We start from the raw sequence: 55,229 nt of genomic DNA, 5'->3' as shown, positions 1-55,229 counted from the left end.
ATGGCCAGATCGGCGCGGCTGACCGCCAGGCCGGTGATCGATTCGAGAATGGAATAGATCGGCTGATGTTCGACCTCAGCCCAGGCCACGCTGGCCAACTCCGCCGGCAAGTGGCTGCGTCCCAATGCGATGGGTTCGTCATCGACGAAGTGCAGCCGCTCCAGAAGCAGGCAGTCGTGCGCTTGCTCAAACAGATCCCGCAGGGGTTCCGGAACAGGCTGCAGGGTATGGCTGAGCACCTGCATGCTCGGTTTCAGCCCTTGTAGCAACAACGCCTCATGAAAGCTGCGCAGTGCATCCAGGCCGTGGCGTACCTGTTTGGCCGCCACGAAGGTGCCTTTGCCTTGCTTGCGTTCCACCACGCCGTCGTCGCTGAGCTTGCCCACGGCCAGGCGAACCGTGACGCGGCTCACCCCGAACCGCTCGCCCAACTGCGCCTCGGACGGGAGCTTGCCGCTGGGTTCGTAATCGCCGCGCTGGATTTCTTCCAGCAGTTGATGGGCGATCTGCTCGTAAAGCGAGGTGGTGCTGTCGCGAAGAATGGAGGTGGACACTGTCAGCTTCCATGGCCTTGAGTGGGGCAGGGTGCCTTCACTTCTAAGGTTATAAAAATAGGTTATTGGGACAACTTGTATTAATACGTATTATGTCAGGTATTCCCATTGTAAACGACCTGACGACACTTGCCATGCCCGACACCTCCCCATACCCACTGCCACAAGCCGATGCCCTGGCGGTCGATGACATCAACTTCAGCTACCCCAATGGGCACCGCGTGTTTTCTTCTTTCAGCCTGAATGCCAGGCCCGGCGAGTTCGTCGCGATCCTGGGGCCCTCCGGCTGCGGGAAAACCACCTTGCTGAACCTGTTGTCGGGGTTCGTGCAACCGCAAAGTGGCCGCATCACCATCAACCAGACAGCAGTACGCCCGGAGCGTTCTGAGTTGGGGTATGTGTTCCAGGCGCCACAATTGTTTCCCTGGTTGAGCGCCTTGGAAAACGTCCGTTTCGGTCTGCGGATGAGCGCCCGCACCGACGAATCGCAGCAGCGTGCACAGGCGTTGCAGTACCTGCGTCTGGTCGGTCTGGAGAGTGCGGCGCAGCGGTTGCCGCACCAGCTTTCCGGTGGCATGCAACAGCGCGTCTCCCTGGCCCGGACCCTGGCACTGGAACCCAGCGTATTGCTAATGGATGAGCCGTTCGCCGCGCTCGATGCCATCAGTCGCAACAGCATGAACGAAGAGACGTTGCGCATCTGGGCCGAACTGGGCCAGACGGTGTTGTTCATTACCCACGACATCGACGAAGCGGTGTTCCTGGCCGATCGGGTCATCGTGCTCAACATCGCGCCGGGCGGTATTCACAGCGAGCTGGAGATCCACCTGCCGCGTCCCCGCAGTAACCTGAAAACCCGTCGCCTACCGGCGTTCCTCGATTACCGCAATGAGCTGATGACGCGCATTGCCCAGGTGATGGACGCCTGCGACGCCACGATTCACCCCACCCCTCGACTTGAGCTGACAGCATGATCAAACGTTCGCTGCTTGCCCTCACATTGTCTGCCGCCACGTTGGCAGGTAGCGCATTCGCCGTGGCGGGCGAGGCGAAACCCTTGCGCGTGGGTTATGTCTTCGCCATGGCCAACGCTCCGGCGCTGATCGCCGACAAACAAGGTTACTACCGCGAAGAAGGCTTGAACGTCGACCTCAAGGCCTTGGGCGATGGCCCTGTGATCCAGCAGGCACTGGCCGCCGGTGAACTGGACGTGGCCTATGTCGGCACCCCGCCGGTGTACCAGTGGTTTTCCCGCGGGCTGCAAAGCCGGATCCTGGCGAAGGTCAATTACGGCCAGGCCGCGGTGATTGTCGACGCCAAGAGTCCGATCACCCAGCTGGAAGCGCTCAAGGGGAAAAAACTCGCCGGGGTCAAGAAGGGCAGTGGCATGGATGTGCTGCTGCGCGGTTATGTCCTGAAGGAAAAGGCCGGGCTCGATCCCGACAAGGACCTGGACATCATCGACATGCCGCCGGGCAACATGAACGCTGCCCTTGAACGTGGCATCGTCGACGCGGCATTTTCCTGGGAGCCCTTCGTCAGCCAGTCAGTGTTGCGCGGTTCGAGCCGGATCCTGCTGGACGTCAACCAGGCGCTGCCCCAGTACCCGTGGTACGTGGTGATCGCCTTGCCGAAAACCTTGCAGGAGCGCCCGGATGACGTGGTGAAGCTGTTACGCGCCCATCGCAAGGCCATCGCCTTCCTCAACGACCATCCTGACGAATCGAACCGGCTCATCGCCGAGGCGTTCAAGCTCGAATCGGTGCAAGGCATTGACGGCAAGACCATCGCGCCGGAAACCATCGTTGCCCAGGCCCGAACACGCCTGGGCTGGTCGGCGGACTTGCAGGCGGCGGACATCCAGTTCATCCAGCGCCTGATGGATTACTCCCACGACCTGGGTTTTATCGACACCACGCTCAAGACCGAACAGATCGTGGATACCTCCTACCTGGAAAAAGCCGCGCACTGAGTCCGTCATGTCCTTGCCAAAACCGAATTGGGGATGGGCGTCGCTGCCATTCCTGTTGTTGATCTGGATTGCCCTGGCGAGCCGCTTTCCCACCTACATCCTGCCGCAGCCTTGGGACGTTGCCCGCGAGGCGCTGCGCTGGCTGGGGGACCGTTCGTTGTGGCAGCACCTGCAGGCCAGCGTGCTGGAAGAACTGGGTGGTTTTTGCGCCGCGGTGATCGTTGCGCTCCTGCTGGGCACGGCCGCTGGCCTGTCCTCGCGCTTTCGCGATTTCATCTCGCCGCTCAACAGCCTGTTCATGGCCATCCCGCCGATTGCCTGGGCGCCGCTGATCATGATCATTTTCGGCCTGGGTTATGTCTCCATCGTGCTGGTGATTTTCATTGCCGCGATGTTCCCCATGGCGGTGACCATCCAGGAGGGTGTGCAAAGCATCCGCGGCGGTGAAGTTCGCGCGGCACGGACCTTGGGTGCCAACGCCTGGCAACTGTTGGCCCACGTCTATTTGCCGGCCTCGCTGCCGTTCGTGACCGCCGCCTTGCGCATCGGCTTCAGCCAGGGCTGGCGGGCACTGGTCGCGGCGGAAATGATCGGCGCTTCCCGCGGCATCGGCTGGATGGTCGCCACGGGCGGGCAGATCGGCAACAGCAGCCAGGTGCTGCTGGGCATTGTCGTGATCGGCTTGATTGCCTGGCTCATGGAAAGCTTTGTGTTCCGACGCATCGAGCGTCACTACCAGCAATGGCGCGTGCAATAAGCATCGCCCCACGTATTCGAACCCTTCAGTGGACCACTGCACGAGGTGTCATGTGAGTAACGTTTTCGATCCCCGCGAAGCCGGGCATTACATCGCCCCACAAGGCCTGTACGAGCGCAACAAGAAACGTCCGTTCCTGGGCAGCGTCCACTGCGACCGTGACACGCTGGTCGCCGGGCAGTGGGATGAAATCACCCTGGTCTACGAGGTCGGTGGCAGCGGCCTGGCCGACGGCGCGTGGCTCAAGCTGGCCTTCAAGTTCTATTCCGACTGGGCCTTGTTCCAGACTTCGAACCCGGCCGGCCCCAACTATGTCAGCGCCGAATACCAGGCCGGGGAGTTGGTCCCCGGCCAGAGCCAGGCCACGGTGCAGCACTTGAAAGTGCGCTTCGACCAGAAGGGCCATGAACGGCCATTCCAGAAAGCGATCATCATCGACATCATCGACGGGTACCTGAACCCGGGCGATAAAGTCATCATTCGCCTGGGGGACCGACGCCAGGGCGGGGCGGGGACGCGGGTGCAGAGTTTCGTCGAGAAGGACTTCCGTTTCCGCCTGTTCATCGACCCGTTGGGCAGTTCGAAATTTGCCGAAGTGCCGGGCGATCCCTTGTTGGACATCGTGCCGGGACCGGCGCAGCGCGTGCAACTGATCGTGCCTCGACTGGTCAGCGCCGGGGAAGCCTTCGATGTCCTCTTGCGGGTGGACGATGCCTGGGGCAACACCTGTCGAAACTTGCCGCTCGAGGGTGTCCTGACCCTGGTTGATCCGGAGGGCGACGAACGTCGACAGCCGTTCACGCTGGCGTCCGAAGGTTGGGCGACGGCCCGGCTCGAGGCGCTTGACCTCGGCGCCGTGGGCGAGTGGCGTTTGTCCGCCAACGTGGTGGCGCCTTTTGTCGACGGGGCCCAGGCCTTTGTCACTGTCGACCCGGCCGGTACGGCGTTGCGCCCGCTCTACGCCGACCTGCATGTGCACTCCGATGACACGGTGGGCACCAACGACACGCTGTACAACCTCAGCTACGGTCGCGATGTCGCCGGGCTCGACGTCCTCGGCTACACCGCCAATGACTTCAATATCACCGAGCAACGCTGGGACCAGGCGGTCAAGCTGATCCACGAGCTCAATGAGCCGGGCCGATTCGTGTGTTATCCCGGAACCGAATGGTGCGGTAACTCTTGTGCGGGCGGCGATCGCAACGTCGTATTCCTGCATGACCGCAAACCCGAGTTCCCCTTCGACAATCAAGGGCGACTGGTGCGTTCCTTCGAATGGAACGAGTTCACCGCCGGCACCATCAAGCCAGGCGCCTGGCCGGTGGACGAGTTGTACGCCGCCTATGCCAAGGACCCCGAAGGCCATCTGATGATGCCCCATGTCGGCGGACGCCGTTGCAACCTCGACTGGCATCACCCGGAACTCGAGCGGCTGATCGAGGTGGGTTCGGCCTGGGGCCAGTTCCATTGGGTCTACGCCGAAGCGCTGCAGCGTGGCTATCGGGTTGGCGCCGCGGCGAACAGCGATGAGCACCAGGGCCGCTGCGGTGGCGGCGTTCCGGCCACGGCGGTGTTCGGCTCCCGTGGCGGGTTGACGGGGGTGGTCGCCGAGGCTTTCGACCGCGCCAGCGTCGGCAAGGCCCTACGCGCCCGCCGTACCTTCGCCACGACCGGGGAGCGTTCGTTCGCCAGCCTGCGCCAGGGCAAGCACTTCATGGGTGAAGTCTTCACTGCCGATTCGAATGCCTCCCTGGACTATCGACTGCTGGGAGAGGCCGGGTGGGAGCAGGTCGATCTGTTCGATGGCGACCAGTTGATCTGGTCGCGCAACCTGCACCAGGAACTGGGTTTCTGCGCGCAACGCATTCGCCTGCGCCTGGGTGGCGCGCGGATCAAGGACCGCTATCGCGGCGCGTACTGGACTGGCGAAATCCGTATCACCGGCGCGGTCATCAATGGTTTCCGTGCCTTGGGCCTCGACCATCCCGAGCAGACCGTATGGCGCAAGGACGCCACGGTCCTGGCGTTTCGCACCGACACCAATGGCGATACCGACAGCATCGAAATCGACCTGTCGCAACTGGCCGGCACCACGCTGCAGATCCACAGCCGTATCGACAATTACATCAAGGTCGGCGACCCGTCCGAACCGCAACCTTACGTGCACGCACCGACCGTGGTGATGGAGCTGTCCGGCGATGAGTTGTTGGCGCAATCGCAAGTGGTCGAAGAGTTGCCGGGCGCGGAGTTGAAGCTGTCCCTGGAACGGATGACCGCTGCACCGTTGCCCCGTGAGTTGCAGGGGCGCATCGAGCTGGCCCGCCTGGGGCTTGATCCAGGGCGTGAACACCCCTTGTTCATCTGCGCCCGCCAGCGGGATCAGTCACGGGTCTGGACCTCCGCGCTGTTCCTGACCTTGTAGGCGCTGTCGAGTGCAACGAGGCTGCGATCTTTCCCCAGACACTTGAATCTCAAGTGAAAGATCAAAAGATCGCAGGCTTCGCCAGCGCCTACAGAGCCCGGCGGTGGCCATCTCTGGCCACATTTGCGCAAAACCCCGACAGTCCCAGCAAGCCTGCGAAAGCCTGGCAGTCGCCATTGCGAGAAAGTGAAGTCGTCGATAACGACAGCGCCCACGGGCGCCGGGCGGGCGAATGTCTCGTCTGCCCGCTCACGCAGGAGAGCGATCATGACCGATTTTCAACACAACATTCCCCACGAAGTCCAAGGCAAGGTTGCATCGGTCACTGGCGCCGCCAGTGGCATCGGCAAGGCCATCGCATTGCTGTTGCATGCCCGCGGCGCCAAGGTAATCGCTGAAGACATCAACCCCGCCGTCCATGAGCTGGCCCGCCCCGGGCTGGTGCCGCTGGAGGCCGACATCACCGCGGATGGCGCTGCCGAGCGCGCTGTCGGCCTGGCCGTCGAGCAGTTCGGCCGGCTGGACATCCTGGTCAACAATGCCGGGATCATCATCAATAAACTCGTCATCGACATGACGCGCCAGGACTGGGAGCGCATCCAGGCGGTCAACGCGACGGCCGCTTTCCTGCATTCACGCGAAGCGGTCAAGGCGATGATGCCGAACAAGGCGGGGGCCATCGTCAACATTGCGTCCTACGCGTCCTACTTTGCCTTCCCGACCATTGCCGCCTACACCGCGTCCAAAGGTGCCCTGGCGCAACTGACGCGCACCCTGGCACTGGAAGTCATCGAGCATGGCATTCGCGTCAATGCCATCGGTGTTGGCGATGTGGTGACCAACATCCTCAATGACGTGGTCGAGGACGGTCCGGCGTTCCTCGCCCAACACGGTGAAGCCGCGCCCATCGGCCGGGCCGCGCAGCCGGAAGAAATTGCCGAGGTGGTTGCGTTCCTGGCCTCGGATCGCGCGAGCTTTGTGGTCGGCGCGGTGGTCATGGCCGACGGCGGAATGACCGTTACCGCAGGCTGAATCGAGTGGTAGATGACACCTGGGTAACCGGCCGGGTTTTGCACCCCGGCCGGTGTTTTTGTCAGCGCTGCGCCCGACGAAGCCTGCCGTGTAACGACAGCCCGTTTTCATCTGGCGTAGGCAGTGGTCGCCCGACCAGGCCCATGCCTTCGCTGACCAGTACCGTGCCCAGAGGGTTCAGGGCCTCGAATACTCGCGCAACTGCGCTGGGCTGACGCCAAGGCGTTGCTTGAACAGCGTGGTCATGTGCGCCTGGGAATTGAAGCCGCAGATGTGGGCGATATCGGTCAGTCGGGCGGTTGAATCGCGCATCAGCGCCCGCGCCTTGGCTAGGCGTCGATCGATCAGGTAGCTGTGTGGGCTTTTGCCGGTCGCCTGCTTGAACGCCCGCATGAAATAACCCTCGGACAAGCCCAGCAGCCCGGCCATTTCCTTGACCCCCAGCGGACCGTCGAGACCGGCGTCGATGAACTCATCGAGCAGGCGCATCCGGCCGGCCGTGATCGAGCCTTGGGAATGTGCCGAAAACCTCTTGTGGTCCTTCACTCGCTCAGCCAGTCCGAGCGCCCAGGCTTCCCAATCGTCCTCTGCCGTGGCACGCAGCAGTGCGCTGCGCATTCTCAAGGCGAGGGTGATGGCCTGCGGGTCAATACGGTTGTTGAACGCATGTTTCGCCGGCAACGCCATGCCGTCGGTGCGCACCATCCGCAGGTATTCACCGCCCCGGGGAGATTCGGAGAACACGTCGCACCCGGCGGGAACGAATGCCAGGCCGTTGGGCAGCGCCTCGAAGGGCAGCACGCGGTCGCTGCCGATGGCGTGCAGGCCGCGCTGACTGTCGAAGGCAAAGCCGATCGCCGACTGGGTCGCGACGTAGCGGGTCGCGTAGGCACAGCCGGGGAGCAATTCGATCGCCCAGGGCCCTGCCTCGATACGACGGACCGGTTCAGACAGGGGCGGCGGTGGATGGTTTCGCGGGCTCATGAACAGCATAGTAATGAAGAGTGGGCCTGAAAGTCAGGTCAGTTTTCTGAAAGCCCCGTCGCCGTCGCGCTGATTAGACTGGGCAAAACCAGGAGGCCCATCATGCATACACTGACCCGCGACGACATCGAACACGCTGCTCGCCATCTCTATCAATTCATGCCCGCCACGGCCCAATACGCCTGGCCGTTGCTGGCTGAGCGGTTGGGGTGCACGGTGTGGGTCAAGCACGAGAATCACACTCCGACCGGGGCCTTCAAGGTGCGCGGTGGCCTGACCTTCGCGCACTGGCTCAAGCGCGAGCATCCCGAGGCGAAAGGCATTGTCACGGCGACGCGCGGCAACCATGGCCAGAGCCTGGCGCTGGCGGCCACCGCCTTGGGTTTGAAAGCGTTGATCGTCGTGCCGCAAGGCAACTCGGTGGAGAAAAACAACGCCATGCGTGGCTTTGGCGGCGAGGTGGTCGAACATGGCCGCGATTTCGATGAGGCCCGGGAAGAAGCTGCACGCCTGGCCCACGCACAAGGCCTTTACCTGGTGCCGCCGTTCCATCCTGAGTTGGTCAGGGGCGTGGCGACTTATGGGCTTGAGCTGTTCAAGGCGGTGCCGGACCTCGACACGGTCTACGTGCCGATAGGCTGTGGGTCGGGGATTTGCGCAGTCATCGCCGCCCGCGATGCCTTGGGTCTGAAAACCCAAGTGGTGGGTGTTGTGTCCACCGAGGCCGTCGCGGCGAAGTTGTCATTTGAAATGGGAAGACTGTGTGAGACCGCTTCGGCGAATACCTTCGCGGACGGTTTGGCCGTGCGCAGACCCATTCCCGAGGCCTTTGCTATCTATGGGGCCGCTGCGGCGCGGATCGTCGCGGTCAGCGACGGGGAAATTGCCGAGGCCATGCGGGTGTATTACACCGACACTCATAACCTCGCCGAGGGCGCAGGTGCCGCGGCCTTGGCGGCACTCATGCAGGAACGTGAAGCAATGCAGGGAAAAAAGGTCGGGGTGATTCTGTCCGGTGGGAATATTGACCGGCCGGTGTATGCCCGGTTGATTGGCTGAGCCACCGTGGCTGGAAACGCTGGGGGATACTTAGATCGATTATTTCTTACGGTTATTAATATAGGTTTGGATGACATATCCATGACCGGAGAATCGAAGCTGTCGCCTGGAGAGTGTCTGCAATGAAAGCGCAGCGCATGCAGCAGCAGACAACTTGGCGTGTGTCGCTCCGGTAAGCCTGTTTTAACGTTCGTTCCTGCTGTTCGATCGCCATCTTGTCGGGCCCGGGTCAATGCTTAGAATCCGCCCCATCAGCTTGTCCGACTCTCGAACCTTAAAGGAACAACACCATGATGAACGCCATGCAGATGCCAATGCCGATGAACGCCAACATGCCGATGATGCCCATGATGGGCATGCCGATGATGATGGCGACCATGACCTGCGAAATGATGGACGACGGCATGATGTGCAAGATGATGCCCGCCGCCGGCATGGACATGGCCATGTTCAAGAACAGCGCCGACATGATGCAGATGATGATGAACTGCGGCATGCCGATGATGATGCACTGCGGCAACATGAGCATGATGTGCATGTCCCAGGCGAGCATGGCCATGCCGATGGCGAGCATGATGATGCCAATGCCGATGATGGGCATGCCGATGCCGATGATGAAGTGCGTGATGGAATGCACGGTGATGGCGGACTGCATGATGTGCAAAGTCATGCCGATGGCGGGCATGAACATGGACATGATGAAGAACTGCTGCGCCTTGATGATGAAGATGATGGACGACTGCAGCATGCCGATGATGATGAGCTGCAACGGCATGCCGATGATGTGCTGCACCTGCTGAGCGTAGCGCCAATGCAGGTATCTGTGGGGAGGGGATGAATCCCCTCCCCACAGGGGTTCAGTCCAGGCGTTCGGGGTAGGTCACCACCAGATATGCCACCGCTTCGCTGTCGGCCGGGTTGCGATAGCGGTGTGGTTGGTCGGCATAAAACAGAATCGAATCGCCGGTGGAGAGCAGGTAGCGCTCGTCGTTGACACTGATCTCCAGCACGCCCTGGGACACCACCAGGTTCTCCTGAACACCAGGCCCGTGCCCTTCGGACTGGTCCTCACCCAAGGGGCCCAGGCGCAGCTCGTAGAATTCCGACTGGCGTGCCACATCGAACGGGAACAGGGCACGGCTGACGAAGGCGCCACTGGCGCTGACCAGGCGTTTGCTCTGGCTGACCGACAGCACCGCCACCCCTTCGAAAGCCCGATGTTCCAGGAACGCGGCAACCGACACCTTCAGGCCCTTGGCGATTTTGCACAGCACCTTGATCGAGGGCACGCTGCGTCCGGACTCGATCTGCGCCAGCATGGCCCGGCTTACCCCGCACTGGCGAGCGAGGGCGTCCAGGGACAAGTGTCGCTTGCCACGAAGGCGTTGCAGGTTCTGCGCGACCCGTTCGCAAATCGGATCTTCATCCAAGGCTTCCAGGTTGTTCAGATCCACTTCGGGTTCGTCGGCACTCGCCAAAAAGCGCGAGGGTTCCTGGACGCTCACGCCTGGTACGTCTTGGTCGGCTGGAATGCCTGGACCCACTGGAACGCCTGGTAACCGGCATTACGCGCGTACATTTCCCACATGGCCCGGGCCAGTTGCTGAGCCTGCTTGCGTTTGCGGAATTGGACGAAGTCGATAACGTTGTCAGTCGGTTTCATAAGGCACTTCACTGTCGTGACCAATGGGACGGGATGAACTGAGAGTACGTGGTTAGATTTATAACCATAAATACTGATTGTTTATTTGTTAATGCTTTTAAGTGCTTAGCAAAATGTCTTGATCAAATCACATGAGCGCGCTGCAGTTCGGTCAGGGCCAGTGCCTTGAGTTGGGCCAGCAATGGGTCGCGTCGGTCTCGCGGATGGTCCAGTTGCACCGTCAACGCTTGGCGAATGCGGCTGGGGCGGTTGTCCATCACCAGCACCCGGTTGCTCAGGTACAGCGCCTCGTCGACATCGTGAGTCACCAGCAACAAGGCGATCGCGTGCCGCTCGGCCAGTTGCAGCAACAGGTCCTGCAGTTTCATTCGGGTGAAGGCATCCACGGCGCTGAATGGCTCGTCCAGCAACAGCACCTGTGGTCGCGCGTACAGGCCGCGGGCAATCGCCACCCGCTGCGCCATACCGCCGGACAACGCCTTGGGCAATGCATCGGCAAACCCCGTGAGGCCGACTTCCTCGATCAACTGTGCGACCCAGGCCTTGTCGTAATCGTCGTCATCACTGAACCCGATGTTCTGTTGCACCGTCAGCCAGGGCATCAAGCGCGGTTCCTGGAACACAAAGGCCAGGTGTTCGGTGTGGCTGAGCAGTTGCCCTTCGAAGTCTTTCTCCAGACCGGCGACGATGCGCAGCAAGGTGCTCTTGCCACAGCCGCTGGGGCCCAGCAGACACACGGTTTCCCGGGGTTGCAGTTGCAGGTGGATATGATTGAGCACGGTGGTGTCGGCGAACGTCTTGCGCTCGACGTGGATGTCCAGCAGGGCTTGGGTCATGGCTCACTCCTCGGTGCCGTTAAAGGTGTCGCGCCAGGCCAGGAAATGTTTTTCCAGGGCGGCGAGGATGCCGTCGCTGAGCTTGCCCAGCAGGGCGAGCACGATGATCGCCGCCAGCACGATGTCCGGACGCGAGGTTTCGCGGCCATCGCTGAGCAGATAGCCCAGGCCCTTGGTCGCGGCGATCAGCTCGGCGGCCACCAAGAACATCCAGGCCAGGCTCATGCCGCCGCGCAACCCGGTGAACAGGCCGGGGAGGGCGGCGGGCAGGAGAATTCGCCGCACCAGACGGCGGCGGCTGAAGCCGTACATTTGGCCGACCTCCACCAGCTTGCGGTCGATGTTGCGAATCGCTGCCACGCCATTGAGGTACACGGGAAAGAACGCGCCGATGGCGATCAGCACCACCTTCGAGGTTTCGTCGATGCCCAGCCACAGCAGGAGCAATGGCACCCAGGCCAGGCTGGGAATCGAGCGCAGGCCGGCGAAGGTCGGTTCCAGATAGGCTTCGGCCTCCCGACTCAAGCCAACCCAGGCGGCGAAGACCAACGCCAGGCTGGCGCCGATGGCAAAGCCCAGTAGCACTCGCAACAGGCTGGCGCTGATATGTTTCCATAGCGCCCCCTCGGCCAGGTCGCCGAGGGTCAGGGCGATCTCGCTGGGGGCCGGCATCTGGTAGGCGGGCAGCCAACCGATGCGCACGATGATCTCCAGGAACACGATGATCAGCACCGGCAGGGCCAGCCCCTTGAGGCGCAGCTGCCAGCGGTCGGGATTGAACAGGGGCGCTTTGCCCGATGCGGGCAGGGCCAAATGGGGGCTGGAGAGGTCTTCGCTGTTACTGCTCATGGCGTTCCTCCGGCAACGCCGAATCCGCGCCAGGCGCGGATCGGTTGTCGCCTGGGCAAGGGTTATTGACGGGCCACGGCCTGCTGGCGGCCGGTGTCGAGCAATTGATCGATCACCTGGTCCACATTCACCCCGCGACGAACCAATTCTTCCGAGACCAGGATCGGCGCGGCAGCCTTGGAAGCCAGCACATCCTTGGCACTCAACTGCGGGCTGCCCAGGTCGGTGCGGGACAGTTGCAGCCGGGCAACTTCCAGCGGCAGTCCGGATTCGTCGGCCAGCAATTTGGCCAGCTCTTGCGGATGCTCCACGGACCAGACCCGAGCCTGTTCGTAGGCCGCAAGCACGGTGTCGATGGTCTGCGGATGCTCCTGGGCATATTTCTCCGTGACGCTGACCACGCCGTAGCTGTTGAAGGCGGGGTTGCGATACAGCAGGCGCGACCCGGCTTGTACTTCGCTGGCGGCCATGTGTGGGTCGAGACCGGCCCAGGCATCGACATCACCTTTTTCCAAGGCGGTGCGACCGTCCGGGTGCTGCAAGTGCACCAGCTCCACATCGTCTTTCTTCAGCCCGGCCTGTTGCAGGCTGCGCAGGGTGAACAGGTAGGGATCGGTGCCTTTGGTGGCGGCGATTTTCTTGCCCTTGAGGTCGGCGACCGTCTGGTACGGCGAATCCTTGCGCACCACCAGGGCGGTCCATTCCGCGCGACTGTAGACATACACCGACTTGATCGGGCTGCCATTGGCCCGGCTCAGCACCGCGGCGAGGCTGGCGGACGAAGCGAAGTCGACGCCGCCGCTGTTGAGGTATTCCAGGGAGCGGTTACTGCCTTGGCTCAGGACCCAGCTGACCTTGGCCTGGGGCAGGGCCTTTTCCAGGTAACCGAGGTGCTTGAGCACCAGGCTGACCGGCGAGTAATAGGCGTAATCCAGGTGCACTTCGGCCGGAGGGCTTTCTGCGGCCTGGGCCAGGGACGGCAGGCTCAACGCCAGGGCACAGGCACCAATCAGGGACTTGGCGAGGGCCAGTGAAAAACGGAAGTCGGGTTTCATGGAGCAGCTCCAGCAAGGCGGCGAGAAGGCAATGTTCTTATTTCCGAAAGATCGGAGCGCGGAAGAAAATCGCGCTTGAAAGGAAATTGCAGGCTCTGTGCCATGGCCGGCGAAAGGGCGGTTTTCGGGGGCCGCCAGGGGGTGAAGGTTTCAAGGAAATGTTGCCCAGCCAACAGTCTGTTGCGGCACTGTTGAGTCATGAACAGTGGCTGCTTGTGACTATGAGCTTATGCGTTAAAAGAATTTCGAATGTGAATTACAGGAGCGTTATGTTCTATAAAAATCATTCAGGAATGCTTTCATGAAGTTCGCTCGATCCCTGCGTTGTCTGCTCCTCTGCACATTGTTCGTCGCCCCTTTGCTCCAGGCCAGTGAGCCGTTGGTCCTGCATGTCGGCGACCAGAACTATTACAACGTGCGGGCTTCGGTGGAGGCCTCGGGAGTGCTTGAGGGCGCCCCCTACCGCGTCGACTGGAAACACTTCCAAGCCGCCGCGCCCCTGGCCGAGGCGCTGAATACCGGCGACCTGGACCTGGGCTTTCTCGGCGATTCGGGTTTTCTGTTCCTGGCTGCCAAACAGGCTCCGGTGAAACTGATCGGTGTTTCGCGGCAGAATCCGGACACCATTGCGCTGTTGGTGCCCAAGGATTCACCGGTCAAGACCATCGCCGACCTCAAGGGCAAGAAGGTCGCCTATTGGCCGGGCGCGTGGAGCCAGCAGCTGACCCTGCGGGCCCTGGAGCAGGCCGGCTTGCCGGAGAACCATGTGGAATTCATCAAGCTGATGCCGATCGACGCGGCGGCGGCCTTGCCCCAGGGCAGCATCGACGCCTTTCCGGTGTGGGAACCCTACATCTCGCAACAGATCCTGTTCTCCGGCGCCCGGCCGATCCTGACGGCGAAAAACCTCATGCCCGGTCTCAGCGCCATTGCCGCTTCGACGCCGGCCATCGACAGCAAGCGCGAAGCCATCGCCGACTTCCTCGGCCGCGTGAAACACGCCCGCGCCTGGGTCGATAACCACACCGACTCATACGCGGACTTGTGGGCGAAAAAGGCCAACCTCGACCAGAACGTCTCACGCCATTGGTTGCGCCAGGCCCACATGAGCGTCGGCCCGGTGGATCGACAGGCCGCCGCCGACCTGCAAAGCACCGCAGACTTCCTGTTCAAGGTCAAGGCGCTGCCAGCCCCGCTGGCCACTGCTGGGATTATCGATACATCCTTCAGCCAAGCCTTGAGTGAATAAGTCCCACCGTTTTTTGAGTCGCTCGCCAACATCCCATGCAGCTTCAATCCCCTGTGGGAGCGAGCTTGCTCGCGATAGCGGCAGGTCAGCTTGCGGGGATGTTGACTGTGCTGCCGTCATCGCGAGCCAGCTCGCTCCCACCGTTTTCAAAGGCGGATGTCTTCAGGCCCACGGATTGGCGCTTCAATCCTCGTACCTGTCAGTCGTTCTTCATTGGAAAAGCCGTCGTAGTCAGCCAAGTCGCCAAAGCGGATACCGCTCAGCGCTTCAATTTGATCGACGCTGCGTCGGTAAGTCTTGAGCGCTCCGAACACAAGTTCCAACTTTTCCAGTTCCTGACGCTGGTCAATCATGTAGGCACTGGCCGAAGGTTTGCCGTCGTCACCGAGAAAGGCCACGACTTTCCAGAACGCGGTGGGGATCTGTACGCCTCTGTACGTTTGATCATCGCCGCGGAACAAGGGCCCGGTAAATATCGTCGCCCTGGCTTTCCACCGGCGCGTGTTATCGAGGATGTAATCCTCAAGCTCAAGCCAGGTTTTTTGATTGAAGGCCGCCATCTGCGGCGAGCAATTGGTGAAGTGGAAGGTGTCGTTGTTGGCGGTCTGTGCATCGGGGCCCCAATTGGGGTCCTGTCGTCTGACCAGATGACCGCGATCCAGCAAATTGCCGGCGTACAGCGCTTCTCCAATCTGGGCATCGCTGGGGATTCGACCGTCGTATGCCCAGGCGTCACGCCCTCGGTCGATCTCGACACTGCTGGCGCCGTCGATGTTGACGCCCGCCACCAGGGCCAGACGTCGCCGTCGCGAAAGAACGATGGAGAAGTGCTGATAATCCAGGCGATTGTCGACGGTGCCGGTCGGGTAGACGTCATCGACCAATGCGGCGTCTACGCTGGGCCAAGGCACTAGGAAGTCACCAAGAAAGCCGCTGTCGTATCCCTGCCGGTCTCGCAACTGCACCGCCGGTGTGACGGCGGGCTTTGCCTGTTTGCCCAGGGTGCCGGACACGCGCCTGGCGGATTCCTGCAGGGGTTGCAGATCGGCAAGCCGTGGTCGATGGGCGAAGTCCACTTGGAGTCCTTGTGGTGGCATGGTCCTACCTCGCTGAATGGGAACGAAAGTAATCAGCAAACGTAGTGATCATGCTCCGGCACCATGAATTTTTTATGATGCTGCCTTGCGGACAAAACCGTGAAGGTGATCCCTGGCCTGTGGTTAGGCCGCTTCCGCCGCCATGGCCGCCCGAACGCTGGGGCGTGCGGCGACTCGGACCATGAACGACGCCAGCACCGGCCAGTCCCCAATCTCGATATTGAACAACGGCAACCAGTTCAAAACGGTAAACAGATAAGCGTCGGCCAGGCCGAAACTGCCCATCAGGTAATCCTGTCGTGCAAGGGCCTGGCTGAGGTAATCCAAGCGCTTGAACAGTCTTGCCTTGAAGATCGCCTTGGTCGGCTCTGCGATGTCGGCGTTGAACAGTGGACTACAGCCGCTGTGGATTTCGGCGCTGATGAAGTTCAACCACTCCTGCAGGCGAACCCGCTCCCAGGAGCCATTGGCCGGGGCGAGCGTGTTGCCGGGGGCCAGGTCGGCCAGGTACTGGACAATGGCGGGGCCCTCGGTCAGCACACTGCCGTTTTCCAACACCAAGGCGGCCACGTAGCCCTTGGGGTTGATGCTCAGGAAGTCGAGCCCGTCGGCGGTTCGCTTGGTCTTGTTGTCGACGCGGATCAATTCAAAGGGCAGGCCCAATTCCCGCAGCACAATGTGCGGGGACAATGAGCAGGTCATGGGGGCAAAGTACAGTTTCACGGTTTACCTCACGGGTGGGGGGGCGGGCCGCCAGAATCGGTGAGGAGCGGAACATTTTCAAAGGACATCTTCAGTGCTAGCGTATGACAAAATCTCATGAGCGCAGCAAATCACCATGGCCAGCCGAATACCTTCTCTCAACGGTCTTAAGGCATTCGAATCAGCCGCCAGGCACATGAGCTTTACCAACGCCGCAGCAGAGTTGAACGTCACTCAAACAGCCATAAGCCATCAGATCCGCCGGCTCGAAGAGGAGCTGGGCGTGCGTTTGTTCCTGCGGCTCAAAGACGGCCTGGCCCTGACTCCTGAAGGCCAGGCCTATTTCCCAGGCGTTCGGGCCGCCTTCCATGAACTGCGCTATTGCACGGAGACGTTGCTGGAAAGCCGCAACAACAGTGTCTTGACGATCAGCACCCTGGTTTCGTTTGCCTCCAAATGGTTGCTGCCGCGCCTGGCATCCTTTCAGCAGGCGTTTCCCAATATCGATGTGCGCGTCACTGCATCCACCGAGCGGGTGGATTTTCGTAAGGGCGGCGTCGATGCGGCCATCCGTTACGGTGTCGGCGAGTGGAAGGGCGTGCGGGCCGACTGGCTGATGGCCGACGAAATCTTCCCGGTATGCAGTCCCAGGCTGTTGCAAGGTCCAACCCCTTTGCAGGATCCCGGCGATCTGGCCCGACACACCTTGTTGCAGGTCAGCGGGGTGACTCGTGACGACTGGCGTTCGTGGTTGAGTGCCGCTGGCCAACCGAAAAGACTGGCCGAAGGCAGCCGGCTGACCTTCGACCTGGCCATGATGGCTGTACAGGCGGCGGTCGACGGCCTGGGGGTGTGCATCGGCCGTTCAACGTATGTCGAAGATGACCTGAAGGCGGGCCGCTTGGTTGCGCCCTTTGATCTGCGGCTGAAGTCTGACCTGGGTTTCTACTTCGTCACCCCACATGAACTGGCCGATGCCCCAAAGGTACAGGCCTTTAGAACCTGGTTGATGGATTCGATGGGTTTTGGCGTCGAAACATAATTACGCTACACCGTTCAGCCCCAAGCTAACCAGTCGATATGTATATAAAGGTCCGGTTACTTCGAGGGTACGTCATGTTTAATAAAAAACTAAAAGATGAACTGACGGCTAGGACGGCCGAATTGGCAACTTACAAAGGACTGGTCGGCGCCCTGGAGCGGTCGATGGCTGTTATCGAGTTCAGCCCTGATGGCAAGGTCCTTCGGGCGAACGAGAATTTCCTGAGCACGATGGGGTACCGTGCGGATCAATTGGCCAGCCTGTCCCATCGGGATTTCTGCCCCCCTGCGTTGGCGGGCAGCGCCGAGTACCGTGAATTCTGGAACAAATTGCGCACCGGTCAATTCGTTTCCGGCACGTTTCAGCGCCGCAGCGCGTCAGGCCAGAACGTGTGGCTGGAAGCCAGCTATAACCCGGTGGTGGACGAACAAGGCCGTGTCGTGAAGGTGGTCAAGTACGCACTCGATGTCACCGCCAAGGTGACCGCCGAGGCCGAAACCCGTGCACGGCTGGCGGCCCTCGACCGGGCCATGGCGGTCATCGAGTTCGACCTGGGCGGCAACATCCTGACCGCCAACGACAACTTCATGAATGTGATGCATTACTCGCTGACTGAACTCAAGGGCAAGCACCACCGGATGTTTTGCGAACCGAGCCTGGTGAGTAGCTCGGAGTACAGTGATTTCTGGCGTCGTCTGAATGCCGGTGAGTTTTTCAGCGGACAATTCAAGCGTCTCGGCAAAAACGGCAAAGTTGTCTGGCTGGAAGCCAGCTACAACCCGGTCTACGACGCCGAAGGCAAGTTGTGCAAGATTGTGAAGTTCGCCAGTGACATAACCGAACGGGTAGAGAAGTTCGAAGAGGACTCGCGCGGCGCCTCCCGTGCGTACCACATCTCCGCCGAGACCGAGCGCGTGGCCGAGCAGGGCGCCCAAGTGATCCACCAGACCGCCAAGGAGATGCGCGAGATCGCCGAGAATATCGGCGCCTCCGCGCGCCTCGTTGGGCAACTGGGCGCACGTTCGGAAGAGATCACGGCCATCGTCAACACCATTCGCGGCATCGCCGACCAGACCAACCTGCTGGCCCTCAACGCGGCCATCGAGGCTGCGCGGGCCGGCGATCAGGGGCGGGGGTTCGCGGTGGTGGCCGACGAGGTCCGGCAACTGGCCGGCCGCACCAGTCGTTCCACCTCGGAGATTGCCGAAATGATCGGCATGATCCTCTCCGAAACCCGCGATGCCGTCGCGAGCATGAACGTGACCCACGAGGGCGCCTTGCGTGGTGTCACCCTGGCAGACCAGGCCGGATCGGTCATCGTGCAGATCCGGAACGGGACCACCGATGCCCTCGATGCGGTGAGCATGTTTGCCTCCAAGCTCGACGAGTCCGAGGTGATTCCCAAGACGGCTATCGGCTGGGTGGGTTGAGGTGAGCTGAGTCTTCGCCCTGGCGATCCATGGACTTGAGCAGTTCAAGCAATACTGTTCGCAGCTCCGGCGGTCGCACGGGCTTGGCCAGAACCGAGATGTTCAGGCTTTGCAATGACTGGCGTATGCGCTCGATCTCGTGTCCGGTGATGACCAGTGCCGGGACTTGCCAGCCGCGCTGTTCGCGTATCGCGGCAATGTATTCGGCACCCGAGACTTTCGTGCCCAGGTCGAAGTCGGCGATGACGATATCGCAATCGCTGCTCAGCCCTTCGCCGTCGCTATGGGCCTCAACCTCGCAACCCCATTTTTCCAGGAGCGCCGACGTCGCCATCAGGACGTTGGCGTCGTCTTCCACCAGGCACACCCGTAATCCGTCCAAGCGATTCTGGACGGGCGACACCTTGGGCTCCATGGCCCTTGGCGCCGCCGGTTCCAGGCCGCTGATCGCCACCTTGGTGCCTTGTCCGACCGTGGAGCGGATGTGTATATCGACACCGAGTATCTGGCTGATGCGCTTGACGATGGACAGGCCCAGGCCAAGGCCCTCGACATCTTTGTCGCGCACATGGCGCACGCGGTAGAACTCCTTGAAGACTTCGGGCAAATGTTCGGCGGCAATGCCGCGTCCCTTATCGTAGATCACCACGGCCAGGCGCTTGCCCTGGCGTCGCACGCCGATCAGTACCGGTTGGCCGGGCGCGTATTTGAGGGCATTGGACAGCAGGTTCTGGATCATCGTGGTCAGCATGCCTGGATTGACGCTGACCCAGTAAGGGCTGGCGCGCAGGCGCAGTTCGACCCCGGCCCAGCGAGCCGCCTCGGTGTTCTGCTTGACCACGTCCTGTAGTAGCGCGCCCAAGTGGACGGTCTCGGTTTTCGGCATCAGTTGGCCGTGGTCCAGGGTGTAGATATCGAGAATCGAACGGAACAGCTGCGAGACGGTGTGCAGCGAACGGTCGATGTTGTCCACCAGCCGCAACTCTTCCAGGCCCAGCCTGGCGTCACGCAGGCAGGCGGTGAACAGTCCGATGGAGTGGATCGGCTGGCGCAGGTCATGGCTGGCCTGGGCCAGGAAGCGGGATTTTTCCTGGTTGGCGGCAATCGCCTCCTCGGAGGCGATGCGGGTGCGCTTGAGCAGGATGTGCGCATAGGCCGGCACCACGATGGTGGTGACGATCAACATCAGGAACATGTAGGGCTGGCCATGCCAGAACGGATTGAGCCAGAAAATCAGCACCAGGGTCGACAGCGCGATAACGGTTGCCAGCGCTAGGTAGCCCGAGCCGAAGCGCATGCCGTTGCCCAGGGTGACCCAGAGCAGTGCGGCGTAGATCGGCAGTGCGCTTTCACCGCCCAGCACCATGGCGAAAGCGATGCCCGTATAGTCATGCAGCATCGAGAAAAGGCGTCGCCAGAAGAAGTGGCCTGGCCAACGCTTGATGATCATGCGCAGGAATACCGAGGCGACGATAAACGTGGTGATGTAAATGATGATGGGCACGTAGCTTGTGGCATCACCGGGATGGATGGTCGCCAATACGACGATGTACAACAGCGCACAGGCGCTGACGGTCAGGCGCAACGTGGCCTGGTCCAGTTCACTGTTCTTTTCCACTGGCGTTCGAACCTCATGTGCCTCTGGTGCCTTGAGCAAGCGTAGCGGCTAGCCCATCTGTGCTATTCAGAATTGTTGCCCGAATCAGGATACTTCAGGAGGTATGACCACTCAGGACGTCGGGAGAGTACATGGACGGAGTCGTTCGTTTTTTCAGTGTGATCAGCGCCACGATGCTGTGCGCTTCAGTGGCCCATGCAGGTAGCCAGGCGTGCACGATGGAAGGTGAGATGACCGTCACGGGGCAGCACATCGAGGCCAAGGATTGTGTGCAAGCGAGCGATAAGCAACCGGTGGCCAAGTTCCGCGCCAGCTGTGAATCCTTCGCCAACATGCCGGTCGCGCTTGGTGGCGAAGCGGGCAGGATCACCTACTCGCAAACCTGCCCGGAGAATCCCCAGGGCACCTGTGTGAATGTGAACGGGCAGGGCGTGGATTTTTATTACTACAAGCGTACCGCTAAGCTGTTGGACAGCACCCGCAAAAGTTGCGCCTTGAGCGGAGGTACGTGGAAGGAGTGATTGGTAAAGGTCGGGGACAGGCTTGATGCTGCCCCCAACGGACGAGTCATTGCTTCAGTAGACCCTGTAGTACTTCACGACGTCATCGACGAAATAAATGGTCAACACCGAACCTTGGGCCTGGCTTTGGCCCGTTTTCCCGCCGGTCACGCTGCTGACGTCGTTGGCCACGGTTTGTGCCTTGTACAGTTGTGCCGAGGTGTCGGCCATCTTCAGGCGCGTCTCGGGCGATACGTATTTATGGGCCAGCTTCATGTATTTATCCAGGCCCTCATCACTCTTTTCATAGGTCCAGTTCGACTCGTTGCTGGTGCTGGTCGAATTGAGTTCTTCATTCGTCGGCGCGCCGAACATTTGAGTGATCTGGCCTTTTGTCGTCTTGCCCGGAATGATCGTTTGCTTGAGGTAAGAGACGTCGTATTTTTGGGCGCCCTGATTCAAGGTGCCCATCAAGTTGCCCAAGTTGCCCAAGTCACCGGTGTTTGCACAACCGTTGAGTACGCCCGCCAGCACGCACAGCGCCAATCCATTTCTAAGTGTTTTTCCATATTCGAAGGACATGATGACTTACCTTGAGTTAATGTCAGGACCATTCCATTTCAACCGCGCAGACGGTGAAGTTGACCCAGCAGCGCGTCGCCTATGGATGTATTTAATCCATAGGCTTCGCACGCCATAACGTTTCGATAGGTACAGTGATACTGCACGGCGAATGGCGCGTTGGCTTTCTTTATGTTTGGCTGTTTGAACAGCCTTTTTATGGAGCGTCCACAGCTTAGGGGGAGAGTACTGGACGAAGCTATAGTACAAGTGTGCTATGGCTTGGGAGGTGAGCAGGGAGGATAACGCTCAATGAGTATTCGCGACCGTTATACATTTAACTGTCTTGTGTTTCCGACCATCCTCCGTTGCTTGGGAAGTTGGAAAGTTGCGCCGCCGCCGCCGCGCGCGTGGGGACACCGAGGGATTTGAGCAGGCTCGAGACATGGATGCGCACCGTGAAGGGGGAAATACCCAGGGCCCGGGCTATTTCCTTGTTGGTCTTGCCGGCCGCGATCAACCCAAGCACTTGCCGTTGGCGTACGGTCAGTTGGGAAAGCGCATCGTCCAGTACCGAGTTTTCGGTTTGATACTTCACCACCACTTCGCCTTCGCGTATTGCCATGATGGCCTCGGCAATATCAGAAGGGTCGATATTCTTGCCGATGAAACCGTCGGCACCCAGCGCCATCACCTGGGAAATAACCTCGATGTCATCCATCATGGAAACCACAATAATGGAGGTCCGTTTGAATTCACTGCGCAACTGGCCTATGACTTGCAACGATTTGATTCCGGGAAAGCGCAAGTCGAGTATCAGGGAATCCACTTCCACCCCGGAACGCGCCAACGCCAATACTTCATCCAGATTGCCAGCTTGTTCTATGGTGGCTGTCGGCAGAAGCCGTTCGATGGTTCTCAACATCCCTTCACGAAACAAGGGGTGGTCATCGGCCACAATGACTCTGCACATCATGCTTCAGATCCTTCTGACTTCAAGTTCGCACATCGTAACCTAAACGACTCCCTTGGTTTTCAAGTTGATACAAACTTTCATGTTGGAATACGCCTGTGACTATGACGGAAAAGAATAGCGAGCTTGATCAGTCCACATTGAGATTGACGGTCGGAGCGTGTACTGCGCTCTACATCATTGTGGTGGCCTTTCTGGCCAGCGACTTCGAAACCTATGTACCAATCCTGTGGTACATGGTTTTTTTCTTCGGCGCCGCGGTCCCGCTGCGCATGGCGGTCAAGCGCTGGCCTGGGCACTTCTTCCTGCGTCGTCTTTTTGCCATGACCTTGGATTATGCAAGCCTCGCTTTCGCCTTGATCGTCGGTGGAGAGGGCACGCTGCCCGTATACGCGGCATTGCTCTGGGTCACGCTGGGCAATGGCATGCGCTTCGGCTCGCGCTACCTGGCGTTGGCAACCGCTCTCGCGCTATTGACCCTGGGAGTGATTTTCCTGCTCACGCCGTTCTGGCGTGGTCAGCCCTATCTGTTCCTGACCTTGATCGTCACCACCATCGTGGTGCCGGCCTATGCGCATATCCTGCTGACCCGTACCCGCATCGCTTCGGAAGAGGCGATTGCCGCGAACCAGGAAAAATCCCGCTTCCTGGCCCAGGCCAGCCATGACTTGCGCCAGCCGATCCACTCCATCGGCCTGTTCACCGCCTGCCTGCGCGATGCCCGGCTGGGCCAGGAAGAGCTGCGACTGGTGGACAACATCGACCGTTCGCTGCACATCGTGTCGCAGCTGTTTCGTTCGATCCTGGACATCTACACCCTCGACAACGGGCAGCTTGAACCCCAGGCCGACCCCGTGCACCTGGGCGCGTTGCTCCAGGACGTGGTCAAGCAGAACACCGAAGCCGCCCGCTGGGCCGGTGTCGAGTTGCGCCTGCGGCCTTGCCGGCACTGGGTCAGTGTCAATGCCGGTTTGTTGGCGACCATGGTGCAGAACCTGGTCTCCAATACGCTCAAATATGCCCCCGGCCAACCGGTATTGATCGGTGTACGTCCGAAAGGCAGTGGCCTGGCCATCGTCATCTACGACAAGGGCCGCGGCATTGCCGCCGAACATCTGCCTGAGGTGTTCAAGGAGTTTTATCGGGTACGCCACGTCCGTGACAAGGATGTGGAGGGGCTGGGCCTGGGGTTGTCCATCGTCAAGCGGATCAGCCACCTGATCAATCTGGACATCCGGCTGGACTCCCGGCTCGGCCAGGGCACGCGCGCCACGATCCAAGGTCTGGAAAAGGTCGCGCCAAGGGCTGTGGTGGACAGACCGGTGCCCACGCAAAGCCGTTTGCAGGGCTTGCGGGTGTGCCTGGTGGAGGATGACGCCAACGTGCTGATGGCGACGTCTGCGCTGCTGGAGAAGTGGGGATGCGAAGTGGAAACCCACAGCGACGGGGTGGGTGTGACCAGTGACTGCGACATCATCATTGCCGACTTCGACCTGGGTACGAAAGTCTCGGGCGCCGAATGCATCGCCGCGATTCGCGAACAGCGGGGCAGGGAAGTGCCCGCCATGATCATGACCGGCCATGAAATCGAAAGAATCCGCCACGCGCTGCACCACATGAACATTTCGATCCTGGCCAAGCCCGTGCGGCCCCCGGAGTTGCGGGCGACCTTGCTCGAATTGACCAAACATTTCGCCAGTGTCAGGCCATGAGCCCACCATTCCATTTTATGAAACGGTGGATTGCAGTTCGTGCGTATTCCTGCGCAACCGCTTTGGGCAGAAGATGACGTCAGCCACTTGCACATCCGTGCAAGCGATGGCGGAGAATCCCTAACCGTAGCGCACTGGCGCAGGCGTTCATGCTGCGAGCGCGAGGAGTAGCCGATGGACGAAGCCTTGCAAGCGAAAACCTCGCCCTGGCACGAAGGAGAGCTGACCTTGCAGCGCTCCGTCGGGGCAGTCGACATGATGGCCAGTGTCGGCCAACGGCAACTGGCGCGCACGTGGATGCCGGACCAGCACCGGGAGTTTTACGCCCAGTTGCCTTTCGTGGTGCTGGGGGCGGTGGATCGGCAGGGCGACGTGTGGGCGACCCTGCGCACGGGGCAGCCGGGTTTCATGAGTTCGCCCGATCCGCAGACCCTGCACATCGACCTCGAGCCCGAACCGAACGATCCGGCCCAGGAGGGCATGGGCGAGGGGGATGCCATCGGCATGCTGGGGATCGAATTGCACACCCGTCGGCGTAATCGCATGAATGGCGTCGTGCGCCGTCAGCTTGCCCCAGGGCTGGAGATTGCAGTGAGCCAGGCCTATGGCAACTGCCCTCGCTACATCAACCTGCGCCAGTATCAATTTGTCGACGCACAGGCGGTCGCGCCGCGTCAGTTGACCGTGTCGGACCCGCTGGTCCGGCGCCTGGTGACGGCGGCCGATTCGTTTTATATCGCCACCTACGTGGTGCGCGATGGTGAGCGGCAGGTCGATGCGTCTCACCGTGGCGGCAAGCCGGGGTTCGTGCGCATGGATGAAGACGGGTCGCTGACCATTCCAGATTTTTCCGGCAACCTGTTCTTCAACACCCTGGGCAACATTCTGCTCAACCCACGGGCCGGGTTGGTGTTCGTCGATTTCCAGACCGGCGATCTGCTGCAAATGAGTGGCTCGGCACAAGTCCTGCTGGACGATCCCCAGATCACTGCCTTCCAAGGCGCCGAGCGGCTGCTGCGCTTCACACCGCAACGCATCGTCTATCGTCCGGCCGCCATCGCGCTGCGCTGGAAGGATCAGGATGAAGGCGATTCGCCCAATTCATTGATGACCGGCAGTTGGGAGCAAGCCGCCGAGCGTTTGCAGGCTGAGGCGCTGCGTAGCCACTGGCGTTCGTTGCGGGTTTCGCGAGTCGTGGATGAGAGCCACAACATTCGTTCGTTCTACCTGCAGGCGAGCGATGGCTTGGGTTTGCCCCGGTTTGAAGCCGGGCAACATTTGCCGGTGCGGATCCAGCTGGAGGGGCAGAAAGCTCCTTCGATCCGGACCTATAGCGTTTCCAGTGCGCCGTCGGATGATTTCCTGCGCATCAGCGTCAAGCGCGATGGATCGGTGTCGTCCCACCTGCATGAGCAGGTGCGGGCGCTGCACGAGATCCAAGCGCGGGCGCCCCAGGGCCATTTCACCGTCCAGGCCACCGAGCGGCGTCCGTTGGTATTGCTGGCCGCGGGGGTGGGCATCACGCCGTTGTTATCGATGTTGCGCGAGGTGGTTTACCAGGGGCAACGCATCAGCCGCATGCGCCCGGTCTGGCTGGTGCAAAGCGCCCGCTCGGTGGCCGACCTGGCGTTCCGTGAAGAGATCGACGAACTGGCCGCCCGTGCCGGCGACAAGCTCCAGGTTGTGCGCATGGTCAGCCAACCACCCACCGAAGCAAAGGTTGGCGAAGGCTATGACTTGGCGGGCCGGATCGATGTGGAGCTGCTGAAGAAACTGCTGCCGCTCAACGACTACGACTTCTATCTGTGCGGGCCGGGCAGCTTTACTCAGGCGCTGTACGACGGGTTGCGCAAATTGCGCATCCCTGACGATCGCATCCATGCGGAAACCTTCGGTCCTTCCACCCTTGTGCGGGATATCGAAGTCAGCATGCCGGCGCCCCAGCAAGTGCCGGCCGCGACTGAAGCGGTGAAGGTCTTGTTCGCCAGCTCCGGCAAGGAGGCCCGTTGGGAACCTGGCGGCGGAACGCTGCTGGAACTGGCCGAAGCGCGCGGCCTGAACCCGGAGTTCAGCTGCCGCGGCGGTTCCTGCGGCACCTGCAAAACCCGCTTGAGCCGCGGCCAAGTGCATTACCTGAGCCAGCCGGCGGAACCGGTCGGCGACGGTGAAGTACTGATCTGTTGCGCGGTGCCGGCCCAAGGCAGCGAGCCGTTGGTGCTTGAGGTCTAGGGCCTCCGATCGTTTCACTGGGTGAAATGCTGGATTGTAAAAGCTGGTTATTCCGCTGTCCGGAGCAGAAGCAGAGGATAGCGCCATCGACGCGATCACCGCTTCGAGCCCAAACAACATGGAGTACGTCATGTCTGAGAAAGCGATCAAACTTTATCGCCATCCGTTGTCGGGCCACGCCCATCGTGTCGAGCTGATGCTCTCGCTGCTGGGCCTGCCGACCGAACTGGTATTCGTGGACTTGATGAAAGGCGAGCACAAGACCCCGGAGTTCCTCGCCATCAACAGTTTCGGCCAGGTGCCGGTGATCGATGACAACGGTGTTGTGCTGGCCGACTCGAACGCGATCCTGGTCTACCTCGCAGCCAAATACGGCAAGAGCCAGTGGCTGCCCAGCGATCCACTTGCCCAGGCCCGGGTGCAGCGCTGGCTTTCGGTGGCCGCGGGCCAGATCAACCAGGGGCCGGCCAACGCCCGATTGATCACCGTGTTCGGCGCCGGCTATGACGCCGAAGACGCCATCAAGCGTTCCCACGCCCTGTTGAAGGTGATGGAGACGGAACTGGGGCAAAGCCGGTTCCTGGCCGGTGAGCAACCGACCATCGCTGATGTGGCCGCGTACACCTACGTGTCCCATGCTCCGGAAGGCAACGTCGCGCTGACCGATTACCCGAACGTCCGTGCCTGGCTGGGCAGCATCGAAGCCTTGCCGAATTTTGTCGGCATGCAGCGCACCGCCAAGGGCTTGCAGCAAGCCTGAGGCAAACCGCAGGAGCTTGCCGGGGGCATCTTCCGGCAAGCCTTGAGACGTACCGGCACCTATGTTCAACCTCCCTCAAGCAAGGCTGGATCACCCATGGATCGCTTTCAGGAAATGCAGATTTTCATGGTGGTTGCCGAGGAGGAAGGGTTCGCCGCTGCCGCCCGGCGCTTGCGCATTTCGCCACCGAGCGTGACGCGGGCCATTGCGGCGATGGAGGAAAGGATCGGCACCCAGCTGTTGTCCCGTACCACCCGCAATGTGCACCTGACCGAAGCGGGGCAACGTTACCTGGAAGATTGCCGGCGAATCCTGAGTGAACTCGAAGAGGCCGAGGAGGCCGCCGCCGGCAGCTACTTGATCCCTTGCGGGTATCTGACGGTCACCGCGCCGGTGTTGTTTGGCGAGTTGTACATCGCGCCCTTGCTGACGGATTACCTGGATCGATTCCCCTCGGTACACCTCAATGCCTTGTTGGTCGACCGCGTGGTGAATATCGCCGACGAGGGCATCGATGTGGCGATCCGCATCGGCCATTTGCAGGAAAACAATCAGCACGCCATCAAGGTCGGTGAGGTACGCCAAGTGATTTGCGGCGCCCCGGCCTATTTCCAGCGCCATGGGCGGCCAACCCATCCTGGCGAGTTGAGCAAGGCCAATATCGTGATGTCTTCGGCCAGTCATTTGCTGAGCCACTGGCAGTTCATGGACGAAGCAAACTCGCTGAGCCTGCGGGTTGACCCACGCTTGGTGGTGACCGCGAATCAGGCCGCGATCAATATCGCCCGCCAGGGCTGGGGTGTTACCCGGGTATTGTCCTATCAAGTGGCCCGGCAGGTCACCGAGGGGGAACTGGAAGTGGTGCTCAAGGCCTTCGAACCACCGGCGTTGCCAATTCACGTGGTGTATCAGAAGAGCAATCGAGTGCCGGCCAAGGTGCGTACGTTTGTGGACTTCCTCGCCGATCGACTGGGAGACGACGTCACGCTCAAGCCTGTCGTAAAAGGCACCGGCTGATGGCGCGCCACCATGAAATGCTGATATTTCACGCGCTTTCGCAGTGCCCCAGCCTCGCCTCGGCCGCCCAGCGCCTCAACGTCTCCGGACCGACCGTGATGCGTGCGGTCGCTCGACTGGAAGCGCGACTGGGTGTGCAGTTATTGTCACGAAGCACACGCGGGGTGGTGCTGACCGCAGCCGGGGTCGGCTTCATGGCCGATTGTTCACGCATTCTCAAGGCCGTTGACGAGGCTGAAGCATCGGCCAAGGGCTGGCATGTCCAGGCACAGGGCAATTTGACGATTCTGTTGCCCACGTTGTTCAGCCGTTATGTCATGGCCCCGGTATTGGCCGGCTACATGGATCACTTCCCCGAGATCAGGGTATTCGCCCACTACCATGATCGATTCCCGAACATGCAAGAGGAAGGGCTGGATGTCGCGGTGCTGGTAGGGCATCTACCCAGTTGTTCATTGATCGCACGGCCTGTCGGCAGCGTTCGTTCGCTCGTCTGTGCCAGTCCTGCTTACCTGGCCATGCATGGTGAGCCGGTCGTGCCGCAAGATCTGCACGATCACCGACTGATCGCCACCCAGGCCAACCAGGACTGGGTCCAGTGGTCTTTTCAACAGCAGGGCGAGGCCAACGGCTTCAAGGCACGCACGCGGCTCAGTTGCGCCACGTTGCAGGCGGCCATCGAGGCCGCGGCTCATGGGGCCGGGTTGACGCGCTGCTTGAGCTATCCGTTGTATGACTATCTGAGCAGCGGACGCTTGCGCAGGGTCTTGCAAGCCTATGAACCGCCCTCCATGCCCGTGCAGGTGGTCTACCGTGAAAGACGCAAGGCGCCGATGCGTGTGCGCAGTTTCGTGGACTACATCGTCGAGCACCTGCGCGAGCACCCGGCCCTGCGAGCGGATATCTCTTGATTGTCAGCGCGCGTTTGGGGCCTGGATCCCACGACGCACCCGCCCTGGCGCTTCGCCGTAGACTTCCTTGAATTTCTTGCTGAACGCTGCCTGGGATTGGTAGCCGACCTGTAGGGCTATATCGCTCAGCCCCAGGTGTGAGTGGCTGAGCAGACTGAAGGCCAACTCCATGCGTACTTGCGTCAACAGCACCCACGGCGAGACGCCGGCCAGCTTGACGAATGCGCGCATGAAGTTGGCCCGGGACATGCTCGCGAGATCCGCCAGGCCTTGAATGGTCCACTCGTGCGCAGGGTCCGCCAGCATCGCCTGCCAGGCCCGGCCCAGGCGCTTGTCGCCGAGCAGGGCCAGCGAGCCGCTGTCCTGGCCATGGCTCGCCAGGTGCGCACGCAGAATCAGGGTGAACAGGGCCTGGGACAAGGCGTCGAGCAAGAAGCGAGCGCCGGGCTGGTTCCCATCCGCTTCCCCGCGAAGGATCTCCACCAACGCCGGCAAAGGTCCGTTGGCCGGCAATGCGCCGCAGGGAACCACCAGGTAGTCGGGCAGGGCGCTGAACAGCAACGAAGCCCGGTTGAAGTGAAAACCACCGCACAGCATGTCCAGCTCCGCGCTGGCACCGCCAATGCGGTGAATCGGCAGGGTGCCTCCGGTCACGATCCGGGGTGAAGTTGGCGTCACCCTTTTCCCAGGGCTGTGCATGAGGTGCGGGGCGCCGCGCGGCAGCAGCAGGATGTCACCGGCGCGCATAGGCAAGCGCTGCCCATCGGCAAACTCGACGCGGCATTCGCCGCGCAGCACGATGTGATAGGGCGCCGTTCCCAGGGCATGTTGTCCGTGATCCAGGGCCCAGTCGCCCTGGAACTGACAGCGCAGGTCCAGGCTGCCGCGAACGTTGGCCAGGCTGATGAGTTTATCGATCGCATTCATTTGAGCGTTTCGCCAAAAAAACTGAGCGGATTGAGCAAAACCGAGTGGCGCCAGGGTGAAAAACTGAGGGCGTCAAAACAGTACACCCAACCCACTCAGGAGTTAATGCCATGTTCAATAACTGGTCCGAGTTGTTGCCCACCATTCAGAAAGCGTTTGGCGCGCTGGGCCGCAGCAACCCGAAAATGGTCAAGGCCTATATGGCGCTCGGGGAAGCCGCCAGCGAAAACAACGTGCTCGATGCCAAGACCCGCGAGCTGATCTCGATCGCCATCGCCGTGACCACCCGTTGCGACGGCTGCATCGCCGCCCACACGGATGCGGCGATCAAGGCGGGGGCGAGCCGTGAGGAGGTCGCAGCGGCCCTGGCCACTGCGATTTCGTTGAATGCGGGGGCTGCCTACATCTACTCGCTGCGATCGCTTGAAGCGTACGACACGCTGAAAAAACCGGCGTGATTCATAGCCGATCCCAAGCCCCGGTTGCCTCAACGACACCGGGGCTTTTTTTGGCTGCCCAGGACGATTGTTTCAGATAGCGCAATCAAGTCATCAGACTCCTGGGCATTCTCTAAAAACCGTTCGCCAGTGAAACTGCTCCCAGAAGCGATCGACCGTTTCGGGCCGTCGCAGCGTTCTCCCTTCTCCAGGAGATTCCCATGATCGACGTCACCTGCACCGACAACCCTTGGTCGGACACCTCTGTCGCGACTCACCCAGAATACGAAGGCGGGTTCCTGTTGCCCCAGTTGATGGGCGCCCTGGCCAGCGAGTCCGCAGCACCGGTTTCTAACGTCCCGTGCCAGCCGCGTACGAACGGCGCCATGCTGGCGAAGGCGAGCGCCTTTGTGATGCGGGTGCTGAGGCTGACGCCGACCCGCTAAACGCAACGCTGAGCTTGTGACGAGGGAGCAAGCATCCTCGTCATCGCGTTCGTGGCGGATGTGGACGCAACATGTCCCCTATACAATGCATCGCAATTACCCAAGCTCCAGATGGTGGTTCCGATGTTGCTACGTCACTTGCGCTATCTGTTGGCGGTCGCTGACCACGGTGGTTTCACGCGTGCCGCCGAGGTGCTGCACGTGTCGCAGCCGACCCTGTCGCAACAGATCCGGCAACTGGAAGAAACCCTTGGCGTGAGTCTGTTCGACCGCACGTCTCGCACGGTCAGGCCCACAGATGCCGGGGCGGCCTATATCGAATGCGCCCGGCGGGTGCTGGTGGAGCTGGCCGCCGGCAAGCGCGCGCTGCACGACGTCAAGGATCTGTCCCGCGGCAGCTTGAGGCTGGCCATGACCCCAACGTTCATGGCTTACCTGGTCGGGCCGCTGGTGCGTGACTACCGTGCGCAGTACCCGAATATCCATCTACAAATCTTCGAGTTGTCGATGGTCGATATCGAAGAGGGCTTGGCGAATGACACGTTAGACATCGCCATCGCATTCGATCAGGTCAGGAGCGCCGATATCGAATCGATCCCGGCGTTCACCGAAACCCTGGGGCTGATGGTGGGGCGCAATCACCCGTTGTATGACTGCCAGGCCGCGCTGACGGCTGAGCAGGTCGGGCAACTGGAGTTCGCCTTGTTGAGCCCGGACTTTGCCACCCGTACGTGCATCGACGACTACTTCGGCCAGGCTCGGATTACGCCCAAGGTGAGCATTGAGGTCAATTCGGTCAGCACGTTGCTGGAAGTGATCGGGCATTCGGCCGTTGCCACTATCCTTCCGGAACCCATCGCCACCCAGGAGCGCGCATTGCGCAAGCTGGCGCTGCAGGACGCGGCGCCCCGGCGTGGGGCTTCGTTGTTGCGGCGCAAGAACAACTATCACAGCGCGGCGTCCGTGGCTTTCATGGAGACACTGTTGCACGGGGTGGATGGCTTTGGGGCCGCTGCGCAGCCCAGCGGGAGCAAGCGCCCTCGCCACCGTGATCGAGGTGGGCAACAGCCCTAGACAAAACAGCGAGCCCTCACGCGGCAGTCGCCGTCCGGGCCGGTACGGCACACGCCTGGGGGTTGTCCGCCAAGGACCTGAAGCTGCGATTGTCGGTGTCCAGGGCATCGATGGAGCCGGTCTCGATGTCATAGACCCAGCCGTGGAGGTTGAGCAAGCCTTTCTCCTGGGCCAGCCGCACGCTCGGGTGCGTCTGGATGTTCGCCAATTGGGCAATGACGTTTTCACGCACCATCGAACTGACTTTCGCCGCGTCATCGACGTGAGACCGTGATTCATTGATGACCCGTGCCGACTCGGCGTGTTGCAGCCAACCGCTGACCGCCGGCAGATGATCCATGCAGGCGCATTTGGCGACGGCGCTCATGGCACCGCAATCGGAATGACCACAGATCACGATATCCCTCACCCCCAGCACCGCGACGGCATATTCCACCGTCGCTGAAACACCGCCTGGGTGCGGGCTATAGGACGGTACGATGTTGCCGGCATTGCGGATCACGAACAGTTCGCCGGGTTCCTGCTGGGTCAGCAGCTCCGGCACAACGCGGCTGTCGGAACAGGTGATGAACAACGTGCCCGGGTGTTGCGTGGTGGCCAGGTGTTTGAACAGGTCCGTCCGTTGTGGAAAGACCTCCTGCTGGAACTTCAGGAAACCTTCGATCAGCGCTTTCATGCTGCTTGCCTCCAATGAATAGGGTGTTATCAGTTCGTGCAGCCGGTGCCGATCAGGCTGTATTCAAGAATGTGGGTTTCACCTTGGGAATCGCGATAGGTCATTTGCACTGGCGTTGGACCGCAGACATCGGCGGGGGTGGTGATATTCAACACCTGGGCGATATCCAGATGCATGCCGTAGGCATAGGAAACGACCTCCGCAGGTGCGGTGGATGGTTGGGCATGGGCCGACAGCGAGGCGGTCAGCGACAGGGCCAGAAACAGGAATTTTTTCATGAGTCATGCTCCACGCAAGAATGAGTAGTGAGTTCAAATCAGCAATAAGTTGTTTGCAGCGAAGCCCCAGGTTCGCCTGGGGCCAGCGAGACGATCAGAACGGACGCAGGGGCAGGAATTTGCCATCCAGCGTGATCATCGCACGCGAGCCGCCTTCAGGGTCTTCGACTTTCTTGATGTCGAGCTTGAAGTTGATCGCGCTGATGATGCCGTCGCCGAACTGCTCATGAACCAGGGCCTTGAGGGTGGTGCCGTAGATCTGGATCATTTCGTAGAAGCGATAGATCGTCGGATCGGTCGGCACGCCAGCGAGGCTGCCGCGCAGGGGAATGATCTGCAAACGGGCGACCGAATCAGCGGTCAGGTCCAGCTTCTCGCCAATCACCTTGGCCGCGTGTTCCGGCAATGGATGCTGGCCGAGCAGGGCGGCGGTGACGTAGGCAAGGCTCAGACCGGTGCCATCGGCCAAATCCTGCCAAGACAGGTGCTTGCGCGCTTTGGCATCCAGCACTTCGGTGGTCAGGGCCAGGCTGATGTCGTTGTAGGCGTGGGACTGTTGCATGGCGTAGCTCCTATCGGTTTGGATCGGGTTGATGTCGCTTGGTTGAAGCCATCATCTGCCGCTTTAGCTATAGCGTCCAAGACCGATATGCAATGCAATGCATTGGTGTTGCCTATGGGTTGAGGCTCACGTTGTTGAGTAAATCCTGTAATTGTTGACCTGTACTAATCTGTTGGCAGGCACGGTAGAAGTAGTCATTTAACTAGCCAGCAGAGATATTTCGAATGACGAACCATGAAACCGATGTCGGCAGAGCCAATGAGGCCGACCTGGACGGGATCCTGGCGCTTCAGGCCGCGAATCAGATGGCCCGCGGCGGCTCGCTTTCTGCGAGCCTGCCAAGGGCCCGTGTGGCAGCGATGATGCAGGAAATGCCTCTGATTGTTGCGCGTCGAGAGGGTCGTATCACCGGTTTCCTGATGACTACCACGCGGGCGATGAATGCCGACCTGCCGATCGTACAAGCGATGTTCGCCGCTTATCATGGAGCGCCGGATGCCTATGTCTATGGCCCGATTTGCGTGGGCGAGGCGGAGCGTGGCAAGGGATTGGCCCAGCGAATGTTCGCGGAGCTCCGGCGACTCGAGCGGGGGCGTGAAGGTATTCTTTTCATACGCAAGGACAATGAACCCTCGCTACGTGCGCATTTGAAAATGGGTATGAAAGAAGTTGCTTCCTTTCCATTCAATGGGTTCGATTTCGCCGTTTATTCGTACGTTGGCTAGACAGGAAAAAAGCGCTCACTAGACGATAGCGCCAGTCAGTTAAGCCTCATACCTGTGAGAGCAAGCTTTGCTCCCACAGGTTGTGCGCCGTTTGATCCTTAACTGACTGGCAATGCCCCAACGCCCGGAAAGAACGTAATGCGCTGGCAGTAGGGGGGAAATCTCCCGGCTCCTCACCGCTGTCCGGCAGCCAGTCCCTGTACAGGCACAGCGCGGTGGGCTCGAGGTTGTCTGCGCCATTGAACGTCGGGCTGGTCGACGGGATCAGGCCGACACTTCGCCGCCTGGCAATGAGCGTTGAAGGGGCTTGCCGATCGCCGAGGGATCGCCTCTGTGCTCCATGACATGACGCGCTCGACCAATCTTTGAGCGTGACGGGGGCTTGATCATCGCAGCGTTGGCCTGCGCAGTTACCTTCCTGGGTTGGAAGCACTGACGGCCGTTTGCTTCAGGCGCAAGGAGGGCGTGGGCAATTGCCGCTACAAGGACTTCTGGCGCACGACTGAGTCGATGGCGTCATGGCAACAGACGCAAAGCTTGTTACCGTCGAGATCCCGAAAGTAGGCGCCGTAATAATCGGGATGGTAGTGAAGTCTCAAGCCGGGCTCTCCCTCACATGTGCCCCCCATCGCTATCGCTGTTGCATAGGTGTTTCTGACGGCTTCCCGGTTGGGCGCAAGCAGCGCCACCATCTGTCCGTTGCCGGGTTCGTGCGCCTTGCCGTCAAAGGGTTTGCCAATCACGAAGATTGGGCGAGGCGAGTTCTCGACAGTCCAGCCAGCCCAGCCTTTGGTGGCGTCGCAAAATTTCAAGGTGAGGCCCAGTCCTGCCATGATTTTCGAATAGAACGCGAAGGCACGATCAAAATCGGCGATACCTAAAAAAACATGGGAGATCATCATGGCTATTGGGTTGCCTGTGAGCGCGAAGGGACGTTGAGTTCCAGCGTACGCTGCCACAGGAATCATCGCGCTGCCAAGTTCCGGTTGTTAAGGCTCACGCCCGCAGGCTTGATGCCTGGCCTGCCGCGCTTCGATGCCAACGACCAGCCAGATGCCGATCCCGGACACCGCCATCCCCACCGCCATCTGCCAGGAAAGCGGCTCGTTGAACATGGCCCAGGCCCAGAGCATCGTAATGGGCGGGCTGAGGTATAGGACACTGGCGACGCGGGTGGCGGTTGCGCGGCGCAGGCACAACCAGTAGAGGCCGTAGCCGCCCATGGTCGACAGGCCCGCGGTCCACAACACGCTCAGTGCAAAGCCTGTGCTGGGCAACGGGGCGAGACTGCCATGGGCGCCCTCGACCAGGGCGAAGGCCAGGCCCGACACGCAACACTGCAGCCACAGGTTGGGCAGCAGGCCCAGCGAGTGTTCGACGGGTAAGTATTTCTGCCACAGGGTCGCGACGGCGAGGGAGAACATGCCAAGCAGCGGTAGGCCATAGGCCCACAAGGGCGCATTGCCCCACGCCAGTGCGCCCTGGGTCACCAGCATGACGCCGAGCAGGCCGATGAGCAGCCCCGTCCAGACCTGCCAGGCCATTCGTTGCCGGAGTACGCCAGCGGCCAGCAGCGCCATGCCCATCGGCAGCAGATCGGCGACCAGCGCGGCCAAGCCCGCCGGCACGCCCAGGGCAATGCCTTGGGTGATGCCGCCCAGGTAGCCCGCCATCGCCAGGAGGCCGATGCCGGCGTTCTTCAACAGTGCGACGGGCGAGGTCCGGCGTAGCGACCTGGCGACGAAGGGAAACAGGACGAGCGTGACCACGACACACCGCCAGAAGACCACCAGCAGGGCCGGCGCGTAATCGATGGAAAAGCGCGCGCCGACGAAGCCCGAGCTCCACGACACCAGCAATGCCGCTTCGAGTAACGGCAATGGAATCAGCCAGTACCAGGCGGGCCGGGGAAGGGAAGTGCAGGTCATCGCTTTATTCGGGTTCATGACCACAGGCTACGAAACCCGGCTAATCTAATAAATCAAAATGTAATGCATCAGTTATTCACGAAGATTGAATCATGACGGCCATACTCGATATCGACTTGATACGTACTTTTCATGCGGTGGCGCGGATCGGCAAATTCAGTGCGGCGGCAGACCAACTGCACAAAAGCCCGGCGGCGGTCAGCGTGCATATCCAGCGTTTGGAAGCGGTCGCTGGCGGGCGGTTGCTCAACCGGGACAACCAATCGGTATCCCTTACCGCGTTGGGCCAGCGTTTGCTCGTGGCGACGACGGAGCTGCTGAGCACCCACGACCGGGTACTGGCCGACCTGCACGGAACCCGTTTGGCGGGGCGTATCACCTTGGGGGTGCCGGATGAGTACGCAGACCATGTGATCCGCGACATCCTCCCGACCTTCGCCGCCGCGTGGCCCAACGTGGTGCTGGAGCTCAAGACTGCGCCAAGCTATGCGCTACGCGACCTGGTGCAGCGCGGCAAGCTCCAGGCGGCAGTTATTGCCCAGCCGAAGGGGCAGGCGAATGCAGAGGTGCAAGTGCTGGTGTCCACCACGCCGGTCTGGGTCGGCCCGGCCCACACGACGGCGGCTTCGATGGAGCCGCTGCCGCTGGCGGTGCATGCGGCGCAATGCCCTTATCGGCAAGCGATGATGGAGTCCCTCAGGCAAAGCGGGCGCAAGACCCGTATCGTCCTGGAAAGCCCCTCCAACCAAGCCATCAAGGCCTGCGTAGAGGCCGGGTTGGCGATCAGCCTGATAGACCGTGGGCGTGTGACGGATGCCATGCGGATCCTCGAAGGCCTGCCGGTGATCGCGGAGCATGAGGTGGTGTTCATGCGAGCCCAGGCGTCGCGCGGCGATGAAGCCGTGAGCCTGCTGGCCCGTGCCATGCAGCAGTATTTCCGGCTGTAGGCATGGCGCCGGGGGCCGCTGCGCAGCCCAGCGAGCTCCCTCGCCACGGTTGCTTGCTCGGCTGGGTGACCGTGTGGATCATTCAAACGCCACCCTCGCCAAAATGGCCCTCAGTATTGCACCTCTGGGCTTTTGTGGCGAGGGCGCTTGCTCCCGCCGGGCTGCGCAGCAGCCCCCATGATCGGGTCAAGCCGACAATGGCGGTGTCCGAGGCGGGACCCGGCGCTTGGAGCCAATCGACTCGAACGCCGACGCCAGTTGCAACAGCCTCGAATCGTCATAGGCACGCCCGGCGAATGTCAGCCCGACGGGCATGCCGATGTCCGCCATGACGCCCATTGGCACGGTGACGGTGGGTACGCCCAAGTGACGGATGGCGAGGTTGCCGTTGGCGACCCAGACCCCGTTGCTCCAGGCGATATCGGCAGATTCCGGATTGATATCCGCATCCGCCGGTCCGACGTCGGCGACGGTCGGGAAGATCACCGCATCCAGGCCCAGCCGTTCCATCCAGTCTTCCAGGTCGATCCGGCGTGTCGCCTCAAGCCCCCGCAACCCGTCGGGCAGTGTCGGGATCTGGTCCCAGGGCGTAATGCCGCGCTGGGCCATCTTCACATACTCATCCATGCCGGCGGCCAGATCGTCCTCCCGGTTGGGCAGGGTGCCCGGGTCGTGGGGGAAGATCTTCGGTCCGTCGACGTCGGCCAGGCGATTCAATTTTGGGTCACCGTTGGCCCGCAGGAAGTCATCGAATGCCCAGGCCGACAGGTCCCACAACTCATGGTGCAGGAACTCCTTGGAAACCAGGCCGCGGGTGAACACCGTCGGTGCGCCGGGACGGTCGCCCTCGCAGTTGGACACCAGCGGGAAATCCACCTCGACCACTTCGGCGCCGCAAGCCTCAAGGGCCTTGCGGGCTTGCTCCCAGAGGTCGATCACCGAGGCGCGGGTGACGATTCGTTGCCCGGTCGGGCCGCCGATGCCGGGGGCCTCGGCGGTGCCGGCTTCAGGGTCCGCATTGATGTACATCCGTGGCACGCCGAACCGAATGCCGGCCAGCGCCCCTGGGTTGCTGGCAAGGCTTGGATACGAGGCGGGACGAACCGACTCGACGCTCGGAATCGGCACCCAGGGTTGCAACCGCCACAGGTCGCCACGGGTGTCCGGGTCCTCGGCGACCACCACGTCCAGCACTTCGAGCAGGTCGGCCATGGTCCTGGCGAAGGGCACGACGACATCCATCGTCGGCGTCAACGGCCAGTTGCCCCGCACCGAAATCACCCCACGCGACGGCGTGTAGGCGCACAGGCCGTTGTTCGACGCCGGGCCACGTCCGCTCGACCAGGTTTCTTCGGCGAGGCCGAACGCCGCGAAACTGGCGGCGGTTGCCGTGCCCGCACCGTTCGAGGAGCCGGAGGCAAAGGGCGCGGTGAGGTAGTCGCCGTTGTACGGGCTTTCCGCCCGGCCATAGACCCCGCGCTGCATCCCGCCATTGGCCATGGGCGGCATGTTGGTCTTGCCCAGGCAGATGGCCCCGGCGGCGCGCAGTCGTTCGATGGTGAACGCATCGCGATAGGCCACCAGGTCCTTGAACGCCGGGCTTCCGGAGGCGGCGGTAAGCCCTTTGACCAGATAACTGTCCTTGGCCGTATAGGGAATGCCGTCGAGTGGGCCGAGGGTCTGGCCACTGGCCCGACGGGCATCGGAAGCCTGCGCTTCCTTCAGCGCATCCGGATTGCGCACCACCACCGCGTTGAGGGCCGTGGGTGTGTCGGGACCGTCGTAGGCATCGATCCTGGCGAGGTAGGCCTGGACAAGGGCTACCGCTGTGGTCTGGCCCGATTCCAGCGCGGCGCGCAGTTGGGCAATGGAGACTTCGGTGATGTCGATCATGCAATTACCGCCGCGGTAGAAGGATGACGGGTGTGCGGGTCCATTGACGTCGGGCCTGGCACTTCAGGTCATCTAAAGGTGGATATTTATCGGGTTTTGCCTACTGTACTACGGAAGAACGATCAAGGGCAGTCCCGTTTTACCGGACGTCTTCTAGCGTGTAGGAAAATTTCCCATCTCAATATCTCGTTAAGAAACGGCTTAGGCAGGATCAACGATCAGCACTGCGCCTCAGCGGCCCCGTCGATTTTCCAACACCGTGAACAGCACCATGCCGGCCAGCATGGCCAAGGCGAAGACGATGGCTTGCCAGTGCCCTGTCAAAAGGGTTGCCACGGCAGGGCCTGGGCAGATGCCGGCGATGCCCCAGCCGATGCCGAACACCAGGGCGCCGCCGATCAGGCGCTTGTCCAGTTCACGCTTGGCTGGCAGTTGCATGGGACGACCCAGCAACGAGCGGCTGCGCTGGCGTGCCCAGGTCATCGGGACGATGGCGGTGCCAATCGCGCCAATCATGACCAGGGCCAGGGACGGGTCCCAGGCGCCGGCCAGGTCCAGGAACGCCAACACCTTGCTCGGATTGGTCATGCCCGCCAGGAGCAGGCCGAAGCCGAACAACAACCCGGCCATGAATGCGCTCAGTTTGAGCATGTTCAAATCTCCAGCCAGTGACGCAAGACAAACACCGTGGCGAAACCGCTGAGCATGAAGCAAGCGGTGGCAACCATCGAGCGCGGCGAAAGGCGGGACAGGCCGCACACGCCATGACCGCTTGTGCAACCTGAACCGTAGCGGGTGCCGATACCCACCAACAGGCCGGCGATGATGAGACCGGCCGCGCCGCCCTGGAACTCAATCGCTGGAAGGCTGGCAAACACCCCCCAGAGAAGTGGCGCAACGAGCAGGCCGAGGAGAAACAGCGCTTTCTCACCAAGGCCTTCCGCGCCTCGTTGCAGAAGACTGCCGATCAGGCCGCTGACGCCGGCGATACGCCCATTGGCGACAATGTACAGGCCCGCCGCCAGGCCGATCAGCATGCCGCCGGCCAAGGACGACCAAGGTGTGAAGTTGAACCAGTCGATGTGCATGAGTCTTTCCCCAGCCTGCGAGTGTCCGGTGTGGCTGAACGTTGCTTTCAGCTGACTTGCTGCGGTGCAATCACCCACACCGCTGCACGGCAGCTTGTACAGCAGCCCTTCCACGGTGCTATCGATCAGCTTGCCTAGGCCACTGTAGCGCACGCGCCCCATGACGATGACATCAATCAACGTCAGAACGGCCCCAGCTTGAGCGGGTACTCAATGACGAGGTACAGCCGGTCGATGTCATCGCCGCTCTGGCTGCTATTGGCACGATGGGTGACGTGGGACAGTTGCAATGACAGGTCCTTGGCCGGGCCTGACTGCACGATGTAGTGCAGGTCCAGGTCGCGCTCCCAATGGCGCCCGCCAGCACCTTGTTGCGGGCTGTAAGTACCTGTGTCGCTATCGAACGGATTGTAGGCGCCGCCTTGGGGGGCATGGCTGCCGTCGATCCCGCGTCCAGTCACATACCGGGCCATGAAGCTCAGGCCGGGGATGCCCAAGGTGCCCAGGTCAAGGTCGTAGCGCGCTTGCCACGAGCGCTCGCCGGGGCCGTTGAAGTCGGCATATTTGATCGAGTTGGCCAGGTAGATGGAGTCGCCGCCGACGAAATCGAAGGGCGTGTCGCCGTTGATTTTCTGATAGGCCAGGGTGAACGCCTGGGCATTGAGCCGATACTTGCCACTCAGGCTATAGGCAGTGGTGTCGATGGCCCCGGCGTTGGCCTTGCCGTAGTCGCGGGTGTGATACAGGTTGCCGTCAAGGAACAGTTCGCCAAGGGTGGTATGCAGGTTGGCATAGTACTGGCGCCAGGTATCGCTCAGTTCGGAGGCATAGAGCGCGCCGCCCAGGGCTTGCCCGGTAAACAGGTCGGCGCCGATGAAGTCGATGGCGCTGTTGCGCGTCGTCGCGCCATACCCGGAAAAATCACCCTTGCCGGTCGAGGCGTCCTGATTCTTGAAAGTACTGAAGTGGCCCGCCTGCAGGTCGACCCCGTTGAACTCGCGGCTGGAGAGCAGCAGGCCGCTGGCGTATTCGGGTTGTAGGCGTTTGTCTGCGGTATCGAATACCGGGCTCTGCACGGTCATTTCGCCGACCGCCAGGGTGGTGCGTGAGGTGTTGAATTTTAGCGCGCCGCCCGCACTGGAGTAATGCTCCTCGCTTCGCCCGTTCTCATCCAGCGGCAATAATCCTGTTCCGGAATGCCCCTTGCCGCCGTCCAGTTTCAACCCCAGGAACCCGTGGGCATCGATGCCTACGCCGATCGTGCCGGGGGTGAAACCGGACTCGAACGAGGCGATGAAGCCCTGGGCCCATTCCTGTTTGTAGCTTTTGCCTGCTGGGGTCGGGGCGCGATAGTCATTGTTGAGGTAAAAGTTGCGGCCGAGGACTTCCAGCGTCGCCCCGTCGAGAAAGCCAGGCGTGTTTTGCGCGAGTTCCGCTGCCATCGCCGGTGCGGCGCTACTGGTGATCAGGGCAAGCAGCCAGAGCGGCTTCAGGGCGGCGGTTGAGTGGTAGGGAGGAGGCAACATGCTTCATTTCCATGTGAAATTGGGCGGGCGAAGGGGGCTTTTGCGCCAATGACAGGCCACCGGTGCTTGTTACGCCTTGGCGAAAACAGGTCTGGGCAGAGGGCTTCATTCTTGGGCGTGGGGCGCGAGCGTGCGAGTTAAACGTTGTTAATTGCGGGCGGCTGCGTCGTTGGATTCACCATTCGTCAACGAGACACCCTGGCACTTCTTGACAGCCATCGAGCCTGGGTAAATACTCGCCGCTGATATTCATATATATGACTAGATAACAAGGTGAATAAGGTCAATGAGCTCTCTTTCCAGCGACGTCCGTCTGCCGCTTTACCAACGTTTGCGCGACCAATTGGCTGAGCAGATCGCCAATAACCGCTGGCGCCCCGGGGAGGCGATTCCGACCGAGGCCGCCCTGTCAGCGGAGTACCAGTTGTCGACCGGCACAGTGCGCAAGGCCATTGATGCGCTGGTCAGCGAGGGCATCCTGGAGCGCCAGCAGGGGCGCGGTACTTTCATTCGCCGGCCGCAGTTTCAATCGTCGCTGTTCCGTTTCTTCCGTTTTCAAAGTGCCTCTGGTGAACGCCGGGTCCCCGAGAGTCGGATCTTGTCCGTGGAGCCGGTGGCCGCGCCGTCGGCGGTGGCCCAGGCGCTGGGGTTACCGGTGGATGCGCCGGTGATTCGCCTGGTGCGGGTGCGTCTGCTGGAGGTGAAACCAGTGCTCGCCGAAGAAATCTGGTTGCCCCGTAGCCGCTTCCAGGCCTTGCTCGAAATCGACCTGAGTCAAAAGGGCCCGTTGCTTTACCCCATCTATGAAGAAGTGTGCGGCCAGGTTGTCGCCTATGCCGAAGAAACCCTCACCGCCGAATCGGTGAATGAGGTGCACGCAAGATTGCTGCAGGTGCCGGTCAACAGCCCGGTGGTGGTGATCGAGCGCCTGGCGCGGGACTACGCGGGCAATCCCCTGGAGTGGCGACGCTCTCGCGGGCATGCCGAGCACTTCCGCTACAGCGTGGAAATTCGCTGACCCGACCCGGCTAGCGGCGAGTCGGTCGCCGCTGTCCTTACCGTTTTGTTTGTCATGACTGGCCCTGTAGCGGCGCGGTTCGCTCTCGGCTGCCTTTCGTTCCACTTACAAGGATAAGAACCATGTTCAGTTGGTATCGCCAAGTCACTGCGCGGGAGCGCAAAACGTTTTGGGCCTGTTTCGGCGGATGGTCGCTCGACGCCTTGGAAGTACAGATGTTCGGCCTGGCGATACCGGCGTTGATCGCCGCGTTCGCCCTGACCAAGGGCGATGCCGGGCTGGTCAGCGGCGTGACCCTGGTCACTTCGGCCATTGGCGGCTGGGTCGGCGGGACGCTGTCGGACCGTTACGGTCGGGTGCGCACGCTGCAATGGATGATCTTGTGGTTTTCGTTCTTCACCTTCCTGTCGGCGTTCGTCACTGGCTTCCACCAATTGTTGATCGTCAAGGCGCTGCAAGGCTTCGGGATTGGCGGGGAATGGGCCGCCGGCGCGGTATTGATGGCCGAGACCATCAACCCCAAGTACCGCGGCAAGGTCATGGGCACGGTGCAAAGCGCCTGGGCGGTGGGTTGGGGGTTGGCGGTCGGCGTCTTCACGCTGATCTACTCCCTCGTTCCGCAGGACATGGCCTGGCGGGTGATGTTTGTCGTGGGCCTGCTGCCGTCGTTCCTGATCATCTGGGTGCGGCGCAATGTTGAAGAGCCCGACAGTTTCCAGCGCCTGAAAAAAGACAATGTCATCCCGCAGAGTTTCTTCAAATCCCTGGCCGGTATCTTTCGCCCCGAGTTGATCCGCGTGACCTTGTTTGGCGGGTTGCTGGGGCTCGGGGCGCACGGTGGTTACCACGCGGTGATGACCTGGCTGCCGACCTTCCTCAAGACCGAGCGCAACCTGTCGGTGCTCAACTCCGGCGGCTACCTGGCGGTAATCATCTTCGCCTTCTGGTGCGGTTGTGTGGTCAGCGGCCTGTTGATCGATCGCATTGGTCGTCGGAAAAACATCGTGTTGTTCGCGCTGTGCTGCGTAGTCACCGTGCAGTGTTATGTGTTCCTGCCGTTGACCAACACCCAGATGCTGTTCCTGGGGTTCCCGCTCGGTTTCTTCGCGGCCGGCATTCCGGCGAGCCTCGGGGCGTTTTTCAACGAGTTGTACCCGGCGGATGTGCGCGGCGCCGGTGTGGGGTTCTGCTACAACTTCGGCCGGGTGCTCTCGGCGGTGTTCCCGTTCCTGGTCGGGCACATGAGCGATTCCATGTCCTTGGGCTCGGCCATTGGCATCGACGCCGGGATTGCCTACGGCGTGGCGGTGATCGCGGCGCTGTGCTTGCCGGAAACCCGCGGCCGCAGCCTGGAAGCCATTGCGGCATCGGCGCCTGTGGTTGAGCCTGACAGCCAGAGCGCCCGAGCCTGATTTCCCTTATTGTCAATAGATGAGACCCATGGTTGATACCTGTACCAAACCGATGACCGGCATTGACTGCCACGCCCACGTGTTCAGTCGTGAGCTGGAACTGGCCGCTGTCCGGCGCTACACACCCGACTATGACGCCACGCTCGCTCAATACCTGGGCCACTTGCACGCCCATGGCTTGAGCCATGGCGTGTTGGTGCAGCCGAGTTTTCTCGGCACCGATAACCGCTACCTGCTGGCCGCGCTACGGCAAGCACCGGAGCAGTTGCGCGGGGTCGTGGTGGTGCAGCGAGACGTCAGCCGAGCCGAGCTGGAGGACATGGCCCGGTTGGGCGTGGTCGGTGTGCGCTTGAACCTGATGGGCAAAGCCTTGCCTGATTTTCGTGACGCCGCCTGGCGCGGCTTTTTGGGCCACATCGCGGAACTGGACTGGCATGTCGAGTTGCATGCCAACCTGGTGGACTTGCCGGGGTTGATGGCTCAGCTGTTGCCATGGGGCATCAAGTTGGTGGTCGATCATTTCGGCCGCCCGGATGCGCGCTCGGGGCTGGATCAGCCTGGCTTCGCCCAATTGATGGCGGCGGGGCAGGGCGGGCAGGTGTGGATGAAGGTGTCCGGCATCTATCGATTGGGCGCAACGGCCCCGCGCAACCTTGAATTCGCCCGCGCCTCGTTGGCGGAGCTGGAACGCAGTTTCGGCCCCGAACGCCTGGTGTGGGGCAGCGATTGGCCGCACACTCAGCATGAAGCGCAGGACGGCTTCGAGACGGTCATGGCGCAATTGCGCGCGTTGGAATGTTCGGCGTCGCTGATGCATGCGTTAATGGTCCAGGCACCCCAGGCGCTCTTCAAGTTTTGAGGCGCGAAGGTGTTGGCGTCGAGTTTTGCTGAACTCGTTCGATGAATAAGGATCTAGACTCCATTGAAGCCCTGCGAACAGTCGCCGTATCGGCCTTTAAAAGGGATTTCTGCGAGCTGGAACCACTGACCCAGGCGATGCACTGGGGCGAAGGACAGCGAGGGTGTTTCAGCCAGGCGGTTTGAGGATGACTGATGTCGAACATTGAAGAGCTACCCACGCAAACCCATGCGCCGAGCGAATACGAAAGCTTGATCGCAATGGGAACGAGCGCGCTCGATGCCATTCCCGGTGCGGTGTACCTCTGCGATCACCAGGGCTGGCTCGTGCGGTACAACAGCGAGGCGGCCGAGCTGTGGGGAAGGGCGCCAGCACTTGGAGAGAACGGCGACCGTTTTTGCGGCGCCCATCGATTGTTCCTGGCCGATGGCACGCCGCTGGCATTCGAACACTGCCCGACGGCCGCGGCGCTCAATACAGGCATTGCGCCGCGCAACCAGGAAGTGATCATCCAGCGCCCGGATGGCTCGCGGTTCGTGGCGCTGATGAACATCCGCGCCCTCCGGGATCGCTGGGGCGTCATTCAAGGGGTGATCAACTGTTTCCAGGATGTTTCGGCGCACCATGCCATGGCCGAGGAGCTTCGGCGCAAGAGTGCCGACCTGGAAGACTTTTTCGAAAACAGCGCCGTGGGCCTGCATATCGTCAGTGGCGAGGGCATCATCCTGCGCGCCAACAAGGCGGAGCTGGCGCTGCTGGGGTATCCGGCAGAGGAATACATCGGGCGGCATATCACCGAGTTTCATGTCGATGAACCGGTTATCGACGATATCCTCACCAAGCTGGGCAGTGGTGACTGCCTGGAGAGTTATCCGGCGCGCCTGAGGGCGAAAGACGGCTCGATCAAGCATGTCACCATCACTTCGAACGGGCGCTTCGAGGACGGAAGGCTTTTCAACACCCGTTGCTTCACCATCGACAGGAGCTGCGTCCACGCGGCCGAGGTGGCGCGCCAGGATAGCGATGAGCGGCTTTCGGCGACCTATGAGGCGGTGACCGTCGGGATTTCCGAGGTCGATATCGACGGTCGCTTGCTCCGGGTGAACGACGCCCTGTGCAACATGCTGGGTCGGTCGCGGGAGGAGCTCCTGTCGATGACGTTCCTGGACTACACCCATCCGGACTGCATCGCCCAGGATGCGGGGTTGTACGCCCGCCAGGTGGCCGGTGAACTGGATAACTACGTGCTGCGCAAGCGCGCCCTGAAGCCCGATGGCGAGGTGGTCTATCTCGACATCCACAGCTCGTCGGTGAGGGACGCCAACGGTGCGTTTCGTTATGGCGTGCGGGTGCTGCAGGACGTCACGCTGGCGCGGCGGATGGAAAACCAGATCCGCGAAAGCGAACGGCACATGCGCAATCTGCTCGAAGCATTGCCCGCCGCGGTGTACACCACCGATGCCGAGGGACGCATCACGTTCTACAATCGTGCCGCTGTCGAGCTGTCGGGGCGCACCCCGCAGTTGGGCGACATGTGGTGCGTGACCTGGAAGCTGTTCAATACGGACGGAACCGCACTTCCCCACGATCAATGCCCGATGGCGGTGGCGCTGAAGGAAAACCGGCCGATACGCGGCGTCGAGGCCATCGCGGAGCGGCCGGATGGCAGCCATGTACCGTTCACGCCGTTTCCCACGCCGTTGCATGACGCCGATGGAAACCTGGTGGGCGCCATCAACATGCTGGTCGATATTTCCGAACGAAAACAGGCGGAGAACCGGCAGAAAACGCTGATCGATGAGCTCAATCACCGGGTCAAGAACACCTTGGCCACGGTGCAATCGCTGGCGGCCCAGACCGCGCGCAATGCAGAGGATGCGAAGGACGGCTACAGGCGTTTCGAGGCCAGACTGTTGGCATTGTCCCGTGCACACGACCTCTTGACCAAGCGCCATTGGGGGCAGACGCCACTCGACACCCTGGCCCATGAAGTATTGCTGCCGGTCTTTGGGCATGAGCCTGGCCGTGTCGTGATCGAGGGCGCTTGCGTGGACATCGGCACCCGCGTGGCGCTCAACCTGACGATGACCCTCAATGAATTGGCGATCAACGCGCTCAAGTACGGGGCCATGTCGGTCGAGACGGGGACGCTTGCTGTCACCTGGCACTTGCAGACCCAAGCGGACGGAACATGGCTGACCCTCGACTGGCAGGAGCGTGGAGGGCCGCTGGTATCCCCGCCGGAACGGGAAGGGCTGGGTTCGCGCTTGATGAAGCGCTGCATCGAGCGCGACCTGGGCGGCACGTTTGACCTCACCTATGCCCCGCAGGGCGTTTGCTGCCGCTTTTCGTTCCTGATTGGAGCGGACGGGGCATGAGCCCATTGGCTGGAACCCGGGTGCTGGTCGTCGAAGACGAAGGCGCGATTGCCCTGTTGATCGAGGAAATGCTGGAAGAATTCGGATGCAAAGTGGTGGCTTCGGTCGCCCGGCTCTCCGCTGCATGTGACATCGCCGGCTCGGTGCAGGTGGACCTGGCGATCCTGGACGTCAACCTGGCCGGCGAGCGTGTGTTCCCGGTGGCCGACATTCTTCGCGAGCGCCAAATCCCCTTTCTGTTCAGCACCGGATACGGCGCCAGCGGGCTGCCGACCGAGTACGCCGCGCGGCCGGTTCTGCACAAGCCGTTTTCGGAAAGTGAATTGCAACAGAAAATGGCCGTTACGCTGAAGGAATCCCGCGAAAGCGCCCCCGACCTTCAGCCCTGATGCCCACTGACTCGCCGCTATCGCGAGCAAGCTCGCTCCCACAATGGCCGGCGGCGAACTGTTATTGAGTGCCCCCCACAAATTCCCTGTGGGAGCGAGCTTGCTCGCGATAGCGGTCCCGGCCTCCAGCACCGATACCAGCGGATACGACACCCTCCCCAGCAAGCACAGCGCTGACGTTCAAGCAGGCCTCTACGAGACGTTGCCGCTGGACTGTGCTAAATCTCTTACCGGCAACCTACGTCTCCAAACCCATTCAAGGAGTGAACATGAGTCTCCACGGTCATTACGATCCGCAGAACATTTTTGCGCTGATCCTTCGCGGCGATGCGCCGTGCTACAAGATTTACGAAGACGCCGATGTGCTGGCCTTCCTGGATATCTTTCCTCAATCACGCGGCCATGTCCTGGTCATCCCCAAAGCCTCCCAGGCACGCAACATCCTCGAAGTCGAGCCCACTGTATTGGGCGCGATGATGTCTGCCGTACAGCGCCTGACGCGCATCATCGTGGACGAGCTGCAGCCGGACGGGGTCCAGGTCGCGCAGTTCAATGGCGCTGTGGCCGGGCAAACGGTCTTTCACATTCACATGCACATCATTCCTCGCTGGGAAGGTGAGGAGCCGGGTGTGCATGGCCGGGGCAAGGCCGATCCCGAGGAACTGGAAAAACTCCAGGCTCGCCTGGTCGAGCGCATTCGCTCAGGGGTCTGACGCCGGGCAAGATCCTGCGAAGGGGCACGGGCCGTATCAGTTCCCGTGCCCCTGGTTGCTGCGGATCAACTCATAAGCCCGGCGTACCAATGGATTGACGGTATTGGGTCGAATCCACAGGTGATAAGTCACGTCCGGGAGCCGCGGTAAACCATCGTTTTCCCCCAATACCCGCATGTCCGGGCCGAGCATTTCCATACTGCGAGGGGTGACCCCTAAGCCCGCGCGGGTCGCGGCCTTGATGCCGATCAGGTTGGAGGCCAGGTAGGCCTGGCGCCAGGGAATCTTGGCGCGTTCGAGCGCCTCGAGGGCATAGCGGCGATAGATGCTGGGCTCATCCACCAGAATTAGCGGCAACGGTTCGCCGGGGTTGTGCAGGTACTGGGCCGAGCAGATCCACCATACCGGCGAGGTGCGCAAGGCGAAGCCTTCAAGGCTCGGATCCTGGCGGGTGGAAATGATCATGTCGACCTTGCCTCGATGCAGGTCGTCCATCAGGAACGGACTGCGTCCGACATCGATTTCCAGGCGCAAGCGCGGGGCCGAGCGGGCGATGTGACTGAGGATCGGGGGCAGGATGGTGTCGGCGATGTCGTGGGGCGAACCGATGCGCAGCACGCCGCTGAGGCTGCTCTCACGCAGCGAACTGAGGACGTCGTCATTGAGCGATAGCATCTGTCGCGCATGCCGCAGCAATTGCTGGCCGGCTTCCGTGAGCTGTTTTTGCCGTCCGCGTTTTTCGAACAGGCTTACCCCGACCTGCTGTTCCAGGCGTTGCATGTGCTGGGTCACTGAAGATTGTGTGCGAGACAACTGGGCGCCGGCTTCGGCAAAGCTGTGGTGATCGACCACGGCGATGAAGGTGCGCAGTAATTCAAGATCGAGGGTCGACATGGCGGTTGCTTTACATCAAGGGGGCAAACCTAAACATTACAGATTTTTATGAGTTGAGGGGAGCATTGCGACGGGGTCATGACTTTAAGCCAGTAAAACAGCGGTTATAAGATTTTCGCCTGCAAACCAAACCCTGAGAGTTATAACGATATTAGATATTTGAATTTCCTTTGCCTCCAGGGGCTACCTAGGATGCCCACTCATCAGGTCGGGGGACGCCGGCCATCCATGAGGGGAAATCCATGTTGCTCGAGCGCTCACCCGTAAAACGATTGTTGCCTGTCCTGCTGGGCGTCTTGATTTCATTGTCAGCCGTCAACATCGCCCAGGCCGATGCCACCCTGGACAAGATCGAACAGCGCCACGAACTGGTGGTGGGTGTGCTGCTGTCCGGTGGCCCGTTCGGCGGCATCGACCCCACCACCCAGAAACCGCGCGGCTTGAACGTCGACCTCGCCCAGGAATTGGGCCGGCAACTGGGCGCCGAGGTGCAACTGGTGCCGGTCTTGCCCGCCAACCGCGTGCAGTTCCTGCAGCAGGGCAAAGTCGATGTGCTGATCGCCAATATGGAATGGACCGCCGAGCGCGGTGAAATCCTCGGGTTCGTACCCACGCCGTTCTACCGCGTCGGTGGCACCGCGGCGGTGCTCAAGGACAGCACGATCAGCCGCTGGGAAGACCTGAAGAATCAACCGGTGTGCACCTCCCAGGGCAGCAGCTACATCAAGCCGCTCACCGAGTTGGGCGTCCAGATCAAGGCTTTCAAGAGTTCCTCGGAATCACTCCTGGCACTGCGTGGCAACAATTGCGTCGCGGCGGTGCACGACGCCACGCTGATCAATCCACTGATTGCCGACAACGCCGAATGGCAGGGTTACCGCGCCCTGAGCCCGGAGCTGAACCCAGCACCCTCGGTGATCTGGACGCGCAAGGGTGAAAGCGATACCCAGGCCAGACTTGACCCGATCATCAAGCAGTTGCACCGCAGCGGCTGGCTGATCGAGGCCCAGACCCGTAACCGTATCACCCCGGCGTCACCCGCCTTGGTGGAGTTGCAGAAACAGTTCCAGGCCAACGACGCCTGAGGATCATCACGCCTGTTTTCTCTCTTCAACCACCCACGTTCAAGGTCATTGCCCATGAATTCATTTTTCGCTCCACGAACCCTGGTCAGCCTGTGCCTGGCGTGGTCCGTCGGCTGCGCGGCCAGCCTGGCCCAGGCCGATGCCACGCTGGACAGGATCGAGCAGCGGCATGCCATCAGCGTCGGGGTGATGCTCAGTGGCGCGCCGTTCGGCACCATCGACCCCAAGACAGGCGAGCACCTGGGCTACAACGTCGAGTTGGCCCAGGGCATCGGCAAGGCGCTGGGCGTGGAGACCCAGACCGTGTCGGTGCTGGCGCCAAACCGTGTGCAATTCCTGCAACAGGGCAAAGTCGACATCCTGATCGCCAACATGCAGTTCACCGAAGAGCGTGGCGAGATTCTCGACTACGTGCCGACGCCCTATGAGGAGGTCGGTGGGGCGGCGCTGATTCGCAAGGGTTCCGGCATCCGCCAGTGGGCCGATCTCAAAGGCAAACCGGTATGCGTGTCCCAGGGCAGCAACTTCATCAAGCCCCTGCAGGAAACCTACGGCGCACAGATCAAGGCTTTTCGCAGTCAGTCCGAGTCGCTGCTGTCGTTGCGCGGCAATGGCTGCGTGGCAGCGGTCCATGTGAGCCCGACCCTGCATGCGCTGTTGAGCGAAGCCGAATGGGCCGGTTATGAAATCCCGCTGCCGGGGGATCTGATCCCATCGAATTCGGTGATCTGGCTGCGCAAGGGCGAGCACGACACCCAGGCCAAACTCGATGCCATCGTGCGCGACTGGCACCGCAGCGGCTGGCTGATCGAGCTGGGCGAGCGCACCGGCATGGCGCCGTCCCAGGCCCTGCGTGATCTGCATGCCAAGTACAGCCATGCGGCCCCCCTGGCCGCGCAACCATGAGCCATTCGTTGTTTTTGACGTTGCAGGCACTGGTCGGCGCCAAGCATGTGCAGGGCAGCGAAGACGCCGCGCCGTACCTGACCGACAAGCAGGGCCGTTACGTCGGCCAGGTGATTGCCGCAGTACACCCGGCCAGTACCGAAGAGGTCGCGGCGGTGGTCCGGGCTTGCGCCGCGACTGACACACCGGTGGTGGTGCAGGGCGGCAACACCGGACTGATGGGCGGCGCCACCCCGGACGCCAGCGGCCGTGCCGTGTTGCTGTTGCTCGACCGAATGAATCGGGTACGCGCCGTGGACACCGACAACGACACCCTGACCGTCGAGGCGGGCTGCATCCTGCAAACCGTCCAGGACGTTGCCCGCCAAGCCGGTCGCTTGTTCCCTTTGAGCCTCGGTGCCGAAGGCAGTTGCACCCTCGGCGGCAACCTGGGCACCAATGCCGGCGGCACCGCGGTGCTGCGCTACGGCAATACCCGTGAATTGACCCTGGGCCTGGAAGTCGTGACCGCCCAGGGTGAAATCTGGGATGGCCTGCGCGGCTTGCGCAAGGACAATACCGGCTACGATTTGCGGGACCTGTTTATCGGCAGCGAAGGCACGCTCGGCATTATCACCGCCGCGACCCTGAAGCTGTTTCCGCTGCCCAAGGCCCAGGCCACCGCGCTTCTGGCGTTCGACTCCCTGGAGCAGGCAGTGGCCTTGTTGTCCCATGCCCGCGCCGGCTTTGGTGCCAGCCTGACGGCCTTCGAGTTGCTCAGTGCCGAGTGCCTTGCGCTGTTGCGCGAGCAGTTTCCCAACGGTCCGCGTCCCTTCGCCAGTGCTCGCCAGCCTTGGTTCGCGCTGTTGGAACTGTCCGATAACCGCAGTGAAAGCCATGCACGGGAAGTCTTTGAGCAGGTACTGGGTGAAGCCTTCGAGCAGCACCTGCTGGCCGATGCGCTGATCGCCGAAAACCTCGTCCAGAGCCAGGCGTTCTGGCAGCTGCGGGAAAACATGAGCGATGCGCAAAAGCGTGCCGGTCGCAACATGAAGCATGATATCTCGGTGCCGATTTCCCAGGTCGTGGCGTTCGTTGCCCATACCGATGCGCTGTTGCAGGAGCGGTTTCCCGGCGTGCGGCATTACACCTTCGGTCACTTGGGGGATGGCAACCTGCATTACAACGTCGCCCATCCGCTGGACTCCACGGTCGACGCGCACATGGCCCATTACGCCGCCCTCAGCCGACTGGTCCACGACAGCGCCCACGCCCATGGCGGTTCGATCAGTGCCGAACACGGGATCGGCCAGCGCAAGGTGAACGAGCTGGGGCGCTACAAAAGTACCGTGGAACTGGACCTGATGCTCCGGATCAAGCAGGCGCTGGATCCGCGCAATCTGCTCAATCCGGGCAAGGTCCTGGAGCAAACTCAGCCATGACGCTTTATCTGTCCAAGCGCGTGCAGCGTGTCTCGCTGTCCGCCAATGCCGCCGCCAAGTCGCGGGCCACGGCCCTGCGTGACGCCGGTCGCGACATTCTCGACCTGACCACCGGTGAGCCGGATTTCGATACGCCGGCGCACATCAAGCAGGCCGCCTATGCCGCCATTGCCGCCGGTGCCACCAAGTACACGCCGACGCCGGGGGTGAAGGCCTTGCGAGTGGCGGTGCAACGCAAGCTGCACACGGAAAACCAGCTGGACTATCCGCTGGCATCCATTGTGATTGCCAACGGTGCGAAACAGATCATCTTCAATGCCTTCGCCGCGACCCTCGATGATGGCGACGAAGTGCTGGTACCGACGCCATACTGGCCGTCCTTTCCGGACAGCGTGCGCTTCAACGGTGGTGAGCCGGTGTTCATCGAATGTGGGCTGGACCAAGGCTGCAAGCTCACGCCTCGACAACTGGAGCAACACATCGGCGAGCGCACGCGCTGGCTGATCCTCAACAGCCCCGGCAACCCCAGTGGCGCGGTGTACAGCGAGGCAGAACTGCAAGGTTTGGCCCAGGTGCTGCGCCGGCATGCCCACGTGCTGATTCTGCTGGATGAACTCTACGAACATATTCGTTTCGACGGGCGCCCGCCCCAGAACCTGCTCAACGTCGCGCCGGATTTGCAATCGCGCTGCCTGCTGGTGGGCGGGGTGTCGAAAACCTATGCCATGACCGGTTGGCGCATCGGTTTCGGTGCCGGGCCGCAAGCGCTGACCGATGCCATGACCGTGGTGCAATCGCAATCCACCTCCGGGGCGTCCTCGGTCGGCCAGGCGGCGGCCTTGGCGGCGTTCGAGGGCGGGCTGGATTTCTTGCCGGAACAGGTCGTGGCCTATCGTCAGCGCCGCGATGTGCTGGTGAGCACCTTGCGCAATGTCGAGGGTCTTGAAGTCCTCGAGCCTCACGGTGGATTTTTCGTCTTTGTGTGCTGCGCCGGGCTGTTGGGGCGCTATCGCCCGGACGGTCGGCAGCTGGAGCACGATGCCGATGTCATTGCGTACCTGCTGGACGAGGGCGTGGCTGGCGTTGCGGGCAGTGCCTATGGTTTGTCGCCGTGGTTTCGCCTGTCCATCGCCACGGCGACCGAAACCGTCGCCGAAGCGGGCCGCCGTATTGCCTACGCCTGCGGCCAATTGAGGGGCGAACCATGACCCATTGGCTGGAGCAATTCGTCCATTGGAGCGCGGGCCTCGGCCTCAACTACAACTTTCTGCTCGATGCCTATCAGCGCGGCACGCTGGAGCAGGGCGCGTTGGCCACGGTGTCGCTGTGCCTGCTGACCATCGTCGGCAGTTTGCTGGCGGGCGTCGGCCTGGCGGCGCTGCTGACGTCGGGCAAGGCCTGGCTTGCAAGGCCTGCGCGGGTGTTTGTCGAAGTCACGCGCAACACGCCGACTCTGGTGCAGCTGTATTGCGCCTTCCTGGTGTTGAACATGCTGCTGACCGAGGCCGTCGGTGCGGCCAACCCGCTGACCCCCTTCGCCTGGGTGGTGATCGTGATCTCGCTGCACAAGGGCGCGTTCCATGCCGAGGCGCTGCGGGCCGGCATCGAGGCCGTGCCCACGGTGACCCTGGAGGCGGCCAGCTCGCTGGCCTTCAACAGCCGCCAATTGTTATGGAACGTGCAACTGCCCCTGGCCCTGCGTTTTGCCTTGCCGTCGCTGATCAACAACCTGATCGACCTGGTGAAAATGACCGCCGTGGCCTCGGCCATCGCCGTGGGCGACATCACCTATGCGGCCATCATGATCTGGACCCAGAGCGATAACGTGCTGGAACTGATGATCCTGATCCTGGGGTTTTTCGGCCTGCTGAGTTTCACCGTCAACTGCGTGGGGCGCTACCTCGAAGCGCGCCTGAGGATGCCCGGCTATGGCCATTGATTCGTCCGTCATCGCGCCACTGGCCTGGCCGCGGCGACATTTTGGCAAAGTGCTGCTGGGGCTGGCGACGTTGTCCTGGCTGGTGTATGTCGCCCCGCACAGTCCGGTGTTCAAGGCCTTGTTGCAATGGTCGCCGGCCCTGGCCGCGGGGTTCGGCCAGAACATTCTCATCAGCCTGCTGGCCATTGGGCTGGGCTCCGCGGCGGGGCTGCTGGTCGGTGCCATGGTCCTGTCGCCCCTGCGCCTGCTGCGCTGGCCGGCGCGGATCTGGGTGCAGGTCTTCCGCAACGCGCCCTGGCTGGTGCTGATCTACTTCACTACGTATGTGTTCCCGTTCGAGATCCGTATCGGCAACAGTTATGTCTCGTTTCCGGACTGGGTCAAGGTCACCCTTGGCCTGGCTTTACCCGCCAGCGCCAATATCGCGGAAATCTTCCGTGGCGCCATCGCCTCGATTCCCAGCACCCAATGGGAGGCGGCGCGTTCCCTGGCGTTCACCCGTGGGCAGATTCTCCGCTCGATCATCCTGCCGCAGTGCTTCAAGCGCATGTTGCCGCCGTGGATGAACCTCTACGCAGTGATCACCATGGGCACCGCACTGGCCTCCCTGGTGGGCGTGCACGACGTGATCGACACCGCGCAGATCGCCAGCAACACCGTGAACCTGACCGGCTTCACCGTGGTGATCTACCTGAGCCTGCTGGTGCTGTTCTTTGCTTATTGC

Annotated in this window: 56 protein-coding genes and 1 pseudogene (2 of these 57 cut by a window edge); 34 read left to right on the top strand and 23 right to left on the bottom strand. The window is 61.5% G+C overall.

Annotated features, from left to right (window positions below):
- Positions 1-554, bottom strand: partial view of a GntR family transcriptional regulator gene (locus tag BT125_RS01895; RefSeq protein ID WP_072404805.1) — the 5' portion only. The gene continues 190 nt to the left of window position 1, outside the view; 554 of the gene's 744 nt are visible here — the first part of the coding sequence; the start codon lies at positions 552-554; the stop codon falls past the left edge of the window.
- A 134-nt stretch (positions 555-688) separates the two neighbouring features.
- Between BT125_RS01895 and BT125_RS01890 the strand changes: the two genes are divergently transcribed.
- The 5 genes from BT125_RS01890 to BT125_RS01865 all read left to right on the top strand — a co-directional run bounded on the left by BT125_RS01890 (position 689) and on the right by BT125_RS01865 (position 6,737).
- Complete coding sequence (locus BT125_RS01890; protein WP_072404803.1) at positions 689-1,528, top strand: ABC transporter ATP-binding protein; 840 nt, start codon at positions 689-691, stop codon at positions 1,526-1,528.
- A complete protein-coding gene (locus BT125_RS01885) occupies positions 1,525-2,526 on the top strand; it encodes an ABC transporter substrate-binding protein (RefSeq protein WP_072404801.1) in 1,002 nt (333 codons plus the stop codon). Before BT125_RS01890 ends, BT125_RS01885 begins: the two co-directional genes overlap by 4 nt.
- 7 nt (positions 2,527-2,533) lie before the next feature.
- Positions 2,534-3,283, top strand: coding sequence for an ABC transporter permease (locus BT125_RS01880; protein WP_060741800.1), 750 nt, complete (start codon positions 2,534-2,536; stop codon positions 3,281-3,283).
- A gap of 52 nt (positions 3,284-3,335) precedes the next feature.
- Positions 3,336-5,705, top strand: coding sequence for a CehA/McbA family metallohydrolase domain-containing protein (locus BT125_RS01875; RefSeq protein ID WP_072404799.1), 2,370 nt, complete (start codon positions 3,336-3,338; stop codon positions 5,703-5,705).
- 267 nt (positions 5,706-5,972) lie between these two features.
- On the top strand, positions 5,973-6,737 hold the full coding sequence (locus tag BT125_RS01865) for an SDR family NAD(P)-dependent oxidoreductase (RefSeq protein ID WP_072404795.1): 765 nt from the start codon (positions 5,973-5,975) through the stop codon (positions 6,735-6,737).
- 177 nt (positions 6,738-6,914) lie between these two features.
- On the opposite strand, the gene BT125_RS01860 is transcribed toward BT125_RS01865, so the two are convergent.
- Complete coding sequence (locus tag BT125_RS01860; protein ID WP_072404793.1) at positions 6,915-7,730, bottom strand: helix-turn-helix transcriptional regulator; 816 nt, start codon at positions 7,728-7,730, stop codon at positions 6,915-6,917.
- 93 nt (positions 7,731-7,823) lie between these two features.
- Between BT125_RS01860 and BT125_RS01855 the strand changes: the two genes are divergently transcribed.
- Positions 7,824-8,780, top strand: coding sequence for a threonine dehydratase (locus tag BT125_RS01855; RefSeq protein WP_072404791.1), 957 nt, complete (start codon positions 7,824-7,826; stop codon positions 8,778-8,780).
- A 290-nt stretch (positions 8,781-9,070) separates the two neighbouring features.
- Positions 9,071-9,580: a hypothetical protein gene (locus tag BT125_RS01850; RefSeq protein ID WP_072404789.1), complete on the top strand. Its 510-nt coding sequence runs from the start codon at positions 9,071-9,073 to the stop codon at positions 9,578-9,580.
- A 57-nt stretch (positions 9,581-9,637) separates the two neighbouring features.
- On the opposite strand, the gene BT125_RS01845 is transcribed toward BT125_RS01850, so the two are convergent.
- The 5 genes from BT125_RS01845 to BT125_RS01830 all read right to left on the bottom strand — a co-directional run bounded on the left by BT125_RS01845 (position 9,638) and on the right by BT125_RS01830 (position 13,183).
- The gene (locus BT125_RS01845; protein ID WP_170866797.1) at positions 9,638-10,228 is read right to left on the bottom strand and encodes a helix-turn-helix domain-containing protein; all 591 of its coding nucleotides are present in this window, start codon (positions 10,226-10,228) and stop codon (positions 9,638-9,640) included.
- Positions 10,229-10,281: 53 nt separating this feature from the next.
- On the bottom strand, positions 10,282-10,443 hold the full coding sequence (locus tag BT125_RS29380; protein WP_170866793.1) for a hypothetical protein: 162 nt from the start codon (positions 10,441-10,443) through the stop codon (positions 10,282-10,284).
- A 122-nt stretch (positions 10,444-10,565) separates the two neighbouring features.
- Complete coding sequence (locus BT125_RS01840; protein WP_072404785.1) at positions 10,566-11,279, bottom strand: ABC transporter ATP-binding protein; 714 nt, start codon at positions 11,277-11,279, stop codon at positions 10,566-10,568.
- 3 nt (positions 11,280-11,282) lie between these two features.
- Positions 11,283-12,128, bottom strand: a complete 846-nt coding sequence (locus tag BT125_RS01835; RefSeq protein ID WP_072404783.1) for an ABC transporter permease — start codon at positions 12,126-12,128, stop codon at positions 11,283-11,285.
- Between the two features lie 62 nt (positions 12,129-12,190).
- The gene (locus BT125_RS01830) at positions 12,191-13,183 is read right to left on the bottom strand and encodes an aliphatic sulfonate ABC transporter substrate-binding protein (protein ID WP_072404781.1); all 993 of its coding nucleotides are present in this window, start codon (positions 13,181-13,183) and stop codon (positions 12,191-12,193) included.
- 301 nt (positions 13,184-13,484) lie between these two features.
- On the opposite strand from BT125_RS01830, the gene BT125_RS01825 reads away from it, so the two are divergent.
- Positions 13,485-14,432 (top strand): ABC transporter substrate-binding protein, encoded by a 948-nt coding sequence (locus tag BT125_RS01825; RefSeq protein ID WP_072404779.1) that lies wholly within the window; start codon positions 13,485-13,487, stop codon positions 14,430-14,432.
- A 146-nt stretch (positions 14,433-14,578) separates the two neighbouring features.
- Here the strand turns inward: BT125_RS01825 and BT125_RS01820 are convergent, their stop codons facing one another.
- Both BT125_RS01820 and gstA read right to left on the bottom strand, forming a co-directional pair.
- A complete protein-coding gene (locus BT125_RS01820; protein WP_072404777.1) occupies positions 14,579-15,529 on the bottom strand; it encodes a DNA/RNA non-specific endonuclease in 951 nt (316 codons plus the stop codon).
- A 123-nt stretch (positions 15,530-15,652) separates the two neighbouring features.
- On the bottom strand, positions 15,653-16,252 hold the full coding sequence (gene gstA / locus BT125_RS01815) for a glutathione transferase GstA (protein WP_072404775.1): 600 nt from the start codon (positions 16,250-16,252) through the stop codon (positions 15,653-15,655).
- A gap of 115 nt (positions 16,253-16,367) precedes the next feature.
- Here gstA and BT125_RS01810 point away from each other — a divergent pair, with 115 nt between their 5' ends.
- The 3 genes and pseudogenes from BT125_RS01810 to BT125_RS29885 all read left to right on the top strand — a co-directional run bounded on the left by BT125_RS01810 (position 16,368) and on the right by BT125_RS29885 (position 18,703).
- Entirely contained in the window at positions 16,368-17,273 is a 906-nt protein-coding gene (locus BT125_RS01810) for a transcriptional regulator GcvA (RefSeq protein ID WP_072404773.1), read from the top strand.
- Positions 17,274-17,311: 38 nt separating this feature from the next.
- Positions 17,312-18,115 (top strand): annotated as a pseudogene (locus tag BT125_RS29890) (PAS domain-containing protein); the annotation flags it as partial.
- Entirely contained in the window at positions 18,089-18,703 is a 615-nt protein-coding gene (locus BT125_RS29885) for a methyl-accepting chemotaxis protein (protein WP_371857780.1), read from the top strand. The pseudogene BT125_RS29890 and the gene BT125_RS29885, both read left to right, overlap by 27 nt.
- Here the strand turns inward: BT125_RS29885 and BT125_RS01800 are convergent.
- A complete protein-coding gene (locus BT125_RS01800; protein ID WP_072404769.1) occupies positions 18,684-20,321 on the bottom strand; it encodes an ATP-binding response regulator in 1,638 nt (545 codons plus the stop codon). The genes BT125_RS29885 and BT125_RS01800 overlap by 20 nt on opposite strands.
- Before the next feature lie 131 nt (positions 20,322-20,452).
- Between BT125_RS01800 and BT125_RS01795 the strand changes: the two genes are divergently transcribed.
- Positions 20,453-20,842: a hypothetical protein gene (locus tag BT125_RS01795; protein WP_072404767.1), complete on the top strand. Its 390-nt coding sequence runs from the start codon at positions 20,453-20,455 to the stop codon at positions 20,840-20,842.
- Between the two features lie 54 nt (positions 20,843-20,896).
- On the opposite strand, the gene BT125_RS01790 is transcribed toward BT125_RS01795, so the two are convergent.
- Together BT125_RS01790 and BT125_RS01785 are read right to left on the bottom strand one after the other, a co-directional pair.
- Positions 20,897-21,403: a hypothetical protein gene (locus BT125_RS01790; protein WP_083564423.1), complete on the bottom strand. Its 507-nt coding sequence runs from the start codon at positions 21,401-21,403 to the stop codon at positions 20,897-20,899.
- Positions 21,404-21,719: 316 nt separating this feature from the next.
- Positions 21,720-22,358 (bottom strand): response regulator, encoded by a 639-nt coding sequence (locus BT125_RS01785; protein ID WP_072404765.1) that lies wholly within the window; start codon positions 22,356-22,358, stop codon positions 21,720-21,722.
- Positions 22,359-22,459: 101 nt separating this feature from the next.
- On the opposite strand from BT125_RS01785, the gene BT125_RS01780 reads away from it, so the two are divergent.
- The 5 genes from BT125_RS01780 (at position 22,460) to BT125_RS01760 (ending at position 28,984) form a co-directional block, all read left to right on the top strand.
- Complete coding sequence (locus BT125_RS01780; RefSeq protein ID WP_072404764.1) at positions 22,460-24,067, top strand: ATP-binding response regulator; 1,608 nt, start codon at positions 22,460-22,462, stop codon at positions 24,065-24,067.
- A gap of 174 nt (positions 24,068-24,241) precedes the next feature.
- Positions 24,242-26,296: a 2Fe-2S iron-sulfur cluster-binding protein gene (locus BT125_RS01775; RefSeq protein WP_072404762.1), complete on the top strand. Its 2,055-nt coding sequence runs from the start codon at positions 24,242-24,244 to the stop codon at positions 26,294-26,296.
- A 130-nt stretch (positions 26,297-26,426) separates the two neighbouring features.
- On the top strand, positions 26,427-27,056 hold the full coding sequence (locus tag BT125_RS01770) for a glutathione S-transferase family protein (protein WP_072404760.1): 630 nt from the start codon (positions 26,427-26,429) through the stop codon (positions 27,054-27,056).
- A gap of 96 nt (positions 27,057-27,152) precedes the next feature.
- On the top strand, positions 27,153-28,073 hold the full coding sequence (locus tag BT125_RS01765) for a LysR family transcriptional regulator (protein WP_072404758.1): 921 nt from the start codon (positions 27,153-27,155) through the stop codon (positions 28,071-28,073).
- Entirely contained in the window at positions 28,073-28,984 is a 912-nt protein-coding gene (locus BT125_RS01760; RefSeq protein ID WP_072404755.1) for a LysR family transcriptional regulator, read from the top strand. Before BT125_RS01765 ends, BT125_RS01760 begins: the two co-directional genes overlap by 1 nt.
- Before the next feature lie 3 nt (positions 28,985-28,987).
- Here the strand turns inward: BT125_RS01760 and BT125_RS01755 are convergent, their stop codons facing one another.
- A complete protein-coding gene (locus BT125_RS01755) occupies positions 28,988-29,911 on the bottom strand; it encodes an AraC family transcriptional regulator (protein ID WP_072404753.1) in 924 nt (307 codons plus the stop codon).
- A gap of 110 nt (positions 29,912-30,021) precedes the next feature.
- Here BT125_RS01755 and BT125_RS01750 point away from each other — a divergent pair, with 110 nt between their 5' ends.
- The 3 genes from BT125_RS01750 to cynR all read left to right on the top strand — a co-directional run bounded on the left by BT125_RS01750 (position 30,022) and on the right by cynR (position 31,868).
- On the top strand, positions 30,022-30,369 hold the full coding sequence (locus tag BT125_RS01750; protein ID WP_060741839.1) for a carboxymuconolactone decarboxylase family protein: 348 nt from the start codon (positions 30,022-30,024) through the stop codon (positions 30,367-30,369).
- Between the two features lie 200 nt (positions 30,370-30,569).
- Positions 30,570-30,794: a hypothetical protein gene (locus BT125_RS01745; protein ID WP_072404751.1), complete on the top strand. Its 225-nt coding sequence runs from the start codon at positions 30,570-30,572 to the stop codon at positions 30,792-30,794.
- 123 nt (positions 30,795-30,917) lie between these two features.
- Positions 30,918-31,868 (top strand): transcriptional regulator CynR, encoded by a 951-nt coding sequence (cynR, locus tag BT125_RS01740; protein WP_072404749.1) that lies wholly within the window; start codon positions 30,918-30,920, stop codon positions 31,866-31,868.
- A gap of 16 nt (positions 31,869-31,884) precedes the next feature.
- Here the strand turns inward: cynR and BT125_RS01735 are convergent, their stop codons facing one another.
- The 3 genes from BT125_RS01735 to cynS all read right to left on the bottom strand — a co-directional run bounded on the left by BT125_RS01735 (position 31,885) and on the right by cynS (position 33,384).
- Entirely contained in the window at positions 31,885-32,544 is a 660-nt protein-coding gene (locus tag BT125_RS01735; RefSeq protein ID WP_072404747.1) for a carbonic anhydrase, read from the bottom strand.
- Positions 32,545-32,573: 29 nt separating this feature from the next.
- On the bottom strand, positions 32,574-32,822 hold the full coding sequence (locus BT125_RS01730; RefSeq protein ID WP_072404745.1) for a DUF2790 domain-containing protein: 249 nt from the start codon (positions 32,820-32,822) through the stop codon (positions 32,574-32,576).
- A 94-nt stretch (positions 32,823-32,916) separates the two neighbouring features.
- A complete protein-coding gene (gene cynS, locus BT125_RS01725; RefSeq protein ID WP_072404743.1) occupies positions 32,917-33,384 on the bottom strand; it encodes a cyanase in 468 nt (155 codons plus the stop codon).
- A 224-nt stretch (positions 33,385-33,608) separates the two neighbouring features.
- Between cynS and BT125_RS01720 the strand changes: the two genes are divergently transcribed.
- Complete coding sequence (locus tag BT125_RS01720; protein WP_170866792.1) at positions 33,609-34,109, top strand: GNAT family N-acetyltransferase; 501 nt, start codon at positions 33,609-33,611, stop codon at positions 34,107-34,109.
- 479 nt (positions 34,110-34,588) lie between these two features.
- Here the strand turns inward: BT125_RS01720 and BT125_RS01715 are convergent, their stop codons facing one another.
- Entirely contained in the window at positions 34,589-35,008 is a 420-nt protein-coding gene (locus tag BT125_RS01715; RefSeq protein WP_072404967.1) for a VOC family protein, read from the bottom strand.
- Positions 35,009-35,098: 90 nt separating this feature from the next.
- Positions 35,099-36,037, bottom strand: coding sequence for a DMT family transporter (locus BT125_RS01710; RefSeq protein WP_371857775.1), 939 nt, complete (start codon positions 36,035-36,037; stop codon positions 35,099-35,101).
- Positions 36,038-36,129: 92 nt separating this feature from the next.
- Between BT125_RS01710 and BT125_RS01705 the strand changes: the two genes are divergently transcribed.
- On the top strand, positions 36,130-36,984 hold the full coding sequence (locus tag BT125_RS01705) for a LysR family transcriptional regulator (protein WP_072404740.1): 855 nt from the start codon (positions 36,130-36,132) through the stop codon (positions 36,982-36,984).
- A gap of 186 nt (positions 36,985-37,170) precedes the next feature.
- On the opposite strand, the gene BT125_RS01700 is transcribed toward BT125_RS01705, so the two are convergent.
- The 4 genes from BT125_RS01700 to BT125_RS01685 form a co-directional block, all read right to left on the bottom strand.
- Positions 37,171-38,877 carry an amidase gene (locus BT125_RS01700; RefSeq protein WP_072404738.1) on the bottom strand — a complete coding sequence of 569 codons (1,707 nt, stop codon included), beginning with the start codon at positions 38,875-38,877 and terminating at the stop codon, positions 37,171-37,173.
- A 231-nt stretch (positions 38,878-39,108) separates the two neighbouring features.
- A complete protein-coding gene (locus BT125_RS01695; RefSeq protein WP_072404736.1) occupies positions 39,109-39,528 on the bottom strand; it encodes a DUF6691 family protein in 420 nt (139 codons plus the stop codon).
- Between the two features lie 2 nt (positions 39,529-39,530).
- Positions 39,531-40,127 (bottom strand): YeeE/YedE family protein, encoded by a 597-nt coding sequence (locus tag BT125_RS01690; RefSeq protein ID WP_256573691.1) that lies wholly within the window; start codon positions 40,125-40,127, stop codon positions 39,531-39,533.
- Between the two features lie 20 nt (positions 40,128-40,147).
- Positions 40,148-41,491, bottom strand: coding sequence for an OprD family porin (locus BT125_RS01685; RefSeq protein WP_072404735.1), 1,344 nt, complete (start codon positions 41,489-41,491; stop codon positions 40,148-40,150).
- Between the two features lie 286 nt (positions 41,492-41,777).
- Here BT125_RS01685 and BT125_RS01680 point away from each other — a divergent pair, with 286 nt between their 5' ends.
- The 6 genes from BT125_RS01680 to BT125_RS01655 all read left to right on the top strand — a co-directional run bounded on the left by BT125_RS01680 (position 41,778) and on the right by BT125_RS01655 (position 48,260).
- Positions 41,778-42,509: a GntR family transcriptional regulator gene (locus BT125_RS01680; RefSeq protein WP_072404733.1), complete on the top strand. Its 732-nt coding sequence runs from the start codon at positions 41,778-41,780 to the stop codon at positions 42,507-42,509.
- A 122-nt stretch (positions 42,510-42,631) separates the two neighbouring features.
- On the top strand, positions 42,632-43,921 hold the full coding sequence (locus BT125_RS01675) for an MFS transporter (protein ID WP_072404731.1): 1,290 nt from the start codon (positions 42,632-42,634) through the stop codon (positions 43,919-43,921).
- A 28-nt stretch (positions 43,922-43,949) separates the two neighbouring features.
- Entirely contained in the window at positions 43,950-44,780 is an 831-nt protein-coding gene (locus BT125_RS01670) for an amidohydrolase family protein (protein WP_072404730.1), read from the top strand.
- A 194-nt stretch (positions 44,781-44,974) separates the two neighbouring features.
- Entirely contained in the window at positions 44,975-47,158 is a 2,184-nt protein-coding gene (locus BT125_RS01665; RefSeq protein ID WP_072404729.1) for a PAS domain-containing sensor histidine kinase, read from the top strand.
- Positions 47,155-47,547, top strand: a complete 393-nt coding sequence (locus BT125_RS01660) for a response regulator (RefSeq protein WP_072404727.1) — start codon at positions 47,155-47,157, stop codon at positions 47,545-47,547. Before BT125_RS01665 ends, BT125_RS01660 begins: the two co-directional genes overlap by 4 nt.
- A 269-nt stretch (positions 47,548-47,816) precedes the next feature.
- On the top strand, positions 47,817-48,260 hold the full coding sequence (locus BT125_RS01655; RefSeq protein ID WP_072404725.1) for an HIT family protein: 444 nt from the start codon (positions 47,817-47,819) through the stop codon (positions 48,258-48,260).
- Between the two features lie 36 nt (positions 48,261-48,296).
- On the opposite strand, the gene BT125_RS01650 is transcribed toward BT125_RS01655, so the two are convergent.
- Complete coding sequence (locus BT125_RS01650) at positions 48,297-49,154, bottom strand: LysR substrate-binding domain-containing protein (protein ID WP_060741881.1); 858 nt, start codon at positions 49,152-49,154, stop codon at positions 48,297-48,299.
- A 242-nt stretch (positions 49,155-49,396) separates the two neighbouring features.
- On the opposite strand from BT125_RS01650, the gene BT125_RS01645 reads away from it, so the two are divergent.
- The 6 genes in view from BT125_RS01645 to BT125_RS01620 are tightly spaced (at most 54 nt apart) and all read left to right on the top strand, a layout consistent with a single transcriptional unit that may run on beyond the window.
- Positions 49,397-50,239, top strand: coding sequence for a transporter substrate-binding domain-containing protein (locus BT125_RS01645; protein WP_072404723.1), 843 nt, complete (start codon positions 49,397-49,399; stop codon positions 50,237-50,239).
- A gap of 54 nt (positions 50,240-50,293) precedes the next feature.
- The gene (locus tag BT125_RS01640) at positions 50,294-51,145 is read left to right on the top strand and encodes a transporter substrate-binding domain-containing protein (protein WP_072404721.1); all 852 of its coding nucleotides are present in this window, start codon (positions 50,294-50,296) and stop codon (positions 51,143-51,145) included.
- Positions 51,142-52,566, top strand: a complete 1,425-nt coding sequence (locus BT125_RS01635; protein ID WP_072404719.1) for an FAD-binding oxidoreductase — start codon at positions 51,142-51,144, stop codon at positions 52,564-52,566. Before BT125_RS01640 ends, BT125_RS01635 begins: the two co-directional genes overlap by 4 nt.
- Entirely contained in the window at positions 52,563-53,774 is a 1,212-nt protein-coding gene (locus BT125_RS01630; protein WP_072404717.1) for an aminotransferase class I/II-fold pyridoxal phosphate-dependent enzyme, read from the top strand. The genes BT125_RS01635 and BT125_RS01630 overlap by 4 nt, the downstream gene beginning before the upstream one ends.
- Positions 53,771-54,505 carry an amino acid ABC transporter permease gene (locus BT125_RS01625; protein ID WP_072404716.1) on the top strand — a complete coding sequence of 245 codons (735 nt, stop codon included), beginning with the start codon at positions 53,771-53,773 and terminating at the stop codon, positions 54,503-54,505. Before BT125_RS01630 ends, BT125_RS01625 begins: the two co-directional genes overlap by 4 nt.
- Positions 54,495-55,229, top strand: the 5' portion of a protein-coding gene (locus BT125_RS01620) for an amino acid ABC transporter permease (protein WP_072404714.1). Its footprint extends 54 nt past the window's final position; only the first 735 of its 789 coding nucleotides appear in the window; it begins with the start codon at positions 54,495-54,497; its stop codon lies off the right edge, out of view. The genes BT125_RS01625 and BT125_RS01620 overlap by 11 nt, the downstream gene beginning before the upstream one ends.

It is taken from the genome of Pseudomonas sp. NFACC04-2, from assembly GCF_900119265.1.
GTDB lineage: Bacteria > Pseudomonadota > Gammaproteobacteria > Pseudomonadales > Pseudomonadaceae > Aquipseudomonas > Aquipseudomonas fluorescens_AA.
Note: the sequence above shows the minus strand (reverse complement) of the source record. Positions and strands in the feature narration are given on the sequence as shown.

What these genes read in the sequence shown, in the direction of transcription:
- BT125_RS01890 (WP_072404803.1), top strand. Translation starts at nt 689, where the DNA reads ATGCCCGACACCTCCCCATACCCACTGCCACAAGCCGATGCCCTGGCG.
- BT125_RS01885 (WP_072404801.1), top strand. Translation starts at nt 1,525, where the DNA reads ATGATCAAACGTTCGCTGCTTGCCCTCACATTGTCTGCCGCCACGTTG.
- BT125_RS01880 (WP_060741800.1), top strand. Translation starts at nt 2,534, where the DNA reads ATGTCCTTGCCAAAACCGAATTGGGGATGGGCGTCGCTGCCATTCCTG.
- BT125_RS01865 (WP_072404795.1), top strand. Translation starts at nt 5,973, where the DNA reads ATGACCGATTTTCAACACAACATTCCCCACGAAGTCCAAGGCAAGGTT.
- BT125_RS01860 (WP_072404793.1), bottom strand. Translation starts at nt 7,730, where the DNA reads ATGCTGTTCATGAGCCCGCGAAACCATCCACCGCCGCCCCTGTCTGAA.
- BT125_RS01855 (WP_072404791.1), top strand. Translation starts at nt 7,824, where the DNA reads ATGCATACACTGACCCGCGACGACATCGAACACGCTGCTCGCCATCTC.
- BT125_RS01850 (WP_072404789.1), top strand. Translation starts at nt 9,071, where the DNA reads ATGATGAACGCCATGCAGATGCCAATGCCGATGAACGCCAACATGCCG.
- BT125_RS29380 (WP_170866793.1), bottom strand. Translation starts at nt 10,443, where the DNA reads ATGAAACCGACTGACAACGTTATCGACTTCGTCCAATTCCGCAAACGC.
- BT125_RS01840 (WP_072404785.1), bottom strand. Translation starts at nt 11,279, where the DNA reads ATGACCCAAGCCCTGCTGGACATCCACGTCGAGCGCAAGACGTTCGCC.
- BT125_RS01835 (WP_072404783.1), bottom strand. Translation starts at nt 12,128, where the DNA reads ATGAGCAGTAACAGCGAAGACCTCTCCAGCCCCCATTTGGCCCTGCCC.
- BT125_RS01830 (WP_072404781.1), bottom strand. Translation starts at nt 13,183, where the DNA reads ATGAAACCCGACTTCCGTTTTTCACTGGCCCTCGCCAAGTCCCTGATT.
- BT125_RS01825 (WP_072404779.1), top strand. Translation starts at nt 13,485, where the DNA reads ATGAAGTTCGCTCGATCCCTGCGTTGTCTGCTCCTCTGCACATTGTTC.
- BT125_RS01820 (WP_072404777.1), bottom strand. Translation starts at nt 15,529, where the DNA reads ATGCCACCACAAGGACTCCAAGTGGACTTCGCCCATCGACCACGGCTT.
- BT125_RS01810 (WP_072404773.1), top strand. Translation starts at nt 16,368, where the DNA reads ATGGCCAGCCGAATACCTTCTCTCAACGGTCTTAAGGCATTCGAATCA.
- BT125_RS01795 (WP_072404767.1), top strand. Translation starts at nt 20,453, where the DNA reads ATGGACGGAGTCGTTCGTTTTTTCAGTGTGATCAGCGCCACGATGCTG.
- BT125_RS01790 (WP_083564423.1), bottom strand. Translation starts at nt 21,403, where the DNA reads ATGTCCTTCGAATATGGAAAAACACTTAGAAATGGATTGGCGCTGTGC.
- BT125_RS01785 (WP_072404765.1), bottom strand. Translation starts at nt 22,358, where the DNA reads ATGATGTGCAGAGTCATTGTGGCCGATGACCACCCCTTGTTTCGTGAA.
- BT125_RS01780 (WP_072404764.1), top strand. Translation starts at nt 22,460, where the DNA reads ATGACGGAAAAGAATAGCGAGCTTGATCAGTCCACATTGAGATTGACG.
- BT125_RS01775 (WP_072404762.1), top strand. Translation starts at nt 24,242, where the DNA reads ATGGACGAAGCCTTGCAAGCGAAAACCTCGCCCTGGCACGAAGGAGAG.
- BT125_RS01770 (WP_072404760.1), top strand. Translation starts at nt 26,427, where the DNA reads ATGTCTGAGAAAGCGATCAAACTTTATCGCCATCCGTTGTCGGGCCAC.
- BT125_RS01765 (WP_072404758.1), top strand. Translation starts at nt 27,153, where the DNA reads ATGGATCGCTTTCAGGAAATGCAGATTTTCATGGTGGTTGCCGAGGAG.
- BT125_RS01760 (WP_072404755.1), top strand. Translation starts at nt 28,073, where the DNA reads ATGGCGCGCCACCATGAAATGCTGATATTTCACGCGCTTTCGCAGTGC.
- BT125_RS01755 (WP_072404753.1), bottom strand. Translation starts at nt 29,911, where the DNA reads ATGAATGCGATCGATAAACTCATCAGCCTGGCCAACGTTCGCGGCAGC.
- BT125_RS01750 (WP_060741839.1), top strand. Translation starts at nt 30,022, where the DNA reads ATGTTCAATAACTGGTCCGAGTTGTTGCCCACCATTCAGAAAGCGTTT.
- BT125_RS01745 (WP_072404751.1), top strand. Translation starts at nt 30,570, where the DNA reads ATGATCGACGTCACCTGCACCGACAACCCTTGGTCGGACACCTCTGTC.
- cynR (WP_072404749.1), top strand. Translation starts at nt 30,918, where the DNA reads ATGTTGCTACGTCACTTGCGCTATCTGTTGGCGGTCGCTGACCACGGT.
- BT125_RS01735 (WP_072404747.1), bottom strand. Translation starts at nt 32,544, where the DNA reads ATGAAAGCGCTGATCGAAGGTTTCCTGAAGTTCCAGCAGGAGGTCTTT.
- BT125_RS01730 (WP_072404745.1), bottom strand. Translation starts at nt 32,822, where the DNA reads ATGAAAAAATTCCTGTTTCTGGCCCTGTCGCTGACCGCCTCGCTGTCG.
- cynS (WP_072404743.1), bottom strand. Translation starts at nt 33,384, where the DNA reads ATGCAACAGTCCCACGCCTACAACGACATCAGCCTGGCCCTGACCACC.
- BT125_RS01720 (WP_170866792.1), top strand. Translation starts at nt 33,609, where the DNA reads ATGACGAACCATGAAACCGATGTCGGCAGAGCCAATGAGGCCGACCTG.
- BT125_RS01715 (WP_072404967.1), bottom strand. Translation starts at nt 35,008, where the DNA reads ATGATCTCCCATGTTTTTTTAGGTATCGCCGATTTTGATCGTGCCTTC.
- BT125_RS01710 (WP_371857775.1), bottom strand. Translation starts at nt 36,037, where the DNA reads ATGACCTGCACTTCCCTTCCCCGGCCCGCCTGGTACTGGCTGATTCCA.
- BT125_RS01705 (WP_072404740.1), top strand. Translation starts at nt 36,130, where the DNA reads ATGACGGCCATACTCGATATCGACTTGATACGTACTTTTCATGCGGTG.
- BT125_RS01700 (WP_072404738.1), bottom strand. Translation starts at nt 38,877, where the DNA reads ATGATCGACATCACCGAAGTCTCCATTGCCCAACTGCGCGCCGCGCTG.
- BT125_RS01695 (WP_072404736.1), bottom strand. Translation starts at nt 39,528, where the DNA reads ATGCTCAAACTGAGCGCATTCATGGCCGGGTTGTTGTTCGGCTTCGGC.
- BT125_RS01690 (WP_256573691.1), bottom strand. Translation starts at nt 40,127, where the DNA reads ATGGGGCGCGTGCGCTACAGTGGCCTAGGCAAGCTGATCGATAGCACC.
- BT125_RS01685 (WP_072404735.1), bottom strand. Translation starts at nt 41,491, where the DNA reads ATGTTGCCTCCTCCCTACCACTCAACCGCCGCCCTGAAGCCGCTCTGG.
- BT125_RS01680 (WP_072404733.1), top strand. Translation starts at nt 41,778, where the DNA reads ATGAGCTCTCTTTCCAGCGACGTCCGTCTGCCGCTTTACCAACGTTTG.
- BT125_RS01675 (WP_072404731.1), top strand. Translation starts at nt 42,632, where the DNA reads ATGTTCAGTTGGTATCGCCAAGTCACTGCGCGGGAGCGCAAAACGTTT.
- BT125_RS01670 (WP_072404730.1), top strand. Translation starts at nt 43,950, where the DNA reads ATGGTTGATACCTGTACCAAACCGATGACCGGCATTGACTGCCACGCC.
- BT125_RS01665 (WP_072404729.1), top strand. Translation starts at nt 44,975, where the DNA reads ATGTCGAACATTGAAGAGCTACCCACGCAAACCCATGCGCCGAGCGAA.
- BT125_RS01660 (WP_072404727.1), top strand. Translation starts at nt 47,155, where the DNA reads ATGAGCCCATTGGCTGGAACCCGGGTGCTGGTCGTCGAAGACGAAGGC.
- BT125_RS01655 (WP_072404725.1), top strand. Translation starts at nt 47,817, where the DNA reads ATGAGTCTCCACGGTCATTACGATCCGCAGAACATTTTTGCGCTGATC.
- BT125_RS01650 (WP_060741881.1), bottom strand. Translation starts at nt 49,154, where the DNA reads ATGTCGACCCTCGATCTTGAATTACTGCGCACCTTCATCGCCGTGGTC.
- BT125_RS01645 (WP_072404723.1), top strand. Translation starts at nt 49,397, where the DNA reads ATGTTGCTCGAGCGCTCACCCGTAAAACGATTGTTGCCTGTCCTGCTG.
- BT125_RS01640 (WP_072404721.1), top strand. Translation starts at nt 50,294, where the DNA reads ATGAATTCATTTTTCGCTCCACGAACCCTGGTCAGCCTGTGCCTGGCG.
- BT125_RS01635 (WP_072404719.1), top strand. Translation starts at nt 51,142, where the DNA reads ATGAGCCATTCGTTGTTTTTGACGTTGCAGGCACTGGTCGGCGCCAAG.
- BT125_RS01630 (WP_072404717.1), top strand. Translation starts at nt 52,563, where the DNA reads ATGACGCTTTATCTGTCCAAGCGCGTGCAGCGTGTCTCGCTGTCCGCC.
- BT125_RS01625 (WP_072404716.1), top strand. Translation starts at nt 53,771, where the DNA reads ATGACCCATTGGCTGGAGCAATTCGTCCATTGGAGCGCGGGCCTCGGC.